Origin of the sequence: Streptomyces sp. NPDC050416, from assembly GCF_044458845.1 — a bacterium.
GTDB lineage: Bacteria > Actinomycetota > Actinomycetes > Streptomycetales > Streptomycetaceae > Streptomyces.
Genome location: NZ_JBITII010000001.1, coordinates 960,525 through 1,018,195, shown reverse-complemented (window position 1 = coordinate 1,018,195; position 57,671 = coordinate 960,525). Strand labels below are relative to the sequence as shown.

37 protein-coding genes and 7 pseudogenes (2 of these 44 cut by a window edge) are annotated in these 57,671 nt (G+C 69.4%); 23 read left to right on the top strand and 21 right to left on the bottom strand.

Annotated elements, in window-relative coordinates; genetic code table 11:
• The 3 genes in view from ACIBL4_RS04535 to ACIBL4_RS04525 are tightly spaced (at most 50 nt apart) and all read left to right on the top strand, a layout consistent with a single transcriptional unit that may run on beyond the window.
• Nucleotides 1–875, top strand: the 3' portion of a protein-coding gene (locus ACIBL4_RS04535) for a DEAD/DEAH box helicase (RefSeq protein ID WP_399406394.1). 619 nt of this gene lie to the left of the window's left edge; only the last 875 of its 1,494 coding nucleotides appear in the window; the start codon falls outside the window, past its left edge; its stop codon occupies nucleotides 873–875.
• Nucleotides 876–921: 46 nt separating this feature from the next.
• Complete coding sequence (locus ACIBL4_RS04530; protein ID WP_399406392.1) at nucleotides 922–1,326, top strand: CBS domain-containing protein; 405 nt, start codon at nucleotides 922–924, stop codon at nucleotides 1,324–1,326.
• Between the two features lie 50 nt (nucleotides 1,327–1,376).
• The gene (locus tag ACIBL4_RS04525; protein ID WP_399406390.1) at nucleotides 1,377–1,685 is read left to right on the top strand and encodes an SCO5918 family protein; all 309 of its coding nucleotides are present in this window, start codon (nucleotides 1,377–1,379) and stop codon (nucleotides 1,683–1,685) included.
• 92 nt (nucleotides 1,686–1,777) lie between these two features.
• Here the strand turns inward: ACIBL4_RS04525 and ACIBL4_RS04520 are convergent.
• Together ACIBL4_RS04520 and ACIBL4_RS04515 are read right to left on the bottom strand one after the other, a co-directional pair.
• A pseudogene (locus ACIBL4_RS04520) lies at nucleotides 1,778–2,072 on the bottom strand (hypothetical protein); the annotation flags it as partial.
• 24 nt (nucleotides 2,073–2,096) lie between these two features.
• Nucleotides 2,097–2,481, bottom strand: a pseudogene (locus tag ACIBL4_RS04515) (ATP-binding protein); the annotation flags it as partial.
• Between the two features lie 1,168 nt (nucleotides 2,482–3,649).
• Here ACIBL4_RS04515 and ACIBL4_RS04510 point away from each other — a divergent pair.
• Complete coding sequence (locus tag ACIBL4_RS04510) at nucleotides 3,650–3,988, top strand: MerR family transcriptional regulator (protein WP_399406388.1); 339 nt, start codon at nucleotides 3,650–3,652, stop codon at nucleotides 3,986–3,988.
• Between the two features lie 458 nt (nucleotides 3,989–4,446).
• Here the strand turns inward: ACIBL4_RS04510 and ACIBL4_RS04505 are convergent, their stop codons facing one another.
• The 3 genes and pseudogenes from ACIBL4_RS04505 to ACIBL4_RS04495 form a co-directional block, all read right to left on the bottom strand.
• Nucleotides 4,447–5,007, bottom strand: a complete 561-nt coding sequence (locus tag ACIBL4_RS04505; RefSeq protein WP_399406386.1) for a hypothetical protein — start codon at nucleotides 5,005–5,007, stop codon at nucleotides 4,447–4,449.
• 356 nt (nucleotides 5,008–5,363) lie between these two features.
• Nucleotides 5,364–5,891: pseudogene (locus ACIBL4_RS04500) on the bottom strand (serine/threonine-protein phosphatase); the annotation flags it as partial.
• Nucleotides 5,892–6,293: 402 nt separating this feature from the next.
• Complete coding sequence (locus ACIBL4_RS04495; protein WP_399406384.1) at nucleotides 6,294–7,979, bottom strand: ribonuclease J; 1,686 nt, start codon at nucleotides 7,977–7,979, stop codon at nucleotides 6,294–6,296.
• A gap of 130 nt (nucleotides 7,980–8,109) precedes the next feature.
• Here ACIBL4_RS04495 and ACIBL4_RS04490 point away from each other — a divergent pair, with 130 nt between their 5' ends.
• The 3 genes and pseudogenes from ACIBL4_RS04490 to ACIBL4_RS04480 form a co-directional block, all read left to right on the top strand.
• Nucleotides 8,110–8,598, top strand: a complete 489-nt coding sequence (locus ACIBL4_RS04490; RefSeq protein WP_399406382.1) for a GNAT family N-acetyltransferase — start codon at nucleotides 8,110–8,112, stop codon at nucleotides 8,596–8,598.
• A 671-nt stretch (nucleotides 8,599–9,269) separates the two neighbouring features.
• A pseudogene (locus ACIBL4_RS04485) lies at nucleotides 9,270–9,614 on the top strand (transposase); the annotation flags it as partial.
• Nucleotides 9,615–9,646: 32 nt separating this feature from the next.
• Nucleotides 9,647–9,745: pseudogene (locus ACIBL4_RS04480) on the top strand (3-oxoadipate enol-lactone hydrolase); the annotation flags it as partial.
• Nucleotides 9,746–10,735: 990 nt separating this feature from the next.
• Here ACIBL4_RS04480 and ACIBL4_RS04475 read toward each other — a convergent pair.
• The 6 genes from ACIBL4_RS04475 to ACIBL4_RS04450 all read right to left on the bottom strand — a co-directional run bounded on the left by ACIBL4_RS04475 (nucleotide 10,736) and on the right by ACIBL4_RS04450 (nucleotide 20,851).
• Nucleotides 10,736–11,911, bottom strand: a complete 1,176-nt coding sequence (locus ACIBL4_RS04475) for a patatin-like phospholipase family protein (protein WP_399406380.1) — start codon at nucleotides 11,909–11,911, stop codon at nucleotides 10,736–10,738.
• 15 nt (nucleotides 11,912–11,926) lie between these two features.
• Nucleotides 11,927–12,973, bottom strand: coding sequence for a hypothetical protein (locus tag ACIBL4_RS04470; RefSeq protein WP_399406378.1), 1,047 nt, complete (start codon nucleotides 12,971–12,973; stop codon nucleotides 11,927–11,929).
• Between the two features lie 26 nt (nucleotides 12,974–12,999).
• Complete coding sequence (locus ACIBL4_RS04465; RefSeq protein ID WP_399406376.1) at nucleotides 13,000–14,328, bottom strand: hypothetical protein; 1,329 nt, start codon at nucleotides 14,326–14,328, stop codon at nucleotides 13,000–13,002.
• Nucleotides 14,318–16,639, bottom strand: a complete 2,322-nt coding sequence (locus ACIBL4_RS04460; protein ID WP_399406374.1) for a dynamin family protein — start codon at nucleotides 16,637–16,639, stop codon at nucleotides 14,318–14,320. Before ACIBL4_RS04460 ends, ACIBL4_RS04465 begins: the two co-directional genes overlap by 11 nt.
• Before the next feature lie 223 nt (nucleotides 16,640–16,862).
• Entirely contained in the window at nucleotides 16,863–17,048 is a 186-nt protein-coding gene (locus tag ACIBL4_RS04455) for a DUF6896 domain-containing protein (protein WP_399406583.1), read from the bottom strand.
• A gap of 38 nt (nucleotides 17,049–17,086) precedes the next feature.
• Nucleotides 17,087–20,851 carry a CHAT domain-containing protein gene (locus tag ACIBL4_RS04450; RefSeq protein ID WP_399406372.1) on the bottom strand — a complete coding sequence of 1,255 codons (3,765 nt, stop codon included), beginning with the start codon at nucleotides 20,849–20,851 and terminating at the stop codon, nucleotides 17,087–17,089.
• Nucleotides 20,852–21,783: 932 nt separating this feature from the next.
• Here ACIBL4_RS04450 and ACIBL4_RS04445 point away from each other — a divergent pair.
• The 3 genes and pseudogenes from ACIBL4_RS04445 (at nucleotide 21,784) to ACIBL4_RS04435 (ending at nucleotide 26,000) form a co-directional block, all read left to right on the top strand.
• Nucleotides 21,784–25,224 (top strand): CHAT domain-containing protein, encoded by a 3,441-nt coding sequence (locus tag ACIBL4_RS04445; RefSeq protein ID WP_399406370.1) that lies wholly within the window; start codon nucleotides 21,784–21,786, stop codon nucleotides 25,222–25,224.
• A gap of 127 nt (nucleotides 25,225–25,351) precedes the next feature.
• Nucleotides 25,352–25,869 (top strand): annotated as a pseudogene (locus ACIBL4_RS04440) (Mu transposase domain-containing protein); the annotation flags it as partial.
• Nucleotides 25,866–26,000 carry a hypothetical protein gene (locus ACIBL4_RS04435; protein WP_399406368.1) on the top strand — a complete coding sequence of 45 codons (135 nt, stop codon included), beginning with the start codon at nucleotides 25,866–25,868 and terminating at the stop codon, nucleotides 25,998–26,000. The pseudogene ACIBL4_RS04440 and the gene ACIBL4_RS04435, both read left to right, overlap by 4 nt.
• Here the strand turns inward: ACIBL4_RS04435 and ACIBL4_RS04430 are convergent.
• Nucleotides 25,973–26,588 (bottom strand): annotated as a pseudogene (locus tag ACIBL4_RS04430) (transposase). The gene ACIBL4_RS04435 and the pseudogene ACIBL4_RS04430 overlap by 28 nt on opposite strands.
• A 292-nt stretch (nucleotides 26,589–26,880) precedes the next feature.
• On the opposite strand from ACIBL4_RS04430, the gene ACIBL4_RS04425 reads away from it, so the two are divergent.
• Nucleotides 26,881–27,075: a hypothetical protein gene (locus tag ACIBL4_RS04425; protein ID WP_399406366.1), complete on the top strand. Its 195-nt coding sequence runs from the start codon at nucleotides 26,881–26,883 to the stop codon at nucleotides 27,073–27,075.
• 24 nt (nucleotides 27,076–27,099) lie between these two features.
• Here ACIBL4_RS04425 and ACIBL4_RS04420 read toward each other — a convergent pair whose 3' ends face one another.
• From ACIBL4_RS04420 to ACIBL4_RS04410, 3 genes are all read right to left on the bottom strand, one after another.
• Complete coding sequence (locus ACIBL4_RS04420) at nucleotides 27,100–31,884, bottom strand: CHAT domain-containing protein (protein ID WP_399406364.1); 4,785 nt, start codon at nucleotides 31,882–31,884, stop codon at nucleotides 27,100–27,102.
• A gap of 79 nt (nucleotides 31,885–31,963) precedes the next feature.
• On the bottom strand, nucleotides 31,964–32,914 hold the full coding sequence (locus ACIBL4_RS04415) for a hypothetical protein (protein WP_399406362.1): 951 nt from the start codon (nucleotides 32,912–32,914) through the stop codon (nucleotides 31,964–31,966).
• A 900-nt stretch (nucleotides 32,915–33,814) separates the two neighbouring features.
• Nucleotides 33,815–34,666 carry a hypothetical protein gene (locus tag ACIBL4_RS04410; RefSeq protein WP_399406360.1) on the bottom strand — a complete coding sequence of 284 codons (852 nt, stop codon included), beginning with the start codon at nucleotides 34,664–34,666 and terminating at the stop codon, nucleotides 33,815–33,817.
• A gap of 932 nt (nucleotides 34,667–35,598) precedes the next feature.
• Here ACIBL4_RS04410 and ACIBL4_RS04405 point away from each other — a divergent pair.
• From ACIBL4_RS04405 to ACIBL4_RS04390, 4 genes are read left to right on the top strand one after another with little or no spacing between them, the layout of a single operon-like run.
• Entirely contained in the window at nucleotides 35,599–36,693 is a 1,095-nt protein-coding gene (locus ACIBL4_RS04405) for an IS110 family transposase (RefSeq protein WP_399406358.1), read from the top strand.
• Between the two features lie 35 nt (nucleotides 36,694–36,728).
• Complete coding sequence (gene pcaC, locus ACIBL4_RS04400) at nucleotides 36,729–38,033, top strand: 4-carboxymuconolactone decarboxylase (RefSeq protein ID WP_399406357.1); 1,305 nt, start codon at nucleotides 36,729–36,731, stop codon at nucleotides 38,031–38,033.
• A 32-nt stretch (nucleotides 38,034–38,065) separates the two neighbouring features.
• Nucleotides 38,066–38,701: an MBL fold metallo-hydrolase gene (locus tag ACIBL4_RS04395; protein WP_399406355.1), complete on the top strand. Its 636-nt coding sequence runs from the start codon at nucleotides 38,066–38,068 to the stop codon at nucleotides 38,699–38,701.
• Between the two features lie 52 nt (nucleotides 38,702–38,753).
• On the top strand, nucleotides 38,754–39,533 hold the full coding sequence (locus ACIBL4_RS04390; RefSeq protein ID WP_399406353.1) for an exodeoxyribonuclease III: 780 nt from the start codon (nucleotides 38,754–38,756) through the stop codon (nucleotides 39,531–39,533).
• Between the two features lie 25 nt (nucleotides 39,534–39,558).
• On the opposite strand, the gene ACIBL4_RS04385 is transcribed toward ACIBL4_RS04390, so the two are convergent.
• Nucleotides 39,559–41,265, bottom strand: coding sequence for an SGNH/GDSL hydrolase family protein (locus tag ACIBL4_RS04385; protein WP_399406581.1), 1,707 nt, complete (start codon nucleotides 41,263–41,265; stop codon nucleotides 39,559–39,561).
• Between the two features lie 274 nt (nucleotides 41,266–41,539).
• On the opposite strand from ACIBL4_RS04385, the gene ACIBL4_RS04380 reads away from it, so the two are divergent.
• The gene (locus ACIBL4_RS04380) at nucleotides 41,540–41,947 is read left to right on the top strand and encodes a DUF6278 family protein (RefSeq protein ID WP_399406351.1); all 408 of its coding nucleotides are present in this window, start codon (nucleotides 41,540–41,542) and stop codon (nucleotides 41,945–41,947) included.
• Nucleotides 41,948–42,087: 140 nt separating this feature from the next.
• The gene (locus ACIBL4_RS04375) at nucleotides 42,088–42,831 is read left to right on the top strand and encodes an amino acid ABC transporter ATP-binding protein (RefSeq protein WP_399406349.1); all 744 of its coding nucleotides are present in this window, start codon (nucleotides 42,088–42,090) and stop codon (nucleotides 42,829–42,831) included.
• A gap of 223 nt (nucleotides 42,832–43,054) precedes the next feature.
• Here the strand turns inward: ACIBL4_RS04375 and ACIBL4_RS04370 are convergent, their stop codons facing one another.
• Nucleotides 43,055–44,674, bottom strand: a complete 1,620-nt coding sequence (locus ACIBL4_RS04370; protein WP_399406347.1) for a CocE/NonD family hydrolase — start codon at nucleotides 44,672–44,674, stop codon at nucleotides 43,055–43,057.
• A 116-nt stretch (nucleotides 44,675–44,790) separates the two neighbouring features.
• Nucleotides 44,791–45,546 carry a hypothetical protein gene (locus ACIBL4_RS04365; protein ID WP_399406345.1) on the bottom strand — a complete coding sequence of 252 codons (756 nt, stop codon included), beginning with the start codon at nucleotides 45,544–45,546 and terminating at the stop codon, nucleotides 44,791–44,793.
• A 104-nt stretch (nucleotides 45,547–45,650) separates the two neighbouring features.
• Here ACIBL4_RS04365 and ggt point away from each other — a divergent pair, with 104 nt between their 5' ends.
• Nucleotides 45,651–47,450: a gamma-glutamyltransferase gene (gene ggt, locus ACIBL4_RS04360; RefSeq protein WP_399406343.1), complete on the top strand. Its 1,800-nt coding sequence runs from the start codon at nucleotides 45,651–45,653 to the stop codon at nucleotides 47,448–47,450.
• A 73-nt stretch (nucleotides 47,451–47,523) separates the two neighbouring features.
• On the opposite strand, the gene ACIBL4_RS04355 is transcribed toward ggt, so the two are convergent.
• Nucleotides 47,524–50,061, bottom strand: a complete 2,538-nt coding sequence (locus ACIBL4_RS04355) for an ATP-dependent Clp protease ATP-binding subunit (RefSeq protein WP_399406341.1) — start codon at nucleotides 50,059–50,061, stop codon at nucleotides 47,524–47,526.
• A gap of 223 nt (nucleotides 50,062–50,284) precedes the next feature.
• A complete protein-coding gene (gene map, locus ACIBL4_RS04350) occupies nucleotides 50,285–51,052 on the bottom strand; it encodes a type I methionyl aminopeptidase (RefSeq protein WP_399406339.1) in 768 nt (255 codons plus the stop codon).
• A gap of 32 nt (nucleotides 51,053–51,084) precedes the next feature.
• On the opposite strand from map, the gene ACIBL4_RS04345 reads away from it, so the two are divergent.
• Nucleotides 51,085–51,336 carry a helix-turn-helix domain-containing protein gene (locus ACIBL4_RS04345; protein ID WP_399406337.1) on the top strand — a complete coding sequence of 84 codons (252 nt, stop codon included), beginning with the start codon at nucleotides 51,085–51,087 and terminating at the stop codon, nucleotides 51,334–51,336.
• Between the two features lie 73 nt (nucleotides 51,337–51,409).
• On the opposite strand, the gene ACIBL4_RS04340 is transcribed toward ACIBL4_RS04345, so the two are convergent.
• Entirely contained in the window at nucleotides 51,410–51,886 is a 477-nt protein-coding gene (locus tag ACIBL4_RS04340; protein WP_399406335.1) for a hypothetical protein, read from the bottom strand.
• A gap of 1,155 nt (nucleotides 51,887–53,041) precedes the next feature.
• On the opposite strand from ACIBL4_RS04340, the gene ACIBL4_RS04335 reads away from it, so the two are divergent.
• From ACIBL4_RS04335 to ACIBL4_RS04320, 4 genes are all read left to right on the top strand, one after another.
• Complete coding sequence (locus tag ACIBL4_RS04335) at nucleotides 53,042–53,878, top strand: hypothetical protein (RefSeq protein WP_399406333.1); 837 nt, start codon at nucleotides 53,042–53,044, stop codon at nucleotides 53,876–53,878.
• A gap of 170 nt (nucleotides 53,879–54,048) precedes the next feature.
• On the top strand, nucleotides 54,049–54,891 hold the full coding sequence (locus tag ACIBL4_RS04330; protein ID WP_399406331.1) for a nitrilase-related carbon-nitrogen hydrolase: 843 nt from the start codon (nucleotides 54,049–54,051) through the stop codon (nucleotides 54,889–54,891).
• On the top strand, nucleotides 54,888–56,174 hold the full coding sequence (locus ACIBL4_RS04325; RefSeq protein ID WP_399406329.1) for an aspartate aminotransferase family protein: 1,287 nt from the start codon (nucleotides 54,888–54,890) through the stop codon (nucleotides 56,172–56,174). The genes ACIBL4_RS04330 and ACIBL4_RS04325 overlap by 4 nt, the downstream gene beginning before the upstream one ends.
• A gap of 27 nt (nucleotides 56,175–56,201) precedes the next feature.
• Nucleotides 56,202–57,671, top strand: the 5' portion of a protein-coding gene (locus ACIBL4_RS04320) for a PucR family transcriptional regulator (protein WP_399406327.1). Its footprint extends 96 nt past the window's final position; the window shows 1,470 of its 1,566 coding nt (coding positions 1–1,470); its start codon is at nucleotides 56,202–56,204; its stop codon lies off the right edge, out of view.

Genomic DNA, 57,671 nt, shown 5'->3' with positions numbered 1-57,671 from the left:
GCGGCGAATGCCGGCTGAACCACGTCGGCATCACCGTGCTGGACGAGGCCGACCAGATGGCCGACATGGGCTTCATGCCCCAGGTCACCGCGCTGCTCGACCAGGTGCGCCCGGAGGGGCAAAGGATGCTGTTCTCCGCCACCCTGGACCGCAACGTCGACCTTCTGGTACGCCGCTACCTGACCGACCCCGTCGTGCACTCCGTCGACCCGTCGGCCGGTGCGGTCACCACCATGGAGCACCACGTCCTGCACGTCCACGGCGCCGACAAGCATGCCGCCACGACCGAGATCGCCGCCCGCGACGGCCGCGTGATCATGTTCCTGGACACCAAGCACGCCGTCGACCGGCTGACCCAGGACCTGCTCAACAGCGGGGTGCGGGCCGCCGCGCTGCACGGCGGCAAGTCGCAGCCCCAGCGGACCCGCACGCTGGCGCAGTTCAAGACGGGGCACGTCACCGTACTGGTGGCGACCAACGTCGCGGCGCGCGGCATCCACGTCGACAACCTCGACCTGGTCGTCAACGTCGACCCGCCGACCGACCACAAGGACTACCTTCACCGCGGCGGCCGTACCGCCCGCGCCGGCGAGTCCGGCAGCGTCGTCACCCTGGTCACGCCGAACCAGCGCCGAGGCATGGTCCGTCTGATGTCGGACGCCGGGATCCGGCCGCAGACCACCCAGATCCGCTCGGGCGACGAGGCCCTGAACCGGATCACCGGCGCCCAGGCCCCGTCCGGCATCCCGGTCGTCATCACCGCACCGGTGGTCGAACGCCCCAAGCGCAGCGCCACCTCCCGAGGCCGCCGCCGCCCCGCCTCGGCGACCCGGCGTGCTCCCGTACGCCAGTCCGGCTTCGGCGCGGTGGCCTAGAACTTTCGTGATCAGGAAGCCGGCCCATCTCTGCAGGAGGCATACTTTGACGCTGGTTCAGATGCAGCCCCGCCCGGCGGACGCCGACCCCGTGCACAGGACGGTGGCTGAGGTCATGGGCCCGGCCGGACCGCAGGTCTGTGACGACATGAGCGTCGAGGTGGCGCTGGCCGTCATGGCCGCCGCCCGCACGGGCCGGCTGGTCGTCTGCGACCAGGACGGCCAGTGCACCGGCCTGGTCACCCATGCCGAACTCGCCGCCGTCCGTGACAGCTCCGACTACACGGACCGTGTCCGCCTGCGCGACGTCCTCGGCGACCACGGTTCGTTCGCCTCACCCGTGACCACGATGGCCGAAGCCGAGCGCGCGATGCGCGCCCGTCGGCTCGGTGTCCTGCCGGTGGTCGACGAGCAAGGCAGCGCCCTGGGCATCCTCGCCCTCTCCCGCTGAAACACCTGGCCCCTGGTCGGACCGTTCTTTCCTTCTCTCTGTGAGGCCACATGCGCTGCGTCATCGCCCGCTTCCCCTTCGAGCTCACCAAGGGCGGCGTGCTGGAATCGATGAAGGGCATCAAGCCCGAACCGGTCACCGGCGAATCGGTGATCATCGGCCGCCGCCACTATCCCGTCAAGCAGGTCGGCCAGGTCATCACGCGCCAGGACCGTCGTGACTTCAGCGCCGCCGAAGTCCTGCGGGCCATGGCTCAGCTCGGCTTCACCTGCCGCGCCGTTCCCAAGGCAGCGCCCCTGGGCATTCTCAGCCCGATGCAGCACGCTTCCGCGATGCTCGGCACCCCCGTCACAATCTGACCGGGTAAACAGACACGAGCCGACACCTGAGCAGCAGTGTGGGCCCGACCGGTACGCCGGTCGGGCCCACACTGCGTGCAGCGGGTTCCCGCCACCGTTGCCCTGCGGATCCGGGCGGCACGGAAGTGCAGACGCGTGGGCGGCCCGTCCTCCTCCACGGGGGCGTCGAAGACGGCGGGCGAACTCGCCCAAGTGGGCGGAATCCCTCAGCACATCCGACACCCTCTGCCTCCACGCCGCTTCGGCAGCCAGCCGACCGGTGATGACAGCGCCACCGGTGGCCACGGCCAGGGACATCTGGTTGCTGTGGCCGGACTCCACCAGGGCGGCAACGTCAACCAGCAACTCGTCAGGCTGCCCATGAGGCGGACCATGTTCGCTGGCCATCAGGCTGCTTGAGCGGTGACGCTGCCGGGCAAGGAAGGTGCTCACGGTCTTGCCGCCGGAGGCCCGGCGGGTGACCGCCGTGGCGTGGGCGAGGCGGGTGACCATGGGCCAGCCGAAGCCCCCCGGTACCGCCGTTCAGGTCAGGGATGCGCATGCGCGGCACCTGCCGGCTGGGATCGTGAACGGCGACCTCAATGGTGTCGGGGTGCGCAGTCAGTTCCAGTGTGCAGTGGCCCCCACCGTGGCGCAGGGCATTGGTGACGAGCTCGGCCACGACCACAGTGTCCGCCGCGTCAGGAGCCACGGCCGGCTGCTGCAAACCTTCGAGGAAGGCCCGTGTCATATCGCGTGCGTCGGCAATGGCTGTGGTGGAACGGACGGCTGCGGCGCCGGCAATCACCGTGATCATCACGGTCACCCTGGTCTCTGAATCGTCCGTGCCCCTGCCCCTGGCTACCCAACCCCTGTGCCTCACCCCTCCACCTGCCAACCCCGCAGAGCCCAGTGCTTACCTGAAGGGGACGGAGGACCAAAGTCGACGCATGACGGCACCTGCTGCCGTGAGCCCGAGTCTCCGCAGCCCGCGGACTGCTCGAGTCAGGGGCCGTGCCGGTTCGCCACCAGCTGGGGCGTCACGGCTGGAAACGTCCGTGCCGGTCGATGGTGTTCTCACGAGACGCAGTGTTGGCCGGTGCCGCCGACGGTAGCCGCGGCGCAGGCGGCGACGTCACGCCCACCCGACTGCCACGCGGTGGTGGGTCACTGTGAGCGCCGGACAGAGCCTCGCAGCTGCTTGAACCACTCCATGGGGACCGGTCGAGGCAGACTGGTCGAGACGGAGTACCTCATCTGTCAGCGCGCGGAAATCTATACCCGCTGGAGTAGACATTGGTCGGCGGTGTGGTTAAAGTTTCTGTCGTAGCCGAGATCAAGAGAGGCCCGGCAGACATGAACTGCCGGGCAGCAGTACGCAGTTGCAGTTCGCAGGACGGTGCGGTGGTGGAGTTCCGAAGCCAGAGCGGTTGCAGGACGGCGACGGGACTGACGACCGGACCGGGTGGCCCGCAGTGATCAGGGGCCGCCATGAGCAGTACCGCAGTGGCAGTACTGGTAAGTGAAGGTTCGCAGTACCCAGCAGTGAAGTCAGTGAGCAGTACCTCGGTGAAGGCGTCGGCTGCGGGCGCGCGCACCGGGAGGTTCGGCAGTGGGGTTCCAAGCCAGAGCAGACGCAGGACGGGCGACGGGGCTGGCTGCCGAAGAGTGGCGCTGTTCGAGGCCACCAGCAGTTCGCAGTTCCCGTTAGTGAGTAGTTGATCAAGAGGGAAGAACGGAGGAGCCGAGCGCCATCAGGATCGCCCGGGTGGAAGTCTTGGACCCGGGTACCGCAGGACATCGATAGTGAGGTGGTCTCCGGTCGAGCAACCGCGATCCCCGCGCCCCCGACAGCGTCTCGGTCGGGTCTGCGGAAACAGAGGGCCGGTGCAGTATCAGGGCCGGCAGATGGTGTAGTAGTTCCTTCGGGGCCCTGGTGCCAGTACGGCGCCAGGGCCCCTCCACGCGTTCCACAGAGAGGTGCAATGACAGCAGACGACACGTACGGCCGTCTCGATGACGACGACTACCCCGCCTACACCATGGGCCGGGCCGCCGAGATGCTCGGCACCACACAGGGCTTCCTGCGCGCCATCGGCGAAGCCCGCCTCATCACCCCACTGCGCTCCGCGGGCGGACACCGCCGCTACTCCCGCTACCAGCTGCGCATCGCCGCCCGCGCCCGGGAACTCGTCGACCACGGCACCCCCATCGAGGCCGCCTGCCGCATCATCATCCTCGAAGACCAGCTTGAGGAAGCCCAGCGCCTCAACGCCGAATACCGCCGCGCCACCGAATCGGCGAACCCGACCGCAGCAGCATGAGATGAGCGTGCCCGTCCGCGTCGGCGGGCACAGCACGCATGGTCTGCCGTGCGGTGTGATCGTTTCCTGTGGTGACGCGGCGTGTGGGCGTGTAGCGTCTGCGTCAGCTGTCGTGATTCGGAATTCCCTCGACGTCACCCAGGGCCAGAAGGGTCCGCAGGCCGAGAACATCAACCTGAACTGACCTCGCAGACCTGCCCCAGGGATCGCGCACACTGCGTCCGGTGGGCTCCGCCCGTGCGGGCTTTGCCGACCACCGGGCGAAGCGCCTGCACTCATGCCGGGCGTGCAAAGGATCAGGGTCCGCGCAGCCATTGCTGCGCGGCCCCTGATCTGTTGAGGCGAAGGCGAACGCGACCTCGGCCCGAACTTCCTGACCTCAGGTGATTCAAGCGTCGTCCGGTTCGGGGTGCCGCATGCCCGGCGCCTCTGTTCGCGCAGTGTGGAGCAGTAGACGGTCAGGTGCCCGTCCACGCGGCGAGGAAGGCTTGCCGTCCATCCGGATCGTCCCATCTGCGGTCCGCATGCAGAACGCGCCAGGCGGTGAGCTCGAGATCTCGGAGCCACAACTCGCCGATGACCTGCGTCTTGAGGTCAGGCACATGGTCGGACTCGGCGAGGGCTTGACCGATCACCTCGCCGGCCGCTACGCGCTGGGGCGGAGTCATCTCATCGACGGCCGAGAGGATCTGCCTGGCCAGGGCGGTTCCCTCTCCTTCCAAAGAACGCAGCACCTGAGCCTTCATGTTGACGGGTAGCAGGTACGCGGTGCCCGAGGACCTCCACAGGTCCGACCAGAAGCGTTCGCCTGCCTCGGTGGGGGCAGGCAGCGCGGCCAGCAGCCCGAGGAGATGGCCGGTGGCCGCATAGCCATCGGAGTGGGCGGCTGCGACGACTGCGATGCCGGCGACGCCCTCCACATCGAGCCGGCCGGCCTCGAGATGCGGATCCAGGTCCAGTTGGTGTTCCAACTGGTCTGCGAGGGCGGTGGATACGTGGGGGCGGACCTCAGGAAGCATCGGCGATCCTTGCGCGTAGGCGAGCGGAGATGCCCGTTCGGAAGCCCTGATCTTTCCCATGGCCGGCCGTTCTACTCGGCTTCGGCAGGCCCAATTGGCGGGAGGGGCACCGGGGCTGGAGTTCACGCGGTGGCGAGCCGGCCCGGGCCCGGCGATGGCCCTGGGGTCCTGGACCGACCTTCCATGAATGCTGCCGGAGTGAGGTCTTTTAGCATGACCGCATTGCTGCCAGTGACGCCCAGTCGCCCGAGGGAGAACGAGAAGCTGTGTCCCGTGATGCCGCTGAAGTCGAACACGGTCACGTCGCCTCAGCGCGTGGAGAGCGCCGTGAAGACCGGCTGCCCGACGGATCGCAAGGCGGACATGCAGGGGAGAAGGCTTGACGACGGCAGCAGCCGGTGCTGGATCTCCGCGGCCAGGCTCAGCGGGATGGTACGGCGGCCCCACTGGTACACGTCGGTGTAGGAGCGGTTCGCGGTCACGATGTACGCCAGCGCGTGCGCGGTGTCGCCGATCGCCCGCATCACCTCCCCGTCCGGCGCCGCGGGCAGGAACAGTTCGAGGAGACCGATGGCGTCTCCGCGATTGGTCACCGGGGCGACGATCCGGACCAGCGCGCCGTCGTCCCTCTCCTCCACGCTCGGCCGCTGGGCGCGGATCACGTCGTCGTAGAGGGTGCCCCGCAGCGTGATGCGACGGGCGGGTTCGTCGGTCTCGACGCTGCCCACCGCGCCCAGCCGTACGACCGAACCGCCGGTGAAGTCGGTGATGAGGAACGACACCGACGCGGCCCCGAGGTGCTCCTTGAGCATGCGCGCGACCACGTTGAGCGACTCCACGGGCGCCGCGGTCTCCGCTGCCGCCAGCGTCCCCGCCAAGGTCATCGTGTCCCGGCCGCGCCCGTTCTCCGGAGTACGACTGATCGGCCCACCGTCTCCCGGCTCGCATACGGTCACCGATACTCCTTGTCGCTCGCTGGTACTCAGAGTTTCGGTCCCGGCGGCGCGCGGGCCCGCGCCAAAAGCCCGGTGCTGGCCAGATGGTATGGCACCCACGGTGCCCTTGGACGGTGTTCCACTCGGCCGAGCGCCCGTTCCTTCTCGCTGGCTGCTTGCTGGTTCTGGTCGGTGAGGTGGTGCTTTACGGCGTCGGCGAACGTGGTCGCCTCGGTCGTGCCCGGTGTCGCTGGTGTCGGCGTACAGATGGGTGGCTGCCGACTCCCGTGCCCGGCCGCGATGCCGGCAAGACTGCGACCGGAACCGCGGGCCGTGCTGCCGGGCCGTGGCTCAGGCGTCGATGATGACGGGGATGATGAGGGGCTTGCGGCGGTGGGTGCGAAAGGCCCAGTTCGCCACGGCGCGGGCGATGAGCTGTTCGAGCTGGCGGGCGTCCCCGACGCCTTCCTCGGCCGCGGTGGCCAGGGTCTTCTCGATGACGGGGATGACCGGCTCGAAGGTGGTGTCGTCGTGGACGAAGCCCCGGGCCAGGAAGTCGGGGGCCTCGGCGAGGGCGCCGGTGTCCGCGTCGACGATCGCCACCACCGTGACCACGCCTTCCTCCGCGAGGGTGAGGCGGTCCTTCAGGGACGCCTCGGTGGCGCCGCCGACTTCCATGCCGTCCACGTAGACGTTGCCGGCGGGGACCTTGCCGGTGATGGACGCGCGCCCGTCGACGAGGTCGACGACGACGCCGTCCTCGGCGATGACGACGCGGTCCGGGTCGACGCCGGTACGGATGGCGAGGTCGCCGTTGGCTCGCAGATGGCGCCATTCGCCGTGCACGGGCATGACGTTGCGGGGCTTGACGATGTTGTAGCAGTAGACGAGTTCGCCGGCGCTGGCGTGGCCGGAGACGTGCACCTTGGCGTTGCCCTTGTGGACCACGTGGGCGCCCCACCGGGTGAGTCCGTTGATCACTCGGTAGATGGCGTTCTCGTTGCCGGGGATGAGGGAGCTGGCGAGCAGGACGGTGTCGCCCTTGCCGATGCGGATGACGTGGTCGCGGTTGGCCATCCGCGACAGCGCGGCCATCGGTTCGCCCTGGGATCCGGTGCACACCAGGGTGATCTTGTGGTCCGGGAGCTTCTCCAGCTCCTTCGTGCTCACGACCAGACCGGACGGGACCTTCAGGTACCCGAGGTCGCGGGCGATGCCCATGTTGCGGACCATCGACCGGCCGACGAAGGCGACCTTGCGGCCGTGCTGGTGGGCGGCATCCAGTACCTGCTGGATGCGGTGCACGTGGCTGGCGAAGCTGGAGACGATGACCCGGCGCGGAGCGGTGCGCATCACCTGCTCGATCGCCGGGTTCAGCTCACGCTCGGAGGTGGTGAAGCCGGGCACTTCGGCGTTGGTGGAGTCGGTGAGGAACAGGTCCACACCCTCCTCGCCGAGGCGGGCGAAGGCGCGCAGATCGGTGATGCGGTCGTCGAGGGGGAACTGGTCCATCTTGAAGTCGCCGGTGTGCAGCACCAGCCCGGCGCCGGTGCGGATCGCGACCGCGAGGCTGTCCGGGATGGAGTGGTTGACCGCCACGAACTCGCAGTCGAAAGGTCCGAAGCGCCGCCGGTCGCCTTCCCGTACCCGCACCGTGCGCGGCCGGATGCCGTGCTCCTTGAGCTTGGCCTCCAGGAACGCCAGTGTCAGCTTGGAGCCGACGACGGGGATGTCGGACCGCTCGCGCAGCAGGTACGGCACGCCGCCGATGTGGTCTTCGTGGCCATGGGTGAGGACGATGGCCACGATGTCGTCCAGCCGGTCCCGGATCGAAGTGAAGTCCGGCAGGATCACGTCCACGCCGGGCTGGGTCTCCTCGGGGAACAGCACACCGCAGTCGACGATGAGCAGTTTGCCGGCGTGCTCGAAGACGGTCATGTTGCGGCCGATCTCACCCAGGCCGCCCAGGGCGATGACTCGCAGCCCTCCTTCGGGAAGGGGAGGGGCGGCTTTTAGTTCGGGGTGCGGGTGACTCATACCCTGACGTTACCCGGAGTGCGGGACGACATGATCCGTTGCCTGTGTGATCTCTCTGTGGCAGCGGGTGAGACGGCGAGGCCCCGCCGAGGAACATCCTGACGGGACCTCGGTCCGACATACTTTCCCGATGAGTTCACGCACTTCCCCGGTCAGCCGGCCGGTCACGATACGGAGGGCCGTCGCGCGGGATGCCAAACGGCTCACGCGGCTCGTGCGTGGCTCAGGCGCCTACGAGGGTAAGTACGCGGCCGCAGTCGAGGGCTACCGGGTCGGTCCTGATTGCATCGAGGCCCACCGCGTCTTCGTGGCCGTCGGCGCCGACGAGCATGGAGGCCGGGTCCTCGGGTTCTACTCGCTCGTCCTCGCTCCACCGGAGCTCGAGCTGCTGTTCGTCGCCGACGAAGCGCAAGGACGGGGTATCGGACGGCTGCTCGTCGCGCACATGCGGTCCGAGGCCCGTGCCGCCGGGCTCGACCGTGTCAAGGTCGTGTCGCATCTTCCCGCCGAGGACTTCTACCACCGCGTCGGTGCAGTGCGGACCGGGACCGTGCTCGCATACCCGCCCGCCGTGCCGTGGGACCGTCCCGAATTCGAGTTTCGCCTTTCTTCGGCATGACGCGGTGTGCCGGTTCGCGGAACACCGGCCTCCCGGCATGCCTGCCAGAGCTCGGCGCGCGGCTGCGGATCGTCATGACGGCACTGCCGAAGACGCGGTCGCCGGCCTGCCACGCGGTGCGGCAGAGGAGCTCGCCGCTACGTCGGAGAGCCCGCACCGTTTCTCGGGCCTTGGCGTTACAGCCCGCCCGGCGCCGAACGCTGCCCTGGCACGCGATGTGACCTGGGAGGTCCCGGGCCTCATGGCATGATGCCGTCCGCCACAGGACTTGTCGCCGGCCGCGTCTACCAAGAGAGAGTTCGAGGCCGTCCGTGTGATGGTCGAGGAAGGACGGCTGGTAAGGCGGGCCACGTGGCGCAGTGCTGTCCCGGGCGGGGGTCTGACTCATGAGATCTATGACCGATGTGTCCAGTCACGGGCTTGTCGACTGTCGTTGCGGGATGGTTTCTGCTGTCACCGAGCCACAGGGCGTGTCCCCATAGGGGCCTTGCCGACGATCAGGCACCATCACGGTTCAGACCGCCCGACCAGGCCGGTGCCAGCCACCCAGCACGTCACCACGCGGCAGGCGAACCACCATGACAACCAGACAGCGCAGCACCTCCTCCAGCACGGATCCTCCCGTTCCGGGCGAGGTCGTCCTGGGCGTGGACACGCACGGCGACGTTCGCATTGGTCCGGGCAGCGCCGTCACCTTGCTGATCACCATGGGAGACCATCCCGAGCGGCTGAACACCGAGGCGTCCTTCGCCGCCCTGTGCGGAAGTCCCATCGAGTACTCCTCGGGCGGCCGGAGCTCGCGCCGGCTCAACCATGGTGGGGACCGGCAGGCGAATGCGGCTCTGCACCGCATCGTGTTCACCCGGCTGCGCCACGACCCGCGTACCCAGGCGTACTACGACCGCCGCACCCAGGAGGGCAAGACCCGACGTGAGATCATCCGATGCCTCAAGCGATATGCCGCCCGCGAGGTCTTCAACCTGGTCAGACCCGTCTCCAGCACCCCCTCGTTATAGGGGCGTCCGTGACAGCTGAGAGGCTCAGGCGGGTGAGCGAGACACCACCGAACATCCTGCAATACCGCTTTGACGGGCCGGAAGAGGCTCCCGTCCTGATCCTCGGTCCCTCACTGGGTACCACATGGCACAGGTTGTAGAAGGTGTCCAGGTGCGTCCGCACTAGTCCACTCCGGGCACATAATGCCAGCTCAGCGCCGTTCGGCCCGGTGGAGTCCGCACAGTCGGTGATAGCGGCGTTAGAGCGCAGTTAGACGTGGGGGCAGGCCCCGTCGGCGTGATCCCGACGGGGCCTCGCGTCTAACAGCTACTTGGGTTCGCCTTTCTCGAGCGTCAGGGCGGGGGCGCCGTGACGACGCTCGTCGCACGTCCGAGGTGCAGTGCGCGACATGGGAACTGCCCGGCGTCCATCGGGCTGTACTCCTTTGCTAATGAAAATCCGATGGCTCCCTCCGCCCGCATGCGTGAAGGCTTGCTCAGCGCCCACTGAACGACGGGCCAGATGAATCACTGTGCTGCAGCACCTGCGCGAACCTCGCCTACACCGAGCGGGACATGGCACGACTCCGCGTGCGGTTGTCCGTCCTGGAGACGGAGGCACTCGATCCGATGACTCCACGCCCGCGCCGCGACCGATCCGCCGCTCAGGCGGAACAGATCCGCGCAGTGACGCCGACCAGCAGGCCCGCCTCGCGGGAGCGGCCTGGCTACGTGGGCGGCGCATGACACCCTGTCAACTGATGCGCAAAGCCCTTTCAGCCACCCTCTTCGCGGTCCCCGTGTGGTAGCCCGCCGCCCTCATCGGGGTCGGAATCGCGTTCTGCGCGGCCATACGTGCCCGGACAGTGCGGATACCCTGGGCTCGCTCGTGGGGATTGCCGTCCACCTACATCTGATGCCCCTTGATACCCCTCGCCGAAGCGGTCGGCCTTCCGGTGACGGGCACGCCCGCCGAATCGGCCGGGCGGTAGCGGACCATTTCCACGGTGTGCTCCCCTGACATCGTCACTGCCCGAGCCGGGATGAGGCCGGGAACATGCGATCCAGCCGAAGCCGTAACCGCCATGCAGTACGTGCGGATCAGCGCACGGGTAGGACTGTGCTGTGCATCCCAGAGCGGGTCAGTCTTCAAGCTGATGCGGCTTCTTCTTGCTGGGCAGACCTCGGACGGCCCACGTCTGATCGGGTTCCCCCCGGTCAAGGAGGCCCCGAATCGAGTCCAGCATGAAGCGTTCCGCCGAGCGCAGACTTCGCAGCCCGGTCAGCAACTCCCGGAAGGGCTCCAACGTTCTTTCCGCGTCGGCGCGGCCTTGGGCTCGGAGGGCGCGCACGCGGGACGGCGAGAAGTCGACCAGCCCGGTGAGCCCCCCCACGGGACCTGTCGGCGCGAGTGCACGGCTGGGCCGTACCTCTAGCATGCCGAGTCCCGGGAAGTGGTGGGCGTCCCAAAGCGCTCCCCGGCTGAGGTGGACCACGATGGCCATGTCGCACCCTGCGTGATCGGCGAGGGCGCCAGCCGGGGTGTTGTCGGCAAGTCCGCCGTCGCGGTAGAGCCTACCCGCGATCCTGCGCGGGGGAAGCAGTAGGGGAAGTGCCGCACTGGCCAGGATCGCCTGTCGGCAGTCGTCGGCCCCCAGTTCACCGAGCCGCAGCCAGACGGCCCGAGTGCCCGTCTGTGCTCGTACCACGTCGACGGCCCAGCCCCAGCCCAGTAATATTCGCCGCTCCTCCAGCGCAGGGAACGCCGACACCCACATCGGGATGCCGGTGCGCAGGCGCGCAGGATCGATGTGCTCGAGGACCAGCCGCTCGATCAGTGCGGCGCTCAGCGCAGGCCCACCGAGGCGAGGAAGCAGCCGGGTCAGCTGCTCAAGTGTGGTCTCCTCCAGCGTGCCTTCTTCGAGCGCTTCCCCGAGCCGGACGTCGTGGGGAAGGAGTCCTTGAACGGACTGCCGGGAAACTTGCTCCCACAGGATGTCGAGCTGCGCCACCCCCTGCGCCAGCGAGGGCGCGGCGGCGATGACCGCCCCGTTAAGGGCGCCGATGCTGGCGCCGGCGATAGCGCTGACTGTGGTCCCGATCGACGCCAGATAGTCGAGGACACCATTGTGGTAGGCGCCCTTCGCGCCGCCGCCGCTGAGTACCAGCCCGATCCTGACTGGGGGGCGCGGTGCGGGCGGGGCCGCGGGGCGGTTGCGTGAGGGCTGGTCGGCCGCGCCCGGGGCTGGACTCTCAACACTGGTAGCCGCCCTCCCGATGGCTCGGGCGGCGGCCGCGAGTTCTGGAAGGTCCTTCATGGGCTCGTCCCTTCGTCAGGTTAGCTCGCCGCCCGATCGGCTTGTGGCGGGCGGGAATGCGGTTGCCCCGATCTGTGGGAGGACGAGTCGGTCCCGCACCCTTCGCACCGCTTCGAACTGCTCGGCTGCGAGTCTGCGGGCGACCTCGCGGCGGCTGGTCGTCCGCTGTAGAGCACCGCCACGACGGCGAACTAGGGCGAGCGCGGTCTCGGCCGGTCGTTCCAGCCGTGCTGGACCGGGCAGCGATGCGAGCTCCGCCGACACGGTGAGGGCCGAGCTCAGGGGGCCTGCGGGGATGGCCAGCGAGGGCTCCAGTCCGCTGCCGAGGACCTCGGCCACCAGGTGAAGCATCTTGGGATCGTCCATATCGCGGTACGACTCGTCGATCAGCTCCGCCAGCGTGAACCTGTCCCGTGGAAGCCCCATGGTCCTCGGTGCCTGCAGGATCCGGTGGATCAGACGCTCCTGGAAGGCGTCCGAGCCGGTGAGGTGGTCGTTGCGGCCCGCCGGGCCGGTGGCGACCTCCCGGCTCAGTAGAACCACTTGCAGCAGCCAAGGCAGCTGGGAGTACGATCGGCCCGCCGACCAGCGGCTGACGGAGAGCTCCAGGCTCTCCTCTGCGGCCAGGCGCAACTGGACGAGCTGCCCCTGCCGCTCCAGCGCCGCGAGTCGGCTCTCCGCCTTGGCGAAGCGCTGTTCACAGACCTCGGTGACCCTGGCGACCACGTCCGCCAGGTCCTCCAGCCGTGCCGCAGTGTGGGCGTCGGCGCGTGCCAGCTCGGCCCTGGTCTGCTGCAGGTGCTCGGCCACGAGCCCGACCACGATATCGGTGACCTGGGCGTGACCGGTCAGCTCCGTAGCCCAGGCGACCAGGGCCTTCTGCCCGTCGACCAGTGCTCGGGCGGTGAGCGTCTCCCGGCGCCGGTCGCGCCCCGTGAGACGGGCGAGCAGGGCGGCGATCGCGGACTGCTCGCTCCGGAAGGGCGTCAGGTCCTCTGCCACCACCAGGCTGTTGGCGAGTTCCAGCATGATCCGGTCCGCGACGACAGGCATGTCTGCCACAAGCCCGTGGGGGTCCATGAGCATGCCTAGTGAACCTCCATGGTGCGCCGGATACCGTCACATTGCCGTGCCAGCTGAGCGACCCGCTTGTCGGAACCGCTGTTACGGGCGAGATCACGGCAGACGGACGCCACCTCTGCGAGCGTTCTCGCCAGAGCCGAGAAGCCGGGCCGCACAGCGAGTGGGGTCACAAAGCGGTCCAGCAGTTCCGCGACACCCGAACGATGCCAGGCTTCAGTGCACCACCTGCGGAGCTGCGCGGGCCGGACCGACGGTGCGACCTCCTCCCAGTCCAGCGGGAACACCAGTTCCAAGAACCCGGCCGCACGCTCATGCTCCCGGCCGGGGGACCCGGACAGAGCTGGCCACAGCACTCCGGCCGCAGAAAGGCCCAGCCGGGCGTTGGTGGCCACCGCGCGGTCCGCTGGACCCTCGAACGGGTCCACCCTCCTTTGGACCGCCCGCAGGGGGACCGGGCCTCGCACCAGGTCGGCGCGGTTGGCGGCCACCAGTACACCGCACGGGCCCCGTTCACGCCGCGCGTTCTGCACCAGCCGGCGCACCGACGCCTCGGCCGTGCTCCCGACACGAGTCGCGTCGGCCACCACAAGAAGCTCGTGCGCATCCTTGAACTCGCGGATCACCAAGCCGTCGAGAACTCCGGAGAGCAGCGTCTCGTCCGGACCTGGTGTGTCGATCAGCACGAGATGTCCGTACCGGTGGACGTCCTGAGCCATCCAGGGCACGGGCACGACGACCTCTGGAGCCTGCATGTCCCGGACGGCGGCGTGGAGCACGCCGGCAGGCAGCACCAGCGCCGCGAGCCGCACCGTGTCGTTGAGCATTGCCAGCCGTCTGCGAACGCTGCGGTACCCACGGTAAGGGCCGACCACCGGGGCCACGGCCAAGCGTTGACAGGACGCCCCCATGACATGGGCTAGCTCCTGCTGACCACGCGTCGTTTGGCGAACGGCCGCCTCGTTCTCGGGATGCAGCAGCCTCGATAGAAGCTCCTGGAGCGCGGCGGCCGTATGCGGAGCAAGCCGCAGCACGGGCCGCCGCTGCCTGCCCAGCGGAACGACGACGACCCGGGTCGGCAGCATCGTCATGGCAGAGCCCCGGGCGGGCAGCAGGTCCTGGCACAGAAGAGCGTTCAACAGGGTCGACTTGCCGGCCTTCATTGGTGCTGCCAGGACTACCCGGTACTCCGGAGTTCCTGCCTCGGCCCTGCTCAGATCGAGCAGGGCCAGCTGAAGGCGTCGCACCAGCTCCGAGTCCGGGGATCCCGGCTCGGCGAGCAGGCGCTCGATGTCCGCCCTCAGAGCCGCAAGGTCCGACCGTGGTTCAGCGGCCACCGAGATCCTCAACGCTGCGCAGGTGTTGTTCGACCGTCACCTGGAACCGGTGCAGGGAGTCGCGCAACTCCTCCTTGGCCTTCTCCTGGAGGACGTTGTCGTTTGCCGACTGCTCCAGGATCAGCCGGTACCGCTGGAGGAAGGCCTCGACCTCGTCGTAGTACTGGTTGATCCGGTCGACCATGCTCTCGCGGACGTGGCCGCCCAGTCCGCTGTGGATCTCGTTGAGCCGCTCGTCAAAGGACGCCTGCAGGCTCTTCTGCATAGCGTCCGACTTGACCAGGTAGGTGTGCGTGGTGACCTCTTTTTCCACCTCTTTGGTGAAGGTGGACTTCCATAGCCACAGCCGCCTGAAGGAACGCTCGTGGACTTCTTCCTCGACCTTCTGCTTCGATGTCTTTGTCTCGATTTCGGGCGCGTCCGGATGCTGTGGCGCGCTGACGGGCAGTGCGAGGTCGGGCATGGTGAACACGATGGCGAACTCGTCCCGGAGCCGAACCGCAGCCCGGTCGACGATCGGCTGGATCTTTGCGCTTTCCTTCTGGACCTGCTGCTGAGTGGAGATGCGGATCTTGTGTTCAATCTGCGAGCGAGTGCGCTCCAGGAGTCCGGCCAGGGCAGCTTGCGCCGACGCCGAGGCTGACTGCATGTACGCCTGTGCCTCGGCCTTAGTGTTGAACTCGACGGTTCCGGGCCTTTTGTGCCTGGTTACCTTCTTGAGAAGATTACCGTCCTGAAGGCTGTCCTTGCGTACTCGGTCGCCCAGGGCGCGAGCGGTTCGCTTTCCCTCTTTCTTTGCACCGTCCAATAAAGCGGACAGGGACTCGGTGAGTTCGGCGACAAGTTCCTCCGGAGCCGCCACGCGCTGGCGGAAGCGGGCCACTTCGTCGATCTCGCCAGTGATCTGTGTCGCCGCTGTGGCGAGTTCCTTCGACTCCCGCCCGATCAGATCGTGCCGGGCCCTGACGGCAGTGCGCAGATCGGACAGTTCGGATGCGACCACCTTGAGCGCCGACTCGACGGCCAAGGGCAGCGCCCTGGCCCGCAAGCCGGTGATGGCCGTGGAGAGCAGGTGCGGCAGGCCACTTCGCTCCCATGCGACCCGGGCCAGTTTCCGCATCCCGTCGGCGTCCGCCTCCTCGAGATCCTCCTCCCAGGTAAGCGGGTGCGCCAGCTGGAGCAGTTGCAGTGCGCTCTCGCTCTGCGCGGCCTCGAAGGAGGAGCCACGAAGCTCGAGCTCAGCCAGGACCCCAACCGACATCAGCGCCCGGTCGGCCGCCGTGGTGAAGATCCGATCGTCGGCGGCGTCCCCCAGCCCGAGGTTGAATGCGACTGAGCGAGCCAGCTCTTCGTCGCTCATGCCGCTCTTCTTCTTCCGCTGATCGATCTTGTTGACGACCGCGAAGAGCTTGTCCTGGCCGACGGCGCGAAGGAGCGGTTCCATCAGGTCCCGGATCAAGGCGTCGGACTGCCCGCCCATCTTGGTGTAGTCCAGGATCACCAGGACGATGTGGCTCTCGCTGAGCTGACGGCTCACGATGTCGCCGAGGACTGCGGACAGGTCGTCCTCGTCCGGACCGGGAGTGTCCACGATGACCAGTTGGCCCGGACCGGTCTCCTCGACCGCCTCCGGCGTCCAGTAGGGGGTGCGGACGACCGGGCTGTCCGAGAGTTCGCGGACCCTGTCGCCGGGAAGCAGTACACCCGCCAGTCTGACCAGGTCGTTGAGGAGCATCAGCGCCTGCTGTACAGCCCTCTTGCCCTCAAAGTGGGTGCTCACCGTGGAAACCCGCCCCTCGGCGATGTCCTGAAGCAGTTCCTCCAAATGCGGGAACTTCTCCTTCACGGCGGCGGTATCGGTCCTCAGCTGCTCCCGCAGTGCCGCCAGCAGCACTCCGAACAGCTCCGCATCTTCCTCGGCCACCTCCAGCACGGGGCCGAACGGGTCGTTGCCCCCGCTTCGCAGCGCATCCTGGCCGACCGCTCGCTCCAGCACGATCCGGGTGGGCAGGGTGGTCATGGCGGCCGCCCGCGCCGGCAGCAGCTCGTAGCCGGCGATCGCATTGACCAGAGTCGACTTCCCGGCCTTCATGGGGGCGACGACGGCCATCCGCAACTCGCCCTGCCGGACGGCTTTCAGCTGGTTCGTCACGGCACGGACAGAACCCGCCTCGCGATCTGGATGCCCACTCCAGTTGATCTTCAACTCAATTGCATGAGCCAAACAACGAAGGACCTCCTCAATGAGGTCGATCGCGTCCTTGGCATGCTCCTCCACATAACGCGCATCGCCACCTGTCGCGTCTTCCACTGCGCCCCCCTCATGTTCAGTTGTGGCGCGGCAAGATGCTGCCGTAAGGCCCTTCTCAGTGTGGCTCAAACATCTAGAAATACGGGCTCGTATGCCGAAATCGCTGCCTGGTGGACCGAGGACCGCCGACGCCATGTAACGTGTTGCGGACCGGTGTCGCGTGGCGTGATGTCCCCGCGGAGAAGCGCCGACTGCGGGACTGAACCGACGGCGGCCTCTGGCCCTAGAGGTCGAAGCTCCCGGCGGCTGCGAGGTCCCCATCGACCTCAGTGCCGTTGTCGCACACGAAGCGGCAGCCCGCTCCATGAATCGTGTAGGAGTAGGTGCCGATCTGCCCACTCCGGCTGATCCGGCAAAAACGGGCCAGGCCGAGGACATCTGCCAGTCGCTCAAGCGAGGGGATCGCCACCCTCGTAGCCCCGTCAATCGCGTTCAGAGCGTTCGTGGTCACACGCCGGCGTGGAGGTACGCGGCCCACAGGGACGGCGTGCGGGGAAAACGATCGCGGACAGCCTGGACCGCCAGGTGTAGGGCGTGGGGAGCCCGGCTGACATCTAAGGCGCCCTCGTCGGTGGTGAGGTGGGTATAGAAGGCGTCAGCGACGGTGACGGCGATCTGGTCGTCGATCTCCCACAGGGTCCCGATTACGTGGGGAAAACCGGCTAGCTGGAACGCCGAGGTCAGATGGATGGCCTCATCCAGCAACTCGGCGGCATCGATAGCCGCCGTGCGACAGGCTGACAGGTAGGCCAGCTGCGCCTGGCCCAACTGGACCGGGGCAAGGCTGGCGACAGTGAGCGGGTCGGTGTCATGGTCGTGGAGCAGCAGCAGGCTCTCCGACGGGTCCGTGGGGTGGCTGTCACCGTGGCAGGCGAAGTGCGCGATCGGGCACGTGGGCAGGAGCGCTAGGACGTTGTTCTTAGTCGGGAGAGCGGCTGAGAGGTCGGCGGGATCGCGGTCGGGGTCGGGTTCGCGCAGCAGCACGGGATCGGGCAGGTGGTGATGCAACTTCTCGACTTCTGCGGGTACGTGGTCCAGCCGACCTTCGTTGGGGAGGTGGGGGGTGGTGGGCATCGCCACGATGAGCGCGTGGGTGGGTGAGGGTGGCACGGGGTTGCGTTGGCGGGTGTGGCGCAGGGCGCGCACGGTGGGGGTGTAGGAGGAGATGACCCGGTCGAGGACGGTGCGCCGCTGCGGGGTATCGGCTGGATCGGTGTGGTAGCCGGCGGCGTGGAGGGGCAGCAGGCCAAGCAGACCGCCCGGTGCCCACCACACCCGGGGCCTGATGACCTCCGGTGAGGGCTGGCGGTGGTGGCCCAGCGCGGTCAACACCGGTTCGATGGCGACATCCCACAACCACTCTAAGGTCCGGGACAAGGTGGCTTGGGCCTCGCGCCGCAGCGCTCCGTTCGCGCCCGCGCCCGCGGTGTACAGGGCCTGGCGGAAGATGTTGATGCGGTCGATCAGGGTGGTGTAGCCGAGCCCGGGCAGAGGGACGGAGGTGACGCCGGTCTCGGTGAGCAGCAGGGCGTCGCTGCGGTAGTCACTGATGTTGAACACCGCCACCGAGCCCTGGTCTGCCTGGGTGAGAAGTTCCTCGGTCGTGGGGGGGAGCCCGAAGGAGGCGAACGCGTCGTGGGTACGGATCTCGGCTAGGGTGGCGGCGATGTCGCGGGCGAGCCGATGCCGGTCTTGTATGAGACGGTCCTGGCCTTCGTGCAGGGTATCTGGATTACCAATTGGCACGACGGCGGGAGCAGAGGTCTCCGGCTGGTCGAGACGGTCACGTAGCTCAACGAACCGTGCGGCCAGCTCCGGGTACTGCTCGTGGAGGTCAGTGAGATCGCTGCGGGTATGCAGGGCCTGGCTCAACAGCACTGCTCGGCCCGTCTCCAGCAACTGCAGCGCCCGGGCCGCGCATTCCTGTTTCGTCCTCCTGCGGTCTGCGAGAGCCAGCGCGGCGGCATCGCCGGTCAGGCCAGCGAACCCGCCGAGCGCATACTGCTGGTCACCACGGGCCAACTGGCGGGCGGCCACCTCTGGCAACAGCCGCACCGCCGCTTCCAACATGTCCGTTGCCCGTACACGCCCGGCTTCCGACTGGGCCAGGAGCCGAGCCGCCGCCCTGGCCGCACGCACACGCACTGAAGGCGCCGCCGACCCAGACTCCCACGCCCTTACGTATGCGGACACCGCTTTGTCGAGGTCCGCCTGGCCCCCGGTGCGCTCGAACCGCTGCCGCAGCGCGGCTCCTACGTTGGACAGGTACATTGCCCGGTCGGGGTGGTCGGCGGGGGTGGTTTGGACCGCCTCCCGGCCGACGCGGATGGCCTCGTTCAGATCCGCCAGATCCCCGGTACGCCCGAACCGCACCCGCAGGGCGAGGCCCAGGTTGGACAGGTACCCCGCCCGGCTGGGGTGGTCGGCGGGGGTGGTTTGGACCGCCTCCCGGCCGACGCGGATCGCCTCGTTCAGATCCGCCAGATCCCCGGTACGCCCGAACCGCTCCTGCAGCGCCCCACCCAGGTTGGACAGGTACCCCGCCCGGCTGGGGTGGTCGGCGGGGGTGGCCTGGACCGCCTCCCGGCCGACGCGGATGGCCTCGTCCAGATCCTCCTGACCGCCGGTGCGCACGACGCGCTCCCTCAATGCGATTCCCAGGTTGGACAGCATCGTGGCCCGTTTGGGGTGGTCGGCGGGGGTGGTTTGGACCGCCTCCCGGCCGACGCGGATGGCCTCGTCCAGATCCTCCTGATCCCCGGTGCGCCTGAACCGCTCGCCCAGCGCACGTCCCAGGTTGGACAGGTACCCCGCCCGGTTGGGGTGGTCGGCGGGGGTGGTTTGGACCGCCTCCCGGCCGACGCGGATGGCCTCGTCCAGATCCGCCTGATCTCCGGTGCGCCCGAACCGCTCCTGCAGGGCGGCCTTCAGGCTGGACAGGAATATTGCTGAGTGGGGGTGGTCGTCAGGGGTGGTTTGGACCGCCTCCCGGCCGACGCGGATCGCCTCGTCCAGATCCGCCTGATCTCCGGTGCGCCCGAACCGTTCCTCCAGTGAACCTCCCAGGTTGGACAGGTACATTGCCCGGTCGGGGTGGTCGTCGGAGGTGGTTTGGACTGCTTCCCGGCCAACGCGGATCGCCTCGTCCAAATCCTCCTGACCCCCGGTGCGCCCGAACCGCTCGCGCAGCGCAACCGCCAGATTGGACAGCATCAGCGCCCGGCCGGAGTGGTCGTCGGGGGTGGTTTGGACTGCTTCCCGGCCGGCGCAGATCGCCTCGTCCAGATCCTCCTGACTCCCGGTGCGCCCGAACCGCTCCTGCAAGGCGAGGCTCAGGTTGGCCAGCATCATTGCCCAATTGGGGTGATCGTCGGGGGTGGTCTGGACCGCCTCCCGGCCGACGCGGATCGCCTCGTCCAGATCCGCCTGACTCCCGGTGCGCCCGAACCGCTCGCGCAGCGCATCTCCCAGGTTGGACAGGTACCCCGCCCGGTTGGGGTGGTCGTCAGGGGTGGTTTGGACCGCCTCCCGGCCAACGCGGATCGCCTCGTCCAAATCCTCCTGAGCCCCAGTGCTCCCGAACCGTACCGCCAGTGAACCTCCCAGGTTAGACAGGTATATTGCCCGGTCGGGGTGATCGTCGGAGGTGGTCTGGACCGCCTCCCGGCCAGCGCGGATCGCCTCGTCCAGATCCGCCTGGATCCCGGTGCGCTCGAACCGCAACCGCAGGGCGAGGCCCAGGTTGGACAGCGTCGCTGCCCGGTCGGGGTGGTCGGCGGGAGCGGCGTGCAAAATGCGCTGCCACAGCTCTACGGCAGCGGACATCACGGTGAGTTCGGTGGAGACGAGTGCTTGCTCGAGCAAGTGGACAGCAACTGGCCTGGCCGTGTCGGCGAGAAGTGGCACCAGCGGTTCGGGCAGGTCGTCGACGCCAGCGAGGAAACACGGCGCGAACGACTCCACCGCCTCCTCCCAGTCCGCCTGGTCCTCGCCTTCGGGGAGCGCCTGGTGCCGGAACCAGTGCAACCATCCAAGGCTACGTAAGGCATCAAGGGAATCCTCGTCGCTACCCCGCAGGAGTTCGGCGAGTTGTCGCGCCTCGGTCAGAGCCTTAGGCTCCACCGCTGCGGAGAGATCCCCCGCAACAATGCGGTGTAGCCGCACCTGTATGACGGCGAGTCTGCGCGCTCGCTCTTCCGTCTGCTCACTCACGCATGATGAGGTTAGTCGCACAATCGGTAGATCAGGGGATGTTTCCCGATACGGTCTTTTTGAGTACCAGGAGCGGTCTACCGGTGCGCCAAGGGCACCGTATGGGGGAGGACGCCATGGCAGACAGGCCGAACGAGGTGGCGCAGCGCACGGCCGCAGCTTTGGCCTACGTCTGCGCGAAGTTGGAGCAGATTCGCGAGGAGCTGCGCACAGGTGCGGGTGGGGACGAGGCGCCACTGGACCACTTGCTGGCCGCGATACGCGACAGTAGGGACCTCACCGGCCCGCTCGAGCGGCTGCACGCTCGCCTGCAGGCGGACGTAGATGCCATGGGCATCTACGGGAACATCCGCAAGAGTGCAGTTGGCCGTGGTCTCCCCCTGGCCGAGGTGGATTCGTCGAGCCCGCCCGAAGTCGTGTACCTATGCCCGGCCGCCCGGTGTTCGCGCTATTGTTGGCCGCAGGTCGCCGCATCCGTACCCCAATGCAGGATCAGTGGGCAGAAGCTCCGCCGGGGACGGCTGTAAGCGGTGGGCGAGCTCCTGTTCGAACTCGGCAAGAAGCTCGCCGAGCGGCGGCTGTCAGCGCTCAGCACAGACCCAGCGGCGTGCCGTCACCGTTATTGGCGTCCCGCAGGACCTCACAAATGGCCTCCCGGCTCGCACACACGACCGCAAGGCCATCGGCAGCACGCTGCGGCAGAGCCCTCATCATCTCCCCGTCCGACGTACACGGACTCCGACGGCCTGGGCCCGGACAAGGACAGGTCTGTGAAACGCATCAGATGACGAACCATCCGATCACATCCGCCCAAGTCATCGAATCCTAGGTCAGATTCGGCTAGCGTCGCTGTCATATGGCGAAAATGTGGGGGGCGTTTGGACGAGCGGCATCACTGGACAGTGCACCTTGAGTCCAGGCTTGCACGGGTAGTGGCACAGCACGACCTAACCGCCATACTGGATCCGGCCGCTGCAGATGCAGCCCGACGGCTGTCCGCGCTGCTGACCGATGACGACTACGACGTGCGGGCCCGGTACGCGTTGGCCTGGTTCCACTGGTACCGCTCGGTCGCCCTGCCCGACGAGCAGGCTCGAGGACATCGCGATGCGGCAGTCGCCTTGTTCGTGCTGTGCTTCGTATCGGGAGCCCACGACATCCCCCCTCCTCTGCTGCCAGACGTCGCGGACGCCGTGCAGCCTGTGGCCCGCACCGTGCTCCAACAAGCTGTCGACGCTCAGCACCCCGGCCTCCTCACCGCTGCCGTGACCCTCTGGCAGTCCGTCGTGGCCGTCACCCGGGCAGACCACCCCGATCTGCCCGAGCGACTGTCGAACCTGGGGATCGCGCTCGCCGGCCGATACCGAAAGACTGGTGAACCTGACGACTTGGCGGCAGCGGTCGCGGCAGGGCGGGCCGCCGTGAATGCGACGGCCAACGACCATCCGAGGGCATCCGGACGATTGGTCAACCTCGGTAGCGCCCTCATAGCCCAGTACGAACGGACGGACGCTCTCGCGGACATCGACGCAGCGATCGCCGTGGCCCGGGCAGGGGTGAACGCCGCCCTACCGGGCCATCCCGACCGCGCGGCGAACCTGACCCATCTGAGCCTCGCGTTGTCAACGCGGTTCGAGCGTACCGGGAATGCGGAAGACCTCCTTACTGCCGTCGAGGCCGGTCGCGAGGCACTCCTGATCACGCCCGACGGACACCCGCACCGGCCGGCGCTGCTCTCCAACCTCGGCGGGACCCTCAGGGCGAGATTCGAGTTGACTCAGGACCCAGCCGACCTCGAAGCCACGTTAGAGGCGGACCAGGCGGCTTTGGACGCCACCCCCGATGACCATCCGGACAGGACCACCCGGCTGCTCAACCTGGCAACCACGTTACGGCTCCAATCGGAGGCCAAGGGCGACCCAGCCGCCCTGGACGCCGCTGTCGAGGCGAACAGGGCGGCACTCTCGAACATCCCGGACAACGATCCCGTCCGGGCCGAATGGTTGTCGAACCTCGCCGTGGCTCTGGAACGGCGATATCGGCTGAACGGAGCCCTGGCAGACCTCGACGGTTCGGTCGAGGCCATGCACGCCGCTATCGCCGCGATGCCGGCCGATCACGTTGCATGGGCGGGCAGTCAGTCCAACCTCGCCATGACTCTCAAGGCACGGTTCGCGCGACTCGGTCATCGGGCGGACATCGACGGAGCTGTCGAGGCAGTTCGAATGGCCATCGACGCCACCCCGGACGGCTCCCCTCGCCGCGCCGGACGCCTGTCGAACCTCGCTGTGGCGCTGGAATCCCGGTTCACGCGATTCGGGGACCAGGCAGACCTCGACGAGGCCGTTGATACTGCTCGTAGCGCTGTCGACGAAACCCCCTCCGGTCACCCCGATCAGGTGAAGTGGCTGGACAACCTCGCCGGGGCTCTGCGGGAGCGCGCCGTTCGGACCGGCGCTGGACGGGATATGGACGAGGCCGTCGACACGGCCAGGGCCGCCTTGGCCGCCGCCACCGGTGAACGCGACCACCCGCACCGAGACGCGGCGCAGTTCAACTTCGGTCTAGCCCTTAGCGTTCGATACGCAGCAACCCGGGCTGAGGCGGACCGCGATGTCGCGTCGACCGCCCTCGCGGGCGTACTCGAAAGCGCCACCGCCGTGCCGCTCCTGCGCGTGTTCAGCGGCATCACCGCGGCGCAGTTGATCGCCCCGTCCAACCTCGGGCGGGCATCCGACCTGTTCGAAGACGCGATCGCGCTGCTCCCGCTGTTGACGCCTCGGCACCTCCAACGAGGGGACCAGCAGCACGCTCTCGCAATGTTCACCGGGTTACCCGCGGAAGCCGCGGCACACGCCCTGTCCGACGGGCGACGGTCCGAGGACCGGCGAGCTGCCCGAGCCCTGCACCTGCTGGAAACGGGCAGAGCCGTTCTCCTCAACCAGTCAATCGACACCCGAAGCGACCTCAGTACCCTCCGCCGGGCACACCCTGAGCTCGCGGCGCGGTTCGTGCGATTGCGCGATCTGCTGGACAGCCTCTCCGACACCGCGTCCGTCGACACCGAAAAAAACCCACCCTGGCTGCATCGCTCGGCGGACCAGCGGCGACGTGTTACAGCCGAGTTCGAGACGATGCTGACCCTGATCCGCGATATCGACGGCTTCGCCGACTTCGCACTCCCTCTGAGCGAAGAAGAACTGATCGCCCAAACCAGGGACGGGTCCATCGTCGCCCTGAACGTCAGTACCTACCGCAGCGACGCTCTGCTTCTCACAGCAGACGGCATCACGTCCCTTGAGCTTCCTGGCCTGCCACGTTCAGAGGTGGTGGAGCGGATCACTGCGTTCCGCCAGGCACTCCGCTCCGCGAGGGACGGAACGACGCCGACCAGCAGACGACGTGCCCAGGCCGACATCACTGACACGCTCGCCTGGCTCTGGGACGCCGTGGCAGAGCCGGTGCTCCTCGCTCTGGGCCATCATGGGCCGCCCGCGCCCGGAGCGGAGTGGCCACGCATCTGGTGGGCGCCCGGCGGCCTGCTGAGCGTCCTGCCTCTGCACGCCGCCGGTCATCACTCCGACCCATCGGACGATCCGCGGTGCCGGACGGTGATGGACCGGGTCGTTTCCTCCTACACCCCGACCGTCCGCTCCCTGCGGCACGCCCGCCGGAACACAGGCACCAAAACGGAGTACGCACAGGACCGCGCGCTAATCGTCGCCATGCCCGTCACGCCAGGCGTCCCCGGGCGCCTGGAAAACGTTCCCGCCGAAGTGTCCATCGTGGGCAGCCTCCTGTCCCCCCATGTGCTGCTCATGGAAAAGGAGCGCGGACGTTGCGCGGACAGCGACACGGTACGAGGCAATCGCACGGTAGCCCAAGATCTCCGTCCTACTGGCGAGAACGTCTTGGCACAGCTGCCCCGGTCTTCCATCGTCCACTTCGCCTGCCACGGTGACGACCATCCCTCGGATCCCTCCCTGAGTCGACTGCTCCTCCTTGACCACGAGACGAGCCCGCTCACCGTGGCCCGACTCGCGCAGCTGAAGCTAGGACACGCCCGTCTTGCCTACCTTTCCGCATGCGGCACGGCCCTCTCAGCCGTGCCTGAATTGCAGGACGAAGCAATTCATCTCACCAGCGCCTTCCACTTGGCAGGCTTCGCACATGTGGTGGGCACGCTCTGGGAGATCAACGATGCCTACGCCTGCACGTTCGCTGAGCGCTTTTACAAGTACCTCTTCGCACATGACAAGGCGCTCGCGACCGAGAAATCGGCTCTCGCTCTGCATCATGCTGTGCGCGCCGCGCGGGACGAACTGCCCCGGCTGCCCTCCTTCTGGGCGGCATATCTCCACGTTGGCGCCTGATAGCCCAGGGAGCAGTAGGAGCTCACCGTCCGTTGGTGCTGAACATGTGACGCACGCCGGACTCGGTCGTACGTGCCGGGCGTTTGCGACGACAGGGCACAACAGTTGTCAGGTTGTAGAGACCGTCCTCATCGGGCACCGGGCCCTGGGCGATCACATGGCCCTCCGTCTGATGCCGCAGACGCCCTATGTGGTCACTCAGCGGCGTCTTCGGCATGTCGGCAAGGACTGCCTGGTCGCCTTCGACGCGTACCTCTACTCGGTCCCCGCCCGCAAGGTCCGTCCCCGTCAGCTGGTCGAGATCAGGACCACGAAATCGCAGATCAGCCTCCATTCCACTGTCGCCGACGCCGAACGCCAGATGCTGCTGGCCGTGCATCCGCGGGCAGTTCACCGAGGTGCCCGCATCGTGGATGAGACGCACTGGGACGGGCTGCCCACCGGCGCCGGCCGTCGCGTCACCACCGGCGACGACGTTCTGCCCTCTTCCCGCCGCGGCCAGCTGCCGAAGGTGGAGGCCGGACCGCTGAGGCTCTGCTGAATCGGGCTGCCGCCGCGAACGTCAAGGTCGGCCGCCGTCCGCTGTCGGTCTATGACGAGCTGATCGGCACCCCTCCCTTTCACCCGACCAAGAAGGCCCGTTGAGCGAGCTGACCAGCACCCGCACCACCGCCGCCAAGCTCGGCCTACCGCACCTGGCCGAGGCTCTGAACCAGTACGTCCAGCGGGCGGACGAGGCCAAGATGGGCTACCTCGACTTCCGCGGGGCGTCGTAGCCGGCGTCGAAGACGATGAGGATGTCGCGGTCGCCGAATTGCCAGCGGCCCATCTCGATCAGGTCCGCGACCACACGGCGGAGTTGGGTGGCGGTGACCTCGACGACGTCGTCCGCGGGCCCGAGACGGACAGCATCCAGCAGCTGGCACAGGACGTCCGGCCCAATTCGAGGGCGGCGACGAAGGAGTAGGGCCAGCCGGGGATGAACTGGTCCGAGGACCGTCCGCTGCGGCCTAGACGTGGCAGAACAGGCGGTCCGCGCTGGTCGGTGCGTCGGGGCGAAGCCAGCTGCTGACGTCGACCCCCAGGACCAGGCGCCCGTCGGCGGACTGTGGCATCGGTAGACCGGCCAGCTGCCGCAGCGAGGCCACGTCCACGTTTCCATGGTTCAACGCCTCGTACATCGCGCCGTGCCCACGTCGGCGCTCGGCCACCAGCGTGGTTACCGGCCCGTCCGCACACAGCAACGCGTCGGCCAGCTCGAACAGCTCGTCCCCGCGGGCGCTCAGGCAGTCGAAGAAGTCGTCCCGGAAGCGTGACGCTTCGGCGAACGCTTCTCCTGGGACATCTACGTGCGGCAGGCTCATCCCCACGGCCTTCGTTCTGGTTCGGTGCATTCCTTGGGCGGAGCACAGAACCGGACGGGGGCCGCCCACCCGTCTGATGAACTTCCGCGTGGGGTTCGACGGACAATTTGACACTACGGCGCTCGGGAGCTCAGACAATCCGCTTGAAGCCGTGGCTGAAGAGAGCGGTAGTGAACGGGACCTGGTGGCTCACACAGGGCGACACCCGGATCGGCGAGCTACGGCAGTACGCAATTGATCAGCCGACGTTCCTCTGTCACTTCATCCCGGGCCTGGATGGGAAGGGGTCCGCGTGCTGTTCAAGAGCTGGGCGCACCTGCACGGCCCGGACCCCGACGGCTCTCGAACAGCGCAGGCCATCAAGCCCATCATGGACCTCGGACTAGCGCTGGTTCCGGAAGACGAAGGTCGACCCATGGCGCTCTTCAAAGAGTGCATCGTCCGTATCGACGGCGACACCGCCCGCGTGCGCTGCTGGCCTCAATGAGGCCGCCGACCATAAAGAACAAGCTCAGGCGCCGGTGTGCAGGTGGGCGGCCCAGGTGCTGACCAACGGAGGATAGGCATCGCGGAGGGCACGCTGGGCCTTGTGCAGTGCCAGAGCCATGTCGCCGGGTTGGGGGCCGGACTCAGCGAGATGGCCGTAGAAGGCCGTGGCGATGTCAAGGGCGGGCGTGTCGTCCACTGGCCACAGAGTGCCGATGACATGAGGGAAGCCCGCGAGTTGGAACGCCGATGTGAGATGGATGGCTTCGTCGAGCAGGGTATCGGCGGCGGTGACGGCCGTACTGCAGGCGGATAGGTAGGCGAGCCGGCCCTGTCCGAGATGGAGGGTGTTCAGACGTCGCACGGTCATGGGAGCGGAGGCGTGGTCGGTGAGGAGCAGTGTGCTCTGCGAGGGATCCGTCGGATGACACACGGCGTGGCAGGCGAAGTGGACGATCGGGTAGTCGGCAAGGTGCTCCATGACCTGGGCGCTCGTGGCATCCGTGAGTCGGAGGGACGCGGGGAGCCGGGACTTCAGTACGCGGGCTTCCTCATCGGAGCGGAGCGGGGCGTTCATGCCGGGGGTCGTCGGCATGGAGATGATCAGCGCCTTGTCGAGTGGCCGGTGCTGGCTTCTGTCGCGCGTCCGGGAGTGGTCGAGTGCCCTGACGCTGGGCGAGAAGGAGGAGACCACCCGGTCCAGTACCGTGCGGCGATCGGGGGCGTCGAGGGCCTCGTCGTGATGGCCGGCTGCGTGCAAGGGGAGCTGCCCGAGTAGACCGCCCGGTATCCACCACACTCGGGGCCACGGAGCCGAGGTGCGGTGCGCGGAGTCGATGCCGAGGTGGTGCAGCACGGGACCGGCCGCATTGTCCCAGAGCCATGCGAGAACGGTCCGCATACGTCCTTGGGCGCCCGTGCGATCCACGGGTCTCAGCTGCGGGTCAGCGGCGTGCCTCAGTGCATGCTGGAAAGCCCGCACCTGCTGTCTCACGGCATGCGGAGTGAGCGTCGGTAGGGCCAGACTCGTGATGCCGTCTTCAGTGATGATCAGGGCATCGCTGCGGTAGTCGCTCACGTTGTAGACGACGATGGGACCTTGGGCTGCCTGGGCTGCCAGCTGCCGCAGGGTCGGCGGCCGCGCGAACGAGGCGAAACCGGGCTGCCTGCGGATCTCCTGCAGCACCTCGGTGAGCTCTTCGGTCAGGCGGCGACTGTGCTGGGAGGCTCGGGTCGGTGAGCTGGTTGCTTCTTCTTCCACCTCGCCTTCGCCGTCGGGGAGATGGAGTGCGGCGCGCAGTTCTATGAAATGGTGGGCCAGTTGTGGATGGTGGTGCCGCAGGAGAGCGATGTCACCCCGGACCTCCAGGGCCTGGCCGATCAGTACCGCACGGCCCGACTCCAGCAGGGTCAACGCCTGGTAGGCAGGCGGCTCCTGCGTGTCCGCATCCGCGGTGCGGAGCGTGAGTGCCGCGGCGTCGGCCACCAGGCCGGGGAAAGCGGACAGGGCGCTTTCCTGCAACGCGCGCGGCCGATGCCGAGGGGCCGTGTCGGGGAGCAGCCGTATCGCATTGGTGAGCAGTTGGGTGGCATCCCTGGGGCGGTCGGGGGCGCAGAGTGCGGCGGCTGATTGGGCGGCGTCGATGCGCAGGGACGGCGGCGCTGCGGGGACGGCCGCCGCCTGCGTGTACGCTTGGATCGCCGCTTCGCGGTCGGCCTCATCGCGCTCTTGTTGGTGGCGTTGGAGCAGCAGTGCGGCCAGCCGTGTCAGGTCGCAGGCGTGTGCCGCCCGCGGTACCACGGTTCCCGCTACGGCACACTGGGTAGCCTCGATAGCCGCGTCCAAGGTCGCGCTGTCCTGGGTACGGAAGTGAAGCAGCCCCAGCAGTTCTCCCAGACTTGACTGACACACTGCCCGATCGGGATCTCCCTCGGGCAGGTCGTCGATCACGGCGCGGTAGGCACGGATCAGTTCCTTCAAGTCCTCGGTGGACTGTGCGGATTCCGGGGCCCACCAGTTGATCAGTGCCCCGTACAGGTCGCAGTCGGGATGGCCCGGGAGCACGTAGGCCCGTGCCAGGTACACCTGCAGGAGGGCAGCCGAACCGTCCTCCTCACGCCCGGTCTGTTCGAAGACGCGCCGCAGCGCGCAGGCGAGGTTGAAGTGGAGCCGGCCCCGCAGGCGGCACCGCCGGCATTGCCCACAGCCGCCGCGTGGAAGCAGCTCGCTCAGGTCTCTCAGCGAGGCGATCACGCCGGTGAGGTCCTCTTGTTCGCCCGTCCGCTCGTACCGTTGCCACAGGGCATCGGCCAGGAAGCAGTGGTGCGCGGCCCGCTCCGGGTTGTTGATTGGGGTGGCCGCCAGTGCAGTGCGCATGGCGCGTACGGCCGCGTCGAGCTCGTGCAGGTCACCGGAGCGCTCGTAGGTGGTGAGCAGAGCGCAGGCCAGCAGTTGGTGTGTGTACCGCGCAGGCACGGATGGCTCCGGTTCTTCGAGTGCCTTGTGCTGTGCGTCGATCAACGTCTGGACGCGCAGCGCGCCGTACGGGCGGGCGGCGGAGTCACGGAGCTCGTGCCTGAGCGCCTCCAGTGAGGCGTCGTAGTCCAAGTGGCCCGCAGTCGTGGTTGGTAGGTTGATCGGCTGCAGAACGGCTCTGTAGGCGTTGATCAGCTCCTCTACCCCGGCCAGGCTGCCGAGGGCGGCCGGCGACTCACGCAGGACTTGCCTGAAGCGCTGCGCGTAGAGCCATCCGGGGGTCCCTGAAGGCACGTTGTCCAGAGCTTCACCCACCTGGGTCAGGAAGGGAATCAGACCTTCGTTCCAGCCGGGCGTCTCCGTATGCGCCACCCCCAGTCCATCGATGAGGACGGGGTAGGGAGACTGTGGCCAGCTGTCCGCCCGCATGAAGAGCCGGTCGGCGGATGACTCATCAGGGGACGGATTTCCTTTCGTGGCCGTGGCCCCGGCCCACGTGTCCCGCCAGTCCTGGGTGAATGTGAAGCGCCACCGGTATGCCCTGCGAAGAATGTGCTCCAGCACACCGACCTGCGGGGTGCCCTCTTCGGCGCACTGGAGGGCCGCGCGCAGCACGTCGACCGCCTCGTTCGCGTCGGACGGGTCGTTCACGGCTTCGGATCGCAACAGCAGTGCGATCCCAAGGTTTTGGGCGTGCAGCAGGTATTCCGGGTCCTCCGTGCCGCCGGCATCCAGCAGCAGCCGGTTGACGCGGATCTCCGCGTCGAGGTCCGCGGTGCTCCGCGTCAGGTGGTGCCGGAGGTGATGGGCGCCGGCGAGGTCGTGCAGGAGCGAGGGACGTAAGGGGTGATCGGGCGGAGCTTCGTCGACGGCCGCCTGGGCGGCGGCCACCGCCCTATCCATGTCGTCAGGCCGGCTACCCGACCATTGAGCCCGCTGGCCCAGGGCCGCCCCCAAATGTTTCAGGGCGTCGAGTCGTACGGTCCGACCGGGCTCCGAAGCCGCCGCGGCCGACCCGTACAGTTCGATGGCCTTGTCAAGGTCCGCTGGTAATGCCAGGCGGCTCGCCCGTGTCTGCAGGATGCGGCCGTGGAGCAGGAGAACGTCGGCGGTCGGCGGCGCGTTGGCGGGCAGATCACGCTCGATGGTCTCGAGTAGCGTGATTGCTGCGGCGAGGTCCTTTGGCTGGCCGGTGATCTCGGAGCGGCCCGCCATGACGGTGACGAGATGGCGCAGGGAGGGGATGTACAGCGGGGACGTGATGCGGACGGTGTGGACGAGCGCGGTGAGTGCGTCGATCAGCTTGTCCAGATCGGGCAACCGTTGGTGAAGTTGGTACCGCGCGGACAACAACTCGGCCAAGGAGCTGATCTCGTCGATGCGCAGGACATCCGGGTGGTCGACCGGTGCACGGTCGACCATCTCCTGGAACGCGTTGATGGCGTCCTGCAAGTCGGTGGCATACCGGAATCGTTGGTAACGGCTGTTCAGCGCGGTGGCGAGGTCGTGGAGCCGGGACTGTCGATCGGGGGCGGACTCGTCAGCCGCCAGGGCGTTGCGCGCGGCTCGGACGGCCTCGTCGAGTTCTGTCTTCCCTGCCATGTGCGCTAGTCGCAGGCGCCGCGTCTGGCGACGCTGGAGCTCCAGCTGGGTGGCCATCGGGTGGTCTGGCGGTGTGATCCCCTGAGCCGTGCGGAACGCCTCGTCGGCCGCTCCGAGGTCCGCTGTGGCGTTATTGGCGTGAAAGCGCTCGATCAGGCAACTGGCCAGTACGGACATGCCGGGAGCTTCGTGGCCATGGCCCCGCGGAGTGGCTTTGACGATGGCGCGGCATACGTCGATCAGGAGGTCCAACTGCTCCGGCGTATACGTTCCGCCCGCGGGCAGCACCCGGGCGATGATCTCCTCCCGAGCCCCAGGCGTCGCCAGCTCCAAGCTGCGCGCCCACAGCGACACCAGCTCGCTGGGCGGAGGACCGGCCGAACCGGCGATCGTCTCCTCCAGCCGGCCGGTCACCGACCGGAGAACGCGCTCGGCCAGGACCGGCACCACGGATGCCGGGAGGTCTTCCCGTCCAGCGACGTAGCAGGGCAACAGCAAGTCATGGGCCTTCGCGGCGTTTTCCATGGCGTCGCGCCAAGGAAGGAGACGACTGCGGTACCAGTGGAACAACCCCAGCGTGAAGTGGCACCTGAGGTCGGCATCGGCATGGAGGAGAGCGGCCAACGCAGTCGCCTCGCCCTGGGCGCGTTCGTCCAGCAGATGCGCAGGATCACCACTGGTCCGGAAGCGCTGCAACCGCGCTTCCATAGCCGCGAGGAAGTCTTGTTGCACCGCCCCGTCACCCCCCGGTCACAACGAAAACCAATCATCCCATGACGGGATTTGGCGGACCATCCCGCACTCATTCCGGCTATCTTTGCCGGGGCCAGCCGATCGTCAGCGGGATGAGATGACCCTGCCCCTGGACGAGTAGGGTCATGGCCTGCCCGGTCCGGGCGTCGAGGGGGCCGGTGTGGTCGAAGCCCAGACTGCGGGCCAGGTCGCCCGCGTGCAGTCGGGTCGCCGCCTCCACCAGTAGGGCGTACGCCTCCACCGCCCGGCGCCCTCGCTGCCGTGCCGTGAGGAACAGGCCGGCGGCCAGGAGGAAAGCGGGCCACCACAGATAGGCCACGGCGACGTAGAGCACGGCCCAGCCGGCCAGCGTTGTGGCCTTGCTGACCGCTTCCCGCGCCTCCTTGATCTCGGCGCGCGCGGTATCGGGCAGCGCGAGCCACAGATGAGGCCAGACACTGGGCAGGTCCAGGCCGCACTCCTGCCGGTAGCCGGCCACGACGGCGTGCATGCGGTCACCCATCCACGTGGGGCGTGCGGGGCGCCTTTCGGCGATGGCGAGGACCCGGCGCCGGGCCAACTGCACATCCAGCTCGGTGACACCGGAGGGCGTGGCGTCAGGGATAAGGCCGTTTCCGTAGCGCTGGCGCAGTGCGGCTTCGGTCCCCTCCACCACAACCCACCGAGTCTGCCGCGCCTCGACCCGCAGTTGGGCCGCCCGACGCAGCGGACCCGGCCAGGACAGCCAGTCTTCGGCGAGCCACAGGCGCTCGACGAGCGCGCCGACGGCGGAGGCCGCGAGTCCGACGGCAGCCGCGACCACCCCGAAGACCACCACGTACAGCAACGCGGAGGCACCGTTGTGCGGAACAGACAGCCCCTTGACCCATGCTGTCAAAGGTGCGAAGGCGAAACCGTCGAGCTGACGCGCGGCTGCCACCGCGCACACGTAGAGAGCACCGGGCAGGACCAGCAGTGTGAACCAACGCTCGGCGAACTTCTTGCCCAATTCCTCGAGCAGGCCGGTCATGAGGTGGTCCAGGCGATCCAGCCGAGATCCTCGTCGAACAAAGTGCAGCGAGGGCGCTCAGTCACACCCGGGCCGGGCCGCTCCGACCGCGCACAGCGTCCCTGTGGGCAGTGGAAGACGACGTCCGTACGGCCTCCTGCCCCCAGCCCGCTGGGGACACCCCGGGCCGCCTCCCCGTACAGACCAAGCTGGTCACCGGCCTGCTGCAGGGCTCTGTGGAGGGCGTCGAGTACACCGATCAGCGAAGCCAGATCCCCTGGGTCGGACCGCAGGAGATCCAGGACCGCGTCCAGCGGCGCCGAATCGTCAAGGACCTGGCGGAGGTCATCCGGGCTTGCGCAGACACGGGCGATGCCCCTCTTTGCCTTCAACTCCACATCCACAGTCTCACGATAGGGTGCATCGGTTTGTAGCGTTGGGATTCCGCTCAAGCCATGGGAAAGGGTGCGTTGACCCGCGAGTATGCCGCAATGACGGGCAACCGTAGAGTAGAAGAGGAGCGGGCGCTCCGTACAGGTCCCCGCTTCCGGCCGGTCAAAGACGTTGAACAGCCCTGTAGGCGGCTTTTTGGTGGCCTTCTGACGGCCCTTTTCCACACCCCCGCACCGGGGCGTCAGCATCCCGTCAGGGATCCCTCGCTCCCTGCCTGTCTGGAGGCACCCCATGGCAGAACTCCGCTAGGTCGAAGACCCCGAGCCCTCCGATCCGTCCCCGGCCGGGCCCCTGCACGTCCCGGTCCGGCGGGGCCCCTCGGCGGCGCGGCGGGCCGGACGGTTGGCGGAGCGGGCGTCAGTAGGTGGGGCCGTAGGGGCTCCAGTGCCCGAGGAAGGATTTCAGGTCGTCGGCCCGTGGGTTGGGAACGTCGGGCAGTCGGGCGGTGTGTGCAATGGAGCGAGGCGCTCAACGGTGGCCGCTGCCCAGATGCCGGACGCGGTACGCCTCCGCATACCGGATGCGGGCTTGCTCCATGGCGGCTTCCCAGCGGATGCGCTTCTGGCGTGCCGCTTCGGCCTCGTCCTGGCGTCTGCGTTCGGCGGCTTCGCCGCGAAGCGTGACCTCCTGCGCGATCTCGGCGAGCTGCTCTTCGAGGGCGCGGCCGGGAACGTCGGCCCATTCGCTCGCCCGGTGTGGCTGGCCGCCGCTCAGGATGAAGCGGAGGCGTTCGGACGGGGTGTAGTCGAAGCGGGGGATTCTGACCCAGGAGTGCTTCTTGGCGTCGACGAGTTCCTTCTCGGTGGCGACGTGCTCGGTCCGGTCCTGTTCCTGGAGTACGAGAAACCCCACGGGCTGGCCCTGTGCGGTGATGGTGAAGTGAGGATGTGCCCTGCGGCGGCGATGAGACGGGGGTGCGAAGCTGGTCTGCCCGGCCGAGCAGGTGTGTCCGCCGGCCTCGGCAACGGTGATCAGTGCCTGGATGAGTCGGAGAGCGCGTCCTTGGACGGGCTTGGTCAGGCCGAGCGGCTGGCGTTCGTTCTGCATGGCCCGGATAACGGTGTGCGGCCGCGTGAGCCGCGAGGGCACCGGGACGGGGGCGAGGACGGCAAGGCGCCAGGCGGGGATGTCGACGAGTTTGATCTCGTATCCGCCATGGCACCAGCTTCCGTACAGCTCCTTCGCCTCCGGAATCCGTCCGGATCTGCGTGCGGCGGCGACGCGGGACGGCCACTTCTCCAAGTCGGAACCGCTCCCGCTCTTGACGATCCTGCCGCCGGCCTCCGCGAGCTCCTGTAACAGCTGCTCCGTGAACGTCACACGAGGCTGTGATGGAGGGCTTGGCTTCCGCCCCGCTGCCGGAGTGGCCTGCGCTCGGATGGACTGGGGTCGTGGAGCGGCGGCCTGAGTCTTCCGCGGGCGTGACCCGCGGGGAGGATACGTGCCGTGTGCCAGGTAGTACTGGCCGGCGCTCGTCAGGGCGACGCTCCACTGCCCGCTCTTCCGGGAGACCGTCACCAGGCCCCGGTTGTGTAGTGCCTGACAGGTGGTCTTGTAGGAGTTGGTCTTCCATACGCCGGCAGGGCACCCGGCTTCCACCCACTGCAACACCGAGAGCTGCCGCTCATTGACCCGCCGTTCCAATGGTCCGCCTTCGACTTGCAGTGACGTACGACTGCGGCATGGTGCCAGGTCCGTTGATAGGCGGCCGGTGCTTCGACTCGATTCGTGCGAACGAGCGAGCTGACGTGGCTGCAAGCCGGATAGACGGAGAACGGTAGGTGGGTGCTGTCCTGCGGCGGGGTCTGACTCCTGAGATGCCTGACCAGAGTGTCCTGCTCACACTCTACGGGGGAGGAGCCGCAGCCGGTGAGCACCACCTCCTTGCGTGACGTCTCCCTGTCAATGCCGGTCAGAGGTGGACGAGAGTCAACGCCTTGTCAGCCCGCTCAGTCAGGTTGAGCATCGTTTCGGCCGAAGTCATCCGGCAGTGATCGAGTCACGCGGCCGTACCGCGATCGATGGGAAGGTTGTGCAGTGTCATCCCGGACGGGGTCTGACTCGTGAGATCTATGACCACAGTGTCCAGTCACGGACCTGTCGACTGCCGTTGCGGGATGCTGCCTGCCACCGAGCCACAGGGCGTGTCCCAATAGGGGCCTTGCCGAGTTTTAGGCGCCATCACGGTTCAGACCGCCCCAAGCAGGCCGGTGCCATCACCCAGTACGTCAGCATGTGGGAGGCACACCATCATGACGACCCGACAGCGCAGCACCTCATCGAGCGCGGATCCGCCCGTTCGGCGCGAGGTCGTCCTGGGCGTGGACACGCACGGCGAGGTGCATGTTGCCGCCGTGATCTCCCCGCTCGGGAAGATCCTGGGAACAGAGTCCTTTCCCGCGACGGCGGCCGGCTACCGACAGTTGCTCGTGTGGGCCCGCAAGCAGGGTACGGTGCGCCGGGCCGGTGTGGAGGGCACCGGCACCTTCGGCGCGGGCCTGTCCCGCTACCTGCTGGCCCAGCAGATTCAGGTGTTCGAAGTGAACCGGCCCGACCGCTCGGCCCGCCGACTGCTGGGGAAGTCGGACCCGCTCGACGCTCAGGCCGCCGCGCGGGCCGTGCTCAGCGGTCGTGCCCGGGCCCGGGCCAAGTCCGGCGACGGTCCGGTGCACAGCGCCCGGGTCTTCAAGCTCGCCAAGGACTCCGCGGTCAAGGCCCGCACCCAGGCGATCAACCAGCTCAAAGCCGTCCTGGTCATCGCCGATCCCGCACTGCGGGAACGACTGTCCAGCCTGGGCAACCGCGAGCTGTTCCGCACCTGCGCACGCCTCGGGCCAGGCGACGGCGAGGACGGCGAGAACGCGGTGGCCCAGGCCACCCATATGACTCTGAGAATGCTCGCGGAGCGTATCGAACAGCTCACCGGGCAGATCAATGAGCTGAACCAACGCCTGACCCAGCTCGTCGAACACCACGCCCCACAGCTACTCGCCCCGGTGGGCATCGGCCCGGACAGTGCAGTCACCCTGCTGATCACCATGGGAGACAACCCCGAGCGGCTGAACACCGAAGCATCCTTTGCTGCCCTTTGCGGAGTCAGCCCCGTCGAATATTCGTCGGGCCGTCGGAGCACGCACCGGCTCAACTGCGGCGGCGACCGTCAGGCGAACGCCGCCCTGCACCGCATCGTGTTCACCCGGCTGCGCCACGACCCGCGTACCCAGGCGTACTACGACCGCCGCACCCAGGAGGGCAAGACCCGACGTGAGATCATCCGATGCCTCAAGCGATATGCCGCCCGCGAGGTCTTCAACCTGGGCAGACCCGTCTCCAGCACCCCCTCGTAATAGGGGCGTCCGTGACAGATGAGAGGCTCAGGCGGGTGAGCGAGACACCACCGAACACCCTGCAATACCGCTTTGACGGGCCGGAAGAGGCTCCCGTCCTGATCCTCGGTCCCTCACTGGGTACCACATGGCACATGTGGGACCGCCAGATCCCCGAGCTGATCAAGCAGTGGCGCGTCTTCCGGTTCGACATGCCGGGGCACGGCGGCGCTCCCGCGTACCCGGCGGGCTCGGTCACCGATCTCACCACCCGGCTGCTGGCCACCCTCGAAGGGCTCGGTGTGCAGCGCTTCGGCTACGCGGGCTGCGCGCTCGGCGGCGCGGTCGGCATCGAGCTGGCCCTGCGCCACCCCGAGCGGCTCGCCTCCCTCGCCCTGATCGCCGCCTCACCGCGCTTCGGCACGGCCGACGAGTTCCGGCAGAGAGGCGTGATCGTCCGTACGAACGGCCTGGACCCCATCGCCCGCACCGCGCCCGAGCGCTGGTTCACCAGCGGGTTCGCCGCCGCGCAGCCCGCGATCACCGAGTGGGCCGTGCAGATGGTGCGCACCACCGACCCCGGCTGCTACATCGCCGCCTGTGAGGCGCTCGCCTCGTTCGACGTCCGCCCGGAGCTCGGGCGGGTCGGCGTGCCGACGCTGGTCCTCGTCGGATCGGACGACCAGGTCACCGGCCCCGCCGAGGCCCGCACCCTGGTCGCCGGCATCCCGGACGCCCGCCTCGCCGTCGTCCCCGGCGCCTCCCACCTCGTGCCGGTGGAGCAGCCCGCGGCCGTCACGGACCTGCTGGTGCGGCACTTCTCCACCGCCTGGCAGCCCGCCTTCGAGACCTCCACCGGCCAGACCGCCCTGCCCGCGGCCGCCGTCAAGCCGGTCCTGTCCGCCGCCCCCGCGCAGCCCCTCCAGACCGGCCCTGTCGCCGAGATCGCCCCGGCCGTGCCGCCGCAGCCCCAGGGCCGGCCCGACCCCTACGACGCCGGGCTCAAGGTCCGCCGCGAGGTGCTGGGCGACGCGCACGTCGACCGGGCGCTGGCACAGGCCGACGAGTTCTCCGGCGACTTCCAGGAGTTCATCACCCGCTACGCCTGGGGCGAGGTCTGGGACCGCCCCGGCCTCGACCGGCGCACCCGCAGCTGCGTCACCCTCACCGCGCTGGTCGCCGGCGGCCACCTGGACGAACTGGCCTTCCACACCCGCGCCGCCCTGCGCAACGGCCTCACCCCGGGCGAGATCAAGGAGGTACTCCTCCAGGCGGCCGTCTACTGCGGCGTACCGGCGGCGAACAGTGCGTTCAAGGTCGCCCAGCAGGTGATCCGCGAGGAGACCACGCCCCAGGAGTGAGCCCGCGGGGGGCGCGGAGGCAGGATGGAATCATGAAGCTCACGAAGAAGTCGCACTCCTGCGTCCGCCTCGAAAAGGACGGTCAGACCCTCGTTCTCGACCCCGGCGGGTTCAGCGAGGAGGACGCCGCGCTCGGCGCGGACGCGATCCTCGTCACCCACGAGCACCCCGACCACTTCGACGAGTTCCGGCTGCGCGCCGCGATGGAGAACAACCCGGCCGCGCAGATCTGGACCCTGAAGTCCGTCGCCGAGAAGATCTCCTCGGCGTTCCCCGGCCGCGTGCACACCGTCGGCCACGGCGACACCTTCACCGCCGCCGGCTTCGAGGTCCAGGTCCACGGCGAGCTCCACGCGGTGATCCACCCGGACATCCCGCGGATCACCAACGTCGGCTACCTCGTCGACGGCGGCAAGCTCTTCCACCCCGGTGACGCCCTCACCGTCCCCGGCCACCGGGTCGAGACGCTGATGCTCCCGGTGATGGCCCCCTGGAGCAAGATCTCGGAGGTCATCGACTACGTCCGCGAGGTCAAGCCGCAGCGCGCCTACGACATCCACGACGCCCTGCTCACCGACCTGGCCCGCCCCATCTACGACCGCCAGATCGGGCAGCTCGGCGGCTCGGAGCACCTGCGGCTCACACCGGGGGACTCCGCCGAGGTCTGAGGCCGAAGGGGACCGGGCCGCGTTGTCAGACCCGCCGGGTAGGTTGTGGGACATGCGCATCGCGACCTGGAACGTGAACTCGATCACCGCCCGCCTGCCGAGGCTCCTGGCCTGGCTGGAGAGCAGCGGCACGGACGTGCTGTGCCTCCAGGAGGCCAAGGTCGCCGAGGACCAGTTCCCGGCGGAGCAGCTGCGCGAGCTGGGCTACGAGTCGGCGGTCCACGCGACCGGCCGGTGGAACGGCGTGGCGGTGCTCTCCCGCGTCGGCATCGAGGACGTCGTCAAGGGCCTGCCCGGCGACCCCGGGTTCGACGGCTCGGTGGAGCCCCGCGCCATCTCGGCGACGTGCGGCCCGCTCCGCGTCTGGTCGGTCTACGTGCCGAACGGCCGCGAGGTGGACCACCCCCACTACGCCTACAAGCTCCAGTGGTTCGAGGCCCTCAAGGCCGCCGTCGCCGGAGACGCGTCCGGCAGCCGCCCCTTCGCGGTGATGGGCGACTACAACGTGGCGCCGACGGACGACGACGTCTACGACCGCGCGGCCTTCGAGGGCTCCACCCACGTCACCCCGGCCGAGCGCGCCGCCCTCGCCTCCCTGCGCGAGGCGGGCCTGTCCGACGTGGTCCCGCGGCCCCTGAAGTACGAGCACCCGTTCACGTACTGGGACTACCGCCAGCTCTGCTTCCCGAAGAACCGCGGCATGCGCATCGACCTGGTGTACGCCAACCAGCCGTTCACGAAGGCGGTCAAGGACGCGTATGTGGACCGCGAGGAGCGCAAGGGCAAGGGCGCGTCGGACCACGCACCGGTCGTGGTGGACCTGGACGTCTGAGGACTTCGCGCCCTGGAGCGACGTCCTAGAGCAACCGCAGGTCGACCGAGTCCGCCAGGGCCGCCAGCCCCGCGTCGCCCGGGTGCAGATGGTCCCCGCTGTCGTACACGGGCAGGATCCGGGACGGCCGCCCCGGGTCCCGGACCACCGCGTCGAAGTCGAGCACGCCGTCGAAGGCACCGCCGTCCCGGATCCACTCGTTCACCGCGACCCGCTCGGCGTCCACGGCGTCCGTGCAGCGCGCCTCGCCCTCGCACGGCAGGATCGTCGCCGCGAGCATCCTGACGCCCCGGGCGTGCCCGCGGGCCGCCAGCTCCCGCAGCCCCGCGATCACCTGCTCCGCCGAGGTGTCCCAGCGCAGGTCGTTGACGCCCTCGAAGACGACCGCCGTCCGCGCCGACGGCTGGGCGAGGACGTCCCGGTCGAACCGGTGCAGGGCACTCACCCCGGCCGTGTCCGTGGACACCCCTTCGCCGGGGTACCGGTCGGTGACCACGCGGTTGCCCGAGATGCCCTGGTTCAGCACTCCGTAGCGCGGGACCGTCGTCTGCTTCTGCAGCCGGCCGGCCAGCACGTCCGGCCAGCGCCGGTTCGCGTCCACCGTGGACTTGTCGCCGTCGGTGATCGAGTCCCCGAGCAGCACCACGGACCCGGGCCCGCCGCTCACATCGACCCCGGCGAGCAGCGGCCGGCTGGTGATCTGGGAGGTGTACGCCCCTGCCGAGCCGTCGGCCGCGTGGTCGCCGGGTTCGCTGACGTACGACCGCTGCTGTGCGAGCCGGTGCACGGGCGCCGCCGTCACCGTACCGGGCAGGTGGAAGCTCACCAGCAGGTTGGTGTCCGCGGGGACGGCGAAATCCAGGGGATCGCTGTACGCCTGGGCCCCGGCCGGGATCTCCACACCTCCCGCACCGCCGAAGGACAGCGGCACCGGCGCCTCGCGCGCCGCCGCTCCCGACGCCTGCACGGCGAGGGTCGCGCTGCCGATCCGGACCGGCGCCGCCGCGAAGGTGTTGTCGAACCGCACCCGCACCCGGGGCCCGCCCGCCGACGTGTGCACGACCAGCCGCAGCGTCCGGTCCGTCCAGGGCCCCACGGCGGTGTAGCCGCCGGTGGACGTCGTCCAGCTGCCGGTCCAGCCCCGCGTCGCGGTCCGTACCGACACCGCGAAGACATGCAGCCCGGCCGCGTGCGGCAGCCGGATCGAGGCGACCGGGCGGCCCGGGACCAGCGGTACGGTCACGACGTACAGGCGGGCCCGCTCGGCGAGTTGCCCGCCGGGCGTGTTGATGTGCGGCAGGGCCACCGCCTTGGTGGCGAGCGGCCCGGTGCGCCAGTCGGGCGCGGTCAGCCGGTACCCGGAGCGCGTGCCGTTCGTGTACGTGATCACTCCCGGGCCGCCCGTCTCGGTGCCGGCGGTGCCCGCCACCAGGAAGGCGAGGGCGTCCCCGCGCCCCGTGACCCGTACGTCCTGGCCGGCGGCGCGGACGTTGTCCGGCTCGCCGGGCTGCCGCCGCGGCCAGGTCAGCCGGGCCCCCTGGACGGTGAGGCCGCGGCCGGGCGTCCAGCCCGCGGCCGCGAGGTCCCGCGCCGACAGGGAGGCACCGGCGCCGTCGAAATCGGCCTGCGCGGGCCGGCCGTCGTCGCTGACGGCGATGTTGTCGAACAGCCGCTCAAGCTGCACGGGCGCGGCCCGCCGCTCCTCGGCGGCCCGCGCCGAGACCGCCGGCATCAGGGACGCGCACAGGGCCAGCACGACCAGGATCCCCCGGACACATCGGCGCACGGCCGACTCCTCCCGCTCATCGACACACGAACGCACTCAGACGAAACGCAGGGACGGAACAGAAGACACGACGAAAGCCGAGACGCACGACGCCTGGTGAAACTAGGGAGACATCAGGAACTCGTCAACGAGCCGTGGACGAACTCGGCGTGAACTCGTCAGGAATGGCGGGCCCGCGCGCCTGTGGTGCGTACGGCGGTACGAATGACACGCTGGACGTATGAACATCCCTTTCCTGGGCAACCGGCGCCGGAAGCTCGGGGTTCCCGATCCGGCGGGCATCGCGGAACTCCTCGCCGAGTGTGAACTGCTCCGCTCCCAGGCGTCCCGCGCGGGTGTCCGGCTGGACGACTCGGCGGCCTCGCTGGAGGCGCTGGACCAGGTCGTACCCCGCTGGCGGGACGACGAGGAGACCCTGACCTGGCTCGGCAACGACGCCGGGCTCTACCTGGGCACCGTCATCGTGCGCACCGTACCGGGAGCCGCCTGGGAGATCCGGCCCGACGGGCAGCCGGTCGTGCGGCTCGCCTCCGGCCGGGAGTTCGACGTCGTGGACTCCGGTCACGAGTGGGCCGCGAACGGGGTGCCCGAGCTGTCCCAGCTGTACGCGGAAGTCGCGGAGTCGTGAGCCCCATGGCCACAACCTTTGGCCCAAAGTTCGCCGTAAATACGGCTAATGATCGAAAAGTGCGTGTCGCCCGACAAGTCCGATCTTGCCTGGATACGTTGCGGCAACCACCACACAGCTGAGAGTGAGTAGGGCTGAGCATGGCCGTCGATCCGCTGATCGAGCTGCGTGACGTCAACAAGCACTTCGGGGAGCTGCATGTCCTCCAGGACATCAACCTCACCGTCGGCAGGGGGGAGGTGGTCGTCGTCATCGGCCCCTCCGGGTCGGGGAAGTCGACACTGTGCCGGGCGATCAACCGTCTGGAGACCATCGAGTCCGGCGAGATCATCCTCGACGGGCAGCCGCTGCCGGAGGAGGGCAAGGCCCTCGCGCGGGTGCGCGCCGACGTCGGGATGGTCTTCCAGGCGTTCAACCTCTTCGCCCACAAGACCGTCCTGCAGAACCTCTCCCTGGGGCAGGTCAAGGTGCGCGGGCGCAAGAAGGAGGACGCCGACAAGCGCTCCCGCGAACTGCTCGACCGGGTCGGCGTCGCCGACCAGGCGGACAAGTACCCGGCGCAGCTCTCCGGAGGCCAGCAGCAGCGCGTGGCCATCGCCCGCGCCCTGGCCATGGAGCCCAAGGCGATGCTCTTCGACGAGCCGACCTCGGCCCTCGACCCGGAGATGATCAACGAGGTGCTCGAGGTCATGAAGCAACTGGCCCGCGAGGGCATGACCATGATCGTCGTCACGCACGAGATGGGCTTCGCCCGCTCGGCCGCCAACCGCGTCGTCTTCATGGCCGACGGCCGGATCGTCGAGGACCGCACCCCCGACGAGTTCTTCACCGACCCCACCAGCGACCGCGCCAAGGACTTCCTCTCCAAGATCCTCAAGCACTGAACGGGCGGGCACCGGACGGCCCATCGCATCGGACCTCGACTACGATGTGCTCTTCATCCCTGTCGGAGAGGGGGACTTCGCCGAATTCCGCCGATCCCGCCCGGGATGAGCAGACCGCCCGCCCGGCCTGCGGGCCATTCCCACCGGGTGCGGCCCCCACGGCCCTGTCGGCCACGGGGGCGGCGGTTCACATCGGCCAGGCCCGTCCGGCGGCAGCCGGAGATCACTGCTCGCGCAGCGGAACCGACACGTACGACGGGTCGTTCGCCGGCGAGGAGAAGGTCAGCTGCGCGCCGGACGGGTTGTGCTCGATGTAGAGCGGGTCGACCGTGTCGACGACCAGGGCGAGGCGATGCCCGGCCGGGACGTCGTAGGCCGTGGAGTACAGCTCCAGGTCGACGCCGAACGGCTTTCCGGGGGTGCGCCCGTGGAAGGTGTACGGCGCGTTGGTGACCAGCTTGCCGAGGCCGAGCGGCCCCACGTCGTACAGGTAGGCGACGAGGGTGCCGCTCTCCTTGGTCGGGGTGACGGTCGTGTGCAACGTCGCCGTCCCGCGCACCTGTTGGGCCGTGGCGTACTTCTCCGACTGCCACACGGCGGCCCAGCGGCGGGGGAGCAGGGGGATCGAGGCCATCGGGGGCAGCTGGGCCACCTGGTCGAGGATGCTGGACAGGAAGACGACTCCGCCGTCGGCGCCCGAGTTGACGTTCGTGCGGATCGTCGTCGCGCCCGGGAGGTCGATCTTCCGGTTCGTGGCGGCGACCGACTTCCAGTCGGGGTAGCCCTCGTAGCCGCCCGCGGAGCGGGACTTGAGCTGGACGGGCTGCTCCCGGTCGATGCCGTTGTCCTCGCCCCGCAGGTAATGGTCGAACCAGCGCTCGGTGTCCTTCCACACGTCGTTGGGCAGTCCGAACAGGCCGGTCAGCTCGGCGGTGGCGTGGTCCCCGGGCCGCATCTCCAGCCGCTTGGGGCCGGTCAGCTTCTCGTAGAAGTCGGCGTACTGGTTGGGCGGGAAGACCGTGTCGCCCCAGGCGTTGGCGAGCATGATCGCCGCGCCGTTCTTGTTGATCTGGTCGACGTAGGTCGCAGCGGAACGTTTCTTCCCCCAGGCGACGAGTTCCGGCTCCTTCGCCAGGTTGGAGGCGTAGAAGTCGTCGAAGGTCTGCCGGAGTTCGGCGCTCTGCCGGCCCGTCACCACGCTCGCGCCGTCCAGCAGGGCGGCCGCCTGGACGTGCTGGGTGCGGCCGGAGTAGATCGAGTCGATCAGGTCGGCCCAGCCGCTCAGTGAGGCCACCGCCTTGACGCGCTGGTCGTGCGCGGCGGTGAGCAGGCTGATGCCCGCGCCGTAGGAGACGCCCGCCATGCCGATGTGCCCGGCGTCCGAAGGGGTGTGGGCGAGAGCCCAGTCGATGACCTTCGAGGCGTCGGCCACGTCGGGCGGGCCGGCGACTTCTATCTCGCCGCCCGACTGCCAGAAGCCGCGCACGTTGTAGGTGACGACGACGTACCCGGAGTCGGCGAGCTTCTGAGCCTGGGCCAGATACTCGACCTGGGGCAGACCCCAACTCGTGGGCATGACGAGCAGCGGGTAACGGCGCGTGCCGTCGGCGCCGGCCGGCGTGACGACGTTGGCCTTGAGGACGGTGCCGCCGTCGCCGGTGATGTCGACGAACCGGATGGGGTTCGGCGCCGCCTGGGCGGTGGGGGCGAGTCCGAGGGCGGTACCGGCGACCAGGGTCGCCGAGACGGCGCCTACGGCTGTGGTGCGCAGGGCCTTGCGGTGGTGCCCGCCCGTCTCCCACCGCCACCCTATTCGAAGGCGCTTCGCGCCCCTTGGATCCATGGGTCACTCCTCACTCGTGTCAGTGCAAAGTGACCAGACGGTAACCTCGCCCCCTTACCAGTGGTAACCCGTCGGTAAGTTACGTGCCAGTAACGATTGTTGAGAAGTGGAGGACTTCAGGAGGCGCGGTGGCTGTTGCGTGGAGCCTGGGCGGGCAGCGGCGTCTGGGCCGCGCGCGTCACGTCCTCCACCAGTTCGACGACATCGGGCCCGTACGCCTGCGAGTTGATCACCTTCAGCAGCAGCACGAACGAGTTGTTGCCGTACTTGCGCGCCAACCGCTCGTGATGGCGGGCGAGATAGCGGGTGGTGGCCTGGTTGGTGATCGACGTCTGGCCGCAGAAGAGGAAGACGGGACGGGTGTGCTGGCTCCGCTCCGCCGTGAGCCGGGCGAGCAGCGCGTACTCCTCCTTTCCGTTCTCCACGCGGTAGCGCTCGGAGCCGACCAGGAACGAGCCCCGGTCCGGGCTCGGTTCGGCGTCGACGTTGACCCGCACACCGGGCAGCAGGGAGGACAGGTGCGCCGCCATACGGCGGTTGGAGGCCGGGCCGCCCACGCAGAACTCGGTGCGCTCACCGAACCCCTGACGTGCCGTGTCGTGCGGCAGGATCTGGGCGTGGGCATTGCAGTCCTTGATCAGCGCGGCGAGTTCGAGCAGCGCGAACACGTCGTAGCGCATCACGGCGAACTCGGGCCCCGCGGCGCCCCGGTTCACCACCAGCAGCGATTCCGAGTTGTCGGGCAGTCCGAAGAAGTCCTGTTTCCGGCGGAGCTTGCGCTTCCACAGGTAGGTGCGGGCCACCCAGCCGAGCGCGGCGCTGATACCCGCCGCGACCACGCCCAGGACGATGTTGCGCACGTCGTCATTCATGGGCGCGCATGGTAGCGGGCCCGACGCACCGGTGTTCGAGGCATTCCTGACGCGGCCATGGCGATGAATTAAGCTGCGCGGACGGCCTTTGACTGGAGGTGCGGATGCGTCGCCCTGTCGCACGGAATCTGACGGTCCTGGCGGTTTCTGCCGCCGTGGTGATGTCGGTGGGAGGGGCTGCGCCGCCCGCCGCGCAGACCACCGGCGGTGAGAAAACGCCCCTGGCCGTCGGCTACGGCGGCGCCGTCTCCAGCGTCGACCGGGACGCCTCCGCGGCCGGGCTCGAGGTGCTGCGCAAGGGCGGCAACGCCGTCGACGCGGCCGTCGCCACGGCCGCCGCGCTCGGCGTCACGGAGCCCTACTCGGCCGGCGTCGGCGGAGGCGGCTACTTCGTCTACTACGACGCCGAGTCCCGCAGGGTCCAGACCATCGACGGCCGCGAGACCGCCCCGCTGTCCGCCGACGAGAACCTGTTCGTCGAGAACGGCAAGCCCGTCCCCTTCGCCCAGGCCGTCAGCAGTGGCCTGAGCGTCGGCACCCCGGGCACGCCCGCCACCTGGCAGACGGCGCTCGACCGGTGGGGCAGCAAGCGGCTCGCGAGCGTCCTGAAACCGGCCGAGAGGCTCGCCCGGGACGGCTTCACGGTCGACGAGACCTTCCGCTCGCAGACGGCGTCCAACGAGACCCGCTTCCGCTACTTCCCGGACACCGCCGAGCTGTTCCTGCCCGGCGGGCGGCTCCCCGTCGTCGGCTCCACCTTCAAGAACCCCGACCTCGCCCGCACTTACGCCGAGCTGGCCCGCAAGGGCGTCGGCGCGCTCTACCGCGGGGACATCGGCCGGGACGTCGTCGACACGGTCAACAAGCCGCCCGTGGACCCCGCCTCGGGCTGGAACGCCCGCCCCGGCGACCTGTCCGAGCGGGACCTGACCGCCTACCGCCCCAAGCTCCAGGCACCCACCACATCCTCGTACCGCGGCCTCGGTGTCTACTCGATGGCGCCGTCCTCCTCCGGCGGCACGACGGTCGGCGAGGCGCTCAACATCCTGGAGCGGACCGACCTGTCGAAGGCGAGCCAGGCGCAGTACCTGCACCGCTACATCGAGGCCAGCCGGATCGCTTTCGCGGACCGGGGGAGGTGGGTCGGTGACCCGGCCTTCGAAGACGTACCGACGAAGGAACTGCTGTCGCAGCGGTTCGCCGACTCGCGCGAGTGCCTGATCAAGGACGACGCGGTGCTCACGAGTCCTGTGGCGCCGGGGGATCCGCGCGACCCGAAGGGGTGCGGCTCCGGTGGTACGGCCGCTCCGACCACGTACGAGGGCGACAGTACGACGCATCTGACGGTGGCGGACAAGTGGGGGAACGTCGTCGCCTACACCCTCACCATCGAGCAGACGGGCGGCAGCGGGATCACCGTGCCGGGGCGGGGGTTCCTCCTCAACAACGAGCTGACGGACTTCTCCTTCACGCCGGCGAATCCCGCCGTGCACGACCCGAACCTGCCGGGGCCGGGGAAGCGGCCGCGGTCGTCGATGTCGCCGACGATCGTGCTCGACCGGCATGACAGGCCCGTGGTGGCGCTGGGGTCGCCGGGTGGGGCGACGATCATCACGACGGTTCTGCAGACGCTCACCGGGTTCCTCGATCGGGGACTGCCGTTGGTCGACGCGATCGCTGCGCCCCGGGCGAGTCAGCGGAATGCCGCGCAGACCGAGCTGGAGCCGGGGTTCGACAGTGGCGTGAGGAAGCAACTCGAGGCGATCGGGCACTCCTTCAAGGCCAACCCGGAGATCGGGGCGGCCACGGGGGTTCAGCGGTTGCCGGGTGGGAAGTGGCTTGCGGCGGCTGAGACTGCGCGGCGGGGTGGGGGGTCGGCGATGGTGGTGCGGCCTGTGCGTTGAGGGCATTCTGACGGGGCGTGGGGGCTGGTCGCGCCCACGCGGCGGAGCCGCACGTCGATACAGCCCCGCGCCCCTAAGAGGACGTTGCACTCACCTGCGTCTGAAACGTCAGGCGACCGTCCTCCACGTCCACCGTCACCCGGCCGCCCTCCGCGACCCTGCCGTCCAGCAGCAGTCGTGACAGCTCGTTGTCCACCTCGCGCTGGATCGTGCGGCGCAGCGGGCGGGCGCCGTACTCCGGCTGGTAGCCGTGGTCGGCCAGCCATTCCACCGCACGGTCGGTGAAGGTCACCGAGATGCCCTTGCTCTGGACGAGGGACCTGGTGCGGTCGAGCAGGAGGTTGGTGATCCGGCGGAGTTGTTCCGTGCTGAGCTGGCGGAAGACGACGATCTCATCGATGCGGTTGAGGAACTCGGGGCGGAAGTGCTCCCGCAGGGGGCGCAGGATCTGTTCGCGCCGGGCCTCCTCGTCCGCGTCCGCGCCGCCCGACCCGAAGCCCACGGAGGCGCCGCGGCGGGTGATCACCTCGGAGCCGAGGTTGCTCGTCATCACGATGACGGTGTTGGTGAAGTCGACCGTGCGGCCCTGGGAGTCGGTCAGCCGGCCGTCGTCGAGGACCTGCAGCAGGATGTTGAAGACGTCCGGGTGGGCCTTCTCCACCTCGTCCAGCAGAAGCAGCGAGTACGGGTGCCGGCGGACGACCTCGGTGAGCTGGCCGGCCTCCTCGTGGCCGACGTAGCCGGGCGGGGCGCCGACCAGGCGGCTGACCGTGTGCCGCTCCTGGTACTCGCTCATGTCGAGGCGGACCATGCGGTCCTCGCTGCCGAACAGCGCCTCGGCGAGTGCCCGGGCCAGCTCGGTCTTGCCGACGCCGGTCGGGCCGAGGAACAGGAAGCTGCCGATCGGCCGGTCGGGGCTGGCCAGCCCGGCGCGGGAGCGCAGCACCGCGTCCGAGACGACCCGCACGGCCTCGTCCTGGCCGACCACCCGCTCGTGCAGATGTTCCTCCAGGTGCAGCAGGCGGTCCTTCTCCTCCTGGGTGAGGCTGCTGACCGGGATGCCGGTCTGCCGGGAGACCACCTCGGCGATCGCCTCGGCCTCGACCACCAGGTCCTGGCCCTCGTCGATCTCGTGGTCGCCGCCCGCCTGGGTGATCCGCTGCTTCAGGTCCATGATCCGGTCGCGCAACTGGGTGGCCTGCTCGTAACTCTCGTCCGCGACCGCCTGGTCCTTGTCCCGGGTCAGCTGCTCCAGCTCCCGCTCCATGGCCCGTACGTCGGTGCCCTTGGTGCGGGCGCGCAGCCGGACCCGGGCACCGGCCTGGTCGATCAGGTCGATCGCCTTGTCCGGCAGCCGGCGGTCGGTGAGATAGCGGTCGGACAGCTCGACGGCGGCGACCAGGGCCTCGTCGGTGTAGCGGACCTGGTGGTGGGCCTCGTAGCGGTCCTGGAGGCCGCGCAGGATCTCGATCGCGTCCGCCGCGGTCGGTTCCGGCACCATGATCGGCTGGAAGCGGCGGGCCAGCGCCGCGTCCTTCTCGATCCGGCGGTACTCCTCCAGCGTGGTGGCGCCCACGATGTGCAGCTCGCCGCGGGCGAGGGCCGGCTTGAGGATGTTGCCGGCGTCCATGGAGCTGCCGTCACCGCCGCCGCCGGCACCGGCGCCCACGACCGTGTGCAGCTCGTCGATGAAAATGATCAGCAGGTCGGAGTGGGCGCGGATCTCGCCGACGATGTTGTTCATCCGCTCCTCGAAGTCACCCCGGTAGCGGGTGCCCGCGACCACGCCCGTCAGGTCCAGGGCGACCACCCGGCGCCCGGTCAGCACGTCGGGCACGTCCCCCTCGGAGATGCGCTGCGCCAGGCCCTCCACGATGGCGGTCTTGCCGACGCCCGCGTCACCGATCAGCACCGGGTTGTTCTTACCGCGGCGGGAGAGGACCTCGACGGTCTGCTCGATCTCCTGGTCCCGGCCGATCACCGGGTCGATACGGCCCTGCCGGGCCAGCTCGGTGAGGTCGCGGCCGTACTTGTCGAGGGTCGGCGTGTTCGTCGGGCGCGGCCGCTCGGCCTGGGGGGCCTCCGGCGCCTCGGGGGGTTCCGAGGGGGCGAATCGGGCCGCGTTCAGGATGTGCCCGGCGGCCGAGTCGGGGTTCGAGGCCAGGGCGCTGAGCACGTGCTCCGGCCCGATGTAGCCGTATCCGCGGGCCCGGGCCATGTCGTGCGCATCCAGCAGGGCGCGCTTGGCGGCCGGGGTGAGGGAGAGCGCGGTCGGCGGCGGTGCGTCGTCCGGGCTGTGCTGGACCGGGCCCGACCTCTCGTCGATCTGCGACGCCAGGGAGTCGGGATTCGCGCCCGCCTTGGTGAGCAGGGTCCGGGTCGGTTCGGTGGCGAGCGCCGCCCGCAGCAGGTGTTCCGTGTCGAGATCCCGGCTGCCGTGCTCGGCGGCGTACTGGGCGGCGCCGCGGACGAGTTCCCGGGCCGGCTGGCTGAGCAGCCGACCGATGTCGATCTGCCGGGGACCGGGGCGCGGTCCGCCGAAGAAGCGTGCGAGGAATTCTCCGAAGGGATCCGAGCCGTAGCCCTCCGGGCTGCTGAAGCCGCTGCTCATGGGCCTTCCGTTCCCGGCGTCCCCGGCGCGCGGGCGGGGGACGCCCTCGCTGGTCGACGTGCCGGGGTCGGGTAACCCGGGTGGCAGCCGGTTACACCTGGGGCGCGCTCGTAGAACACCTTCGCACGATCGCGGACAAGGGGCACCTTCGAGGCGTACCCGGGTAATTACGACAGATCTCAGCGTGCGGTCAGGATGATCTCGGCGCGTGGTCAGGATGATCTCAGCGTGCGGTCAGGATCCTCGGGCCCGCGTCCGTGATCGCCACCGTGTGCTCCGCGTGGGCCGCGCGGGAGCCGTCGTCCGTCATCAGGGTCCAGCCGTCGGGGGCCGGGTGGAAGGTGTCGATGCCGCCCGCGATGACCATGGGTTCGATCGCCAGCGCCATGCCGTGCCTCAGGCGCATCCCACGCCCCGGTCTGCCCTCGTTCGGCACTCCGGGGTCCTCGTGCATCCGGCGGCCGATGCCGTGGCCGCCGAAGCCGTCCGGGATGCCGTAGCCCGCGGCGCGGCAGACCGTGCCGATCGCGTGCGCGATGTCGCCGATGCGGTTGCCGACGACGGCGGCCTCGATGCCGGCCGCGAGGGCCCGCTCGGCGGTCTCGATCAGGCGCAGGTCCGCCTCGCGCGGGGTGCCCACGACGAAGCTCAGGGCCGAGTCGCCGACCCAGCCGCCCAGTTCCGCGCCGAAGTCGATGGAGACCAGGTCGCCGTCGCGCAGCCGGTAGCGGGTCGGGATGCCGTGCACGATCGCGTCGTTGACCGAGACGCACAGGACGGCGGGGAAGGGGGTCGGTGCGAAGGCCGGCCGGTAGCCGAGGAAGGGCGAGGTCGCGCCCGCCTCCCGCAGGACGTCATGCGCCACCTCGTCCAGCTCCAAGAGGGAGACGCCCACGTCAGCGGCCTTCTGCGCGGCCGTCAGGGCGCGGGCCGCGACCTGGCCCGCCTCGTACATCGCATCGATCGACACATCGGTCTTCAGCTCAACCATGCCAATTACTATACCGGTATTAGAATGGTCGCATGGTGCGCACCCCTCTCACCCCCGAAGAGCGCGAACGCGGCGAACGGCTCGGCCGGCTGCTGCGTGAGGCGCGTGGCGACCGGAGCATGGCGGAGGTCGCGGCGAACGCGGGCATTTCCCCGGAGACGCTCCGGAAGATCGAGACCGGTCGGGCTCCGACCCCGGCCTTCTTCACCGTGGCCGCGCTGGCCGGCGCGCTCGGGCTGTCGATGGACGAGCTGGCCGGGCGGTGCGCACTGGTGCCGGTCTGACGGCATGGCGCTGATGCTCCTGCGCCGCGTGTGAAAACTCCCCGTAGCACGGCTGTAACACGACTGGTGTTGCCTACTGGGCGGAGTGCTCCGGTCGGGCGGGAGTTGAGCGATGACGGCGGATCGACTCCCAAGTGAAGTACGGGAGTTCACGCATTACCTGGAGGGTCTGCTGGCACGCCTGGACCCGTCCGGGGGCTGGTGCGCGGTGTTCTGGCAGCGTGACCCGGAGGGCATGCGGGCCTGTCTCGACGGGCGTGAGATGCCGCCGTGGGACGTGGTCGAGGCGCTGTTGCAGGACCTCGCCGGGCAGTACGGCCCGGGAGGCGCGGGCCCGGAGACGGAACGCGCCCGGTCCCTGCACGCCGCCGCGCTCGCCGCGTACGATGCCCGGCCCGGTGGCCGTGACGCCCTCCGGGACCGGCTCGACGTCATGCTCCGCGAACAGAAGTACGCCGCCGAACGCCGGGCGGAACTGACCCGCCTGCTCGCCACCGCCGCGACCCGCGAAGAGGCCGACGCCTTCCGTCTCGACTTCGCCTGGGCCCACGACGACCACCGACGCGCGACGGCGCGCTGCGCGGAACTCCGGGCCCGGATGGCCGACTTGGACCGCCGCGAGGGCCTGTCCCGCGGGGTGTGGGGCGACGGACGGGTGGGTGGCACGTCGGGGGCTCCCGCGGGCGCGTCCAGCGGCACGGACGCGACGTCGGGCGAACCCGACGACGACGGTGCCTGGTCGGCCACGTGGCGCCCCAGGCCGAACGACGGAGGCGCCGGGGCACCGGTCGGGGCTTCGGGAGCAGGATCGGCCGGGTGGGTGGGTTCTGGTACCGCGGTGGAGGGCGCTTCGGGAGCAGGGTCGGGCAGGGGTGTGGGCTCTGGTGGGGCTGGGGCTGGGGCCGGGGCTTCGGGAACAGGATCGGCCAGGTGGGCAGGCTCTGGTGCCGCGGCGGACGGTGGTCGGCCGGTAAGGGCCGACGGGTACACGCCTGCCGGCCCGGCACCGGACAGCCGCCGTATGCGATCGGCCCCTGGCGGCCCGCATGACTCGGGCACGCCTGACACGCCCTGGCACCCCGAGGCCCCGGCGCCGGGCGCGACGGGTGCGGCCGGCCATGACGACCCCCGCCATACGGACGCCGGGGCGGCCCCGGCCGGGCGGCCCCACGCCCAGGCAGGCGAGTTCGCGGCTGGGCGTGCCCCCTCCCGGGAGGCAGGATCTGACGGCTCCTTCGAGGCTCCGCTGGGCCGGGCCCAGGCCCGGGAGGGCGGCGAGTTCGCGGCAGGGCGTACCGCCTCGCGGGATGCCGCATCTGGTGGCGGCTCCGGCGCGTTCGCGGGTCCGGGGCGCGGGGGTGGTGGGCGTGGCGGCGAGTATCCGGGGGCCGGAGACGCCTCGCGGGAGGGTGTGGCCGGTGGCCGTGATCGGGAGTATCAGGCGGGTTGGGCGGCCTCGCGGGAGGCGGCATCTGAGGGCGCCTCGGGCGCGTTGGCGGGTCCGGGGCGCGGGGGTGGTGGGCGTGGCGGCGAGTATCCGGGGGCCGGAGACGCCTCGCGGGAGGGTGTGGCCGGTGGCCGTGATCGGGAGTATCAGGCGGGCTGGGCCGCCTCTCGGGGAGCCGCAGGCGACGGCGTGCCCGGTGTCTTCGTCGCCCCGGCCCCGTTCGCCTCCGAACCAGCAGCCGCCCACCAACCCCCATCCATGCCCGAACCACGAGCCGGTGCCGAACAACCGGCCACAGCCGACCCTCCTGGCACAGCCGAACCTCCTGGCACAGCCGAACCCCTCATCCCCAAGCAACGCAAACGCCGTCGCGGCAGTGCCCGTTTCGCCGGGATGGTCGAGGAGGACGTCGTACCCGTTGTCGTGCCGCCCGCTGCCGTGCCGCTGCTTCCCGAACCCGCCCCCGTGAGCGGCCGCCGTAAGCCGCGTGGTGCGCGGTTCGCGGGGGCCGCCGACGAAGAGGTGGGGGAGGAGCGGACGGAGCCGCGGGTCGCGGCCGTCGGGGTGGCGGAACGGAGGGATGTCCTACAAGCTGTCGAGGCCCTCGCGCGGCTGCGCAAGGAGGGCCGCAGCGGCGAGGCGCATGCCCTGCTGGTCGAGGCCGCGTCCTGGGCTCCAGCCCGGTTCCCGCTGCTCGCGCAGGAGCTGGAGCGGGCCGGGCTCGGTGCGGACTGGCAGACGCTGCTCTGGGAGGCCGGTTCGCTGCCCGCCGGGCGGCTGGTCGCCGCGGCGGACGAGCTGGCCGCGGCCGGCCGCGCGGGCGACGGACAGCAGATCCTGCGGCAGGGAGTCGGCCGGCCCCCGGGCGAGATCGGAGAGGCCGTCCTCGGACTCGTCGCCGAGGGGCGTCACCGCGAGGTGCGCGTCCTGCTCGACGCGTACGTCACGGCCCGCACCCCCGAGGAGGCGGCCCGCAGCGCCGAACCCGGTCCGCAGACCCTCGTACCGCTCCTCCTGGAGGCCGCCCGGGGCGTGTCGGACGAGCGCCGCCGGGACCTCGTGCACGCCCTTCGAGTCGCCGGATTCCCTGCCTGACCGGGCATGCCGTGCTCCCGGCGACTCACCCACAGGAGTGCGAATGGCGCCCGGCACCGCGGGTTGGGGACGATGGTCTTGGCAAGCCCGGGCCGGAGGCTTACGTTCGTGGCTCTACGGCCCGCTTCTACGGGCGTAGAGGCGCTGACGTCGCGTCGAAGGAGCAGCTCATGGCCAACGTCGTACGTGCCGCCCTGGTCCAGGCCACCTGGACCGGCGACACCGATTCCATGGTGGCGAAACACGAGGAGCACGCCCGTGAGGCGGCCCGCCGGGGCGCGAAGATCATCGGTTTCCAGGAAGTCTTCAACAGCCCCTACTTCTGTCAGGTCGAGGAGCCGGAGCACTACCGCTGGGCCGAGCCCGTGCCCGACGGGCCGACCGTGCGGCGCATGCGGGCCCTCGCGCGCGAGACCGGCATGGTGATCGTCGCGCCGGTGTTCGAGGCGGAGCAGCCCGGCTTCTACTACAACACCGCGGCCGTGATCGACGCCGACGGCACCTACCTCGGCAAGTACCGCAAGCACCACATCCCGCAGCTCAAGGGCTTCCGCGAGAAGTTCTACTTCAAGCCCGGCAACCTCGGCTGGCCCGTCTTCGACACGGCGGCCGGCAAGGTCGGCGTCTACATCTGCTACGACCGCCACTTCCCGGAGGGCTGGCGGCAACTGGGCCTGTCCGGAGCCCAGCTCGTCTACAACCCCTCCGCCACTCACCGCAGCCTGTCGTCCCATCTGTGGCGGCTGGAGCAGCCCGCGGCCGCCGTCGCCAACGGCTACTACATCGCCGCGATCAACCGCGTCGGACAGGAGGAGTACGGCGACAACGACTTCTACGGGACGAGCTACTTCGTCGACCCCCGCGGGCAGTTCGTGGGCGACGTCGCCAGCGACAGCCAGGAGGAGCTCGTGATCCGCGACCTGGACCTCGACCTCATCGAAGAAGTGCGGCAGACGTGGGCCTTCTACCGCGACCGCCGACCCGACGCCTACGAAGGACTGGTGCAGCCGTGACGAACGACCTGCTGGGCCGCCACCGGGCCGTGCTCCCCGACTGGCTCGCCCTCTACTACGAGGAGCCCCTGGAGATCACCCACGGCGAGGGCCGCCACGTCTGGGACGCCCACGGCAACCGGTACCTCGACTTCTTCGGCGGCATCCTCACCACCATGACCGCGCACGCCCTGCCCGAGGTGACCAAGGCGGTGAGCGAGCAGGCCGGGCGGATCATCCACTCCTCCACCCTGTACCTCAACCGGCCGATGGTCGAACTCGCCGAGCGCGTGGCCCAGCTCAGCGGCATCCCCGACGCCCGCGTCTTCTTCACCACCTCCGGCACCGAGGCCAACGACACCGCCCTGCTGCTCGCCACCGCGTACCGGCGCAGCAACACGATCCTGGCGATGCGCAACAGCTACCACGGCCGCTCCTTCAGCTCCGTCGGCATCACCGGCAACAGCGGTTGGTCCCCCACCTCCCTGTCCCCGCTCCAGACGCTCTACGTCCACGGCGGCGTGCGCACGCGCGGCCCGTTCGCCTCCCTCGGCGACGACGACTTCATCGCGGCCTGCGTCGACGACCTGAAGGACCTGCTCGGCCACACCCGCCCCCCGGCCGCGCTGATCGCCGAACCCGTCCAGGGCGTCGGCGGTTTCACCGCACCGCCGGACGGGCTGTACGCCGCCTTCCGCGAGGTGCTGCACGAACGCGGCATCCTGTGGATCGCCGACGAGGTGCAGACCGGCTGGGGCCGCACCGGCGAGCACTTCTGGGGGTGGCAGGCCCACGGGCGCAGCGGGCCGCCGGACATCATGACCTTCGCCAAGGGCATCGGCAACGGCATGTCCATCGGCGGTGTCGTCGCCCGCTCCGAGATCATGAACTGCCTCGACTCCAACAGCATCTCCACGTTCGGCGGCACCCAGATCACCATGGCGGCCGGCCTCGCCAACCTCAACTACCTGCTGGAACACGACCTCCAGGGCAACGCCCGGCGCGTCGGCGGCATGCTCATCGAGCGGCTGCGGTCCGCCGCCGCGCACGTGCCGGCCGTACGCGAGGTGCGCGGACGCGGACTGATGATCGGCATCGAGATCACCAAGCCGGGCACCGACGAGGCCGACCCGCAGGCGGCGGCGGCCGTCCTGGAGGCGGCCCGCGAGGGCGGCCTGCTGATCGGCAAGGGCGGCGGCCACAACACCAGCGCCCTGCGCGTCGCCCCGCCGCTGTCCCTCAACGTCGCGGAGGCCGAGGAAGGCGCCGCGATCCTCGAGAACGCTCTGAGGAGCATCCAGTAGCAGTGAACTGAACAAGGGAACGGCACCATGACCATCACCTTGGATTCCCTGGAACCCGCGCTGTCGGTCCGGCAGGTCCTCACCCTGGAGCGGGTGCTCGCCGGGGAGCCCGAGGTGGTGGCCGGCGCCAGCCATCTCGACCGGGCGGTGCGCTGGGTGCACGTGGCCGAGGCCGCCGACGTCGGCGTGATGCTCAGCGGCGGCGAGATGGTCCTCACCACCGGGGTGCTGCTCGCCGGCGACGAGGAGAAACAGGCCGAGTACGTCCGGTCGCTGCACCGCGCGGACGCCTCCGCCGTCGTCCTCGGACTCGGCCGCGCCTTCCCCGCCGCACCGGCCGTGATGCGCCGGGCGGCCGAGCGGTGCGGTCTGCCGATGGTCGTCCTGCACCGGCCCTTCCCCTTCGCCGAGCTGACCGAGGAGGTCCAGTCACGGCTCGTGCGGCGCAAGTTCGCCGCCGTCAGCCTCTCCGAGGCCGTCCGCACGGAACTCACCGCCCTGATCACCGCGGGCGCCCCGCTGCAACGCCTGCTCGACGAGGTCGCCCGGCACAGCGCCTGCCCGGTCGTCGTCACCAACCTCGCCCACCGCGTCCTCGGCACGGCGGGGGAGCGGCCCGCGGTGGACGACGTACTGCGCGACTGGGAGCGCATCGCCCGGCAGGCAGGAGGCACCGAGGGCGACGGCTGGATCCGGGCCGAACTGGGCGGACGCGGGGAGCGCTGGGGCCGGATCGTGCTGTGCGGCTACCGGGGCGACACCGCCACCGGACGGCTGCTCGCCGACCGCGCCGCCGAGGCCCTCGTCCTGCACCGCATGCTCGCCGGGGGCGCCGCCTGCTCCTGGGAGGAGCAGTCCGCGCAGAGCCTGCTGACCGACCTGGTCAGCGGTGTCGTACCGGCGCGGCAACTCCTGCCCCGGGCCCGCGCGGCGGGGCTGCCCGTCAACCGGCGCACCTTCGTGCCGCTGGTCGTCCGCGACGGCGACACCCCCCGGCTCGACCGGCTGCTGCGGCTGCTGGGCCTGCCCGGGCTGGTCGCCGAACTGGCCGACGGAGCCACCGCCGTACTCCTCAGCCTCCCGCGCGACCAGGACGCGGACGCCCTCGCCGCGCACTTCGCGACCCGGCTGCGCACCGAGTCCGGACCGGCCCGCACGGTCGTCGCCGCGGCCGATCCCCGGACCGCCTGGGACGACGTCCCCGCCGGGCTGCGCGAGGCCCGGCACGTGGCGGACGCCGTCGCCGACTCGGTCGCCGCCCTGGACCTCCCACCGGTCGTCCGCCTGCGGGACGTCCACCTGCGGGGCCTGATCCGCCTGCTGCGCGACGACCCGCACGTGCAGTCCTTCGCGGAGCGGGAGCTGGACGGGCTGCTGTGCGAGACCGAGGAGGACCTGCTGTCCGTGCTGCGCACCTACCTCGCCACCGGCCGCAACAAGTCCCGGACCGCCCAGCTCCACCACGTCTCGCGGCCCGCCCTGTACCGCCGCCTGGAA

Bases quoted from the DNA above. Each gene is read 5' to 3' on its own strand.
- ACIBL4_RS04525 (WP_399406390.1), top strand. From the start codon at position 1,377: ATGCGCTGCGTCATCGCCCGCTTCCCCTTCGAGCTCACCAAGGGCGGC.
- ACIBL4_RS04510 (WP_399406388.1), top strand. From the start codon at position 3,650: ATGACAGCAGACGACACGTACGGCCGTCTCGATGACGACGACTACCCC.
- ACIBL4_RS04505 (WP_399406386.1), bottom strand. From the start codon at position 5,007: ATGCTTCCTGAGGTCCGCCCCCACGTATCCACCGCCCTCGCAGACCAG.
- ACIBL4_RS04495 (WP_399406384.1), bottom strand. From the start codon at position 7,979: ATGAGTCACCCGCACCCCGAACTAAAAGCCGCCCCTCCCCTTCCCGAA.
- ACIBL4_RS04490 (WP_399406382.1), top strand. From the start codon at position 8,110: ATGAGTTCACGCACTTCCCCGGTCAGCCGGCCGGTCACGATACGGAGG.
- ACIBL4_RS04475 (WP_399406380.1), bottom strand. From the start codon at position 11,911: ATGAAGGACCTTCCAGAACTCGCGGCCGCCGCCCGAGCCATCGGGAGG.
- ACIBL4_RS04415 (WP_399406362.1), bottom strand. From the start codon at position 32,914: ATGACCGGCCTGCTCGAGGAATTGGGCAAGAAGTTCGCCGAGCGTTGG.
- ACIBL4_RS04405 (WP_399406358.1), top strand. From the start codon at position 35,599: ATGACGACCCGACAGCGCAGCACCTCATCGAGCGCGGATCCGCCCGTT.
- ACIBL4_RS04395 (WP_399406355.1), top strand. From the start codon at position 38,066: ATGAAGCTCACGAAGAAGTCGCACTCCTGCGTCCGCCTCGAAAAGGAC.
- ACIBL4_RS04390 (WP_399406353.1), top strand. From the start codon at position 38,754: ATGCGCATCGCGACCTGGAACGTGAACTCGATCACCGCCCGCCTGCCG.
- ACIBL4_RS04385 (WP_399406581.1), bottom strand. From the start codon at position 41,265: ATGCCGGCGGTCTCGGCGCGGGCCGCCGAGGAGCGGCGGGCCGCGCCC.
- ACIBL4_RS04380 (WP_399406351.1), top strand. From the start codon at position 41,540: ATGAACATCCCTTTCCTGGGCAACCGGCGCCGGAAGCTCGGGGTTCCC.
- ACIBL4_RS04375 (WP_399406349.1), top strand. From the start codon at position 42,088: ATGGCCGTCGATCCGCTGATCGAGCTGCGTGACGTCAACAAGCACTTC.
- ACIBL4_RS04370 (WP_399406347.1), bottom strand. From the start codon at position 44,674: ATGGATCCAAGGGGCGCGAAGCGCCTTCGAATAGGGTGGCGGTGGGAG.
- ACIBL4_RS04365 (WP_399406345.1), bottom strand. From the start codon at position 45,546: ATGAATGACGACGTGCGCAACATCGTCCTGGGCGTGGTCGCGGCGGGT.
- ggt (WP_399406343.1), top strand. From the start codon at position 45,651: ATGCGTCGCCCTGTCGCACGGAATCTGACGGTCCTGGCGGTTTCTGCC.
- ACIBL4_RS04355 (WP_399406341.1), bottom strand. From the start codon at position 50,061: ATGAGCAGCGGCTTCAGCAGCCCGGAGGGCTACGGCTCGGATCCCTTC.
- map (WP_399406339.1), bottom strand. From the start codon at position 51,052: ATGGTTGAGCTGAAGACCGATGTGTCGATCGATGCGATGTACGAGGCG.
- ACIBL4_RS04345 (WP_399406337.1), top strand. From the start codon at position 51,085: ATGGTGCGCACCCCTCTCACCCCCGAAGAGCGCGAACGCGGCGAACGG.
- ACIBL4_RS04335 (WP_399406333.1), top strand. From the start codon at position 53,042: ATGCCCGAACCACGAGCCGGTGCCGAACAACCGGCCACAGCCGACCCT.
- ACIBL4_RS04330 (WP_399406331.1), top strand. From the start codon at position 54,049: ATGGCCAACGTCGTACGTGCCGCCCTGGTCCAGGCCACCTGGACCGGC.